The organism is Streptosporangium sp. NPDC002524, from assembly GCF_040295985.1.
Classification (GTDB): domain Bacteria; phylum Actinomycetota; class Actinomycetes; order Streptosporangiales; family Streptosporangiaceae; genus Streptosporangium.
In genome coordinates this window covers 1-57,671 of record NZ_JBEOWK010000005.1, presented here as the reverse complement: position 1 = coordinate 57,671, position 57,671 = coordinate 1, and the positions used below count along the sequence as shown (strand labels likewise).

The 57,671-nt window shown below is 67.5% G+C and carries 45 protein-coding genes and 2 tRNA genes (1 of these 47 running past the window's edge); 25 read left to right on the top strand and 22 right to left on the bottom strand.

Annotation, left to right across the window (positions count from 1 at the left end; translation table 11 throughout):
• Positions 1 to 14, top strand: partial view of a creatininase family protein gene (locus ABT053_RS09495; RefSeq protein ID WP_350968455.1) — the 3' end only. It extends 700 nt beyond the left edge of the window; the window shows 14 of its 714 coding nt (coding positions 701–714); its start codon lies beyond the left edge, outside the window; the stop codon is at positions 12 to 14.
• A gap of 2,113 nt (positions 15 to 2,127) precedes the next feature.
• On the opposite strand, the gene ABT053_RS09490 is transcribed toward ABT053_RS09495, so the two are convergent.
• Together ABT053_RS09490 and ABT053_RS09485 are read right to left on the bottom strand one after the other, a co-directional pair.
• Positions 2,128 to 2,433 (bottom strand): hypothetical protein, encoded by a 306-nt coding sequence (locus ABT053_RS09490; RefSeq protein ID WP_350968454.1) that lies wholly within the window; start codon positions 2,431 to 2,433, stop codon positions 2,128 to 2,130.
• A 455-nt stretch (positions 2,434 to 2,888) separates the two neighbouring features.
• Complete coding sequence (locus tag ABT053_RS09485; RefSeq protein ID WP_350968452.1) at positions 2,889 to 3,563, bottom strand: class I SAM-dependent methyltransferase; 675 nt, start codon at positions 3,561 to 3,563, stop codon at positions 2,889 to 2,891.
• A gap of 424 nt (positions 3,564 to 3,987) precedes the next feature.
• Here ABT053_RS09485 and ABT053_RS09480 point away from each other — a divergent pair, with 424 nt between their 5' ends.
• Positions 3,988 to 4,311 carry a VOC family protein gene (locus ABT053_RS09480; protein WP_350968451.1) on the top strand — a complete coding sequence of 108 codons (324 nt, stop codon included), beginning with the start codon at positions 3,988 to 3,990 and terminating at the stop codon, positions 4,309 to 4,311.
• A gap of 358 nt (positions 4,312 to 4,669) precedes the next feature.
• Here ABT053_RS09480 and ABT053_RS09475 read toward each other — a convergent pair.
• The 3 genes from ABT053_RS09475 to ABT053_RS09465 form a co-directional block, all read right to left on the bottom strand.
• Positions 4,670 to 4,750 (bottom strand) — tRNA-OTHER (locus ABT053_RS09475).
• A 410-nt stretch (positions 4,751 to 5,160) separates the two neighbouring features.
• Positions 5,161 to 6,825: an FAD-dependent monooxygenase gene (locus tag ABT053_RS09470; RefSeq protein WP_350968450.1), complete on the bottom strand. Its 1,665-nt coding sequence runs from the start codon at positions 6,823 to 6,825 to the stop codon at positions 5,161 to 5,163.
• Positions 6,822 to 7,472: a PadR family transcriptional regulator gene (locus ABT053_RS09465; protein ID WP_350968449.1), complete on the bottom strand. Its 651-nt coding sequence runs from the start codon at positions 7,470 to 7,472 to the stop codon at positions 6,822 to 6,824. The genes ABT053_RS09470 and ABT053_RS09465 overlap by 4 nt, the downstream gene beginning before the upstream one ends.
• A gap of 90 nt (positions 7,473 to 7,562) precedes the next feature.
• Between ABT053_RS09465 and ABT053_RS09460 the strand changes: the two genes are divergently transcribed.
• Entirely contained in the window at positions 7,563 to 7,709 is a 147-nt protein-coding gene (locus ABT053_RS09460) for a hypothetical protein (protein ID WP_350968448.1), read from the top strand.
• A 103-nt stretch (positions 7,710 to 7,812) separates the two neighbouring features.
• Here the strand turns inward: ABT053_RS09460 and ABT053_RS09455 are convergent, their stop codons facing one another.
• The 5 genes from ABT053_RS09455 to ABT053_RS09435 all read right to left on the bottom strand — a co-directional run bounded on the left by ABT053_RS09455 (position 7,813) and on the right by ABT053_RS09435 (position 16,583).
• A complete protein-coding gene (locus tag ABT053_RS09455) occupies positions 7,813 to 8,355 on the bottom strand; it encodes a GNAT family N-acetyltransferase (RefSeq protein WP_350968447.1) in 543 nt (180 codons plus the stop codon).
• Between the two features lie 195 nt (positions 8,356 to 8,550).
• Positions 8,551 to 9,807, bottom strand: coding sequence for an SGNH/GDSL hydrolase family protein (locus ABT053_RS09450; protein WP_350968446.1), 1,257 nt, complete (start codon positions 9,805 to 9,807; stop codon positions 8,551 to 8,553).
• Positions 9,808 to 10,232: 425 nt separating this feature from the next.
• Positions 10,233 to 10,862 (bottom strand): hypothetical protein, encoded by a 630-nt coding sequence (locus tag ABT053_RS09445; protein WP_350968445.1) that lies wholly within the window; start codon positions 10,860 to 10,862, stop codon positions 10,233 to 10,235.
• A 1,212-nt stretch (positions 10,863 to 12,074) separates the two neighbouring features.
• Positions 12,075 to 15,089, bottom strand: a complete 3,015-nt coding sequence (locus ABT053_RS09440; protein WP_350968444.1) for an AfsR/SARP family transcriptional regulator — start codon at positions 15,087 to 15,089, stop codon at positions 12,075 to 12,077.
• Positions 15,090 to 15,545: 456 nt separating this feature from the next.
• Positions 15,546 to 16,583, bottom strand: coding sequence for a TrmB family transcriptional regulator (locus ABT053_RS09435; RefSeq protein ID WP_350968443.1), 1,038 nt, complete (start codon positions 16,581 to 16,583; stop codon positions 15,546 to 15,548).
• Between the two features lie 91 nt (positions 16,584 to 16,674).
• On the opposite strand from ABT053_RS09435, the gene ABT053_RS09430 reads away from it, so the two are divergent.
• Positions 16,675 to 20,016, top strand: a complete 3,342-nt coding sequence (locus ABT053_RS09430; RefSeq protein ID WP_350968442.1) for a S8 family peptidase — start codon at positions 16,675 to 16,677, stop codon at positions 20,014 to 20,016.
• Between the two features lie 132 nt (positions 20,017 to 20,148).
• Here the strand turns inward: ABT053_RS09430 and ABT053_RS09425 are convergent, their stop codons facing one another.
• Positions 20,149 to 20,775, bottom strand: coding sequence for a transcriptional regulator (locus ABT053_RS09425; RefSeq protein ID WP_350968441.1), 627 nt, complete (start codon positions 20,773 to 20,775; stop codon positions 20,149 to 20,151).
• Between the two features lie 17 nt (positions 20,776 to 20,792).
• On the opposite strand from ABT053_RS09425, the gene ABT053_RS09420 reads away from it, so the two are divergent.
• Positions 20,793 to 22,625, top strand: coding sequence for a pyruvate, phosphate dikinase (locus tag ABT053_RS09420; RefSeq protein WP_350968439.1), 1,833 nt, complete (start codon positions 20,793 to 20,795; stop codon positions 22,623 to 22,625).
• Between the two features lie 244 nt (positions 22,626 to 22,869).
• Here the strand turns inward: ABT053_RS09420 and ABT053_RS09415 are convergent, their stop codons facing one another.
• From ABT053_RS09415 to ABT053_RS09405, 3 genes are all read right to left on the bottom strand, one after another.
• Positions 22,870 to 23,532: a hemerythrin domain-containing protein gene (locus ABT053_RS09415; RefSeq protein ID WP_350968438.1), complete on the bottom strand. Its 663-nt coding sequence runs from the start codon at positions 23,530 to 23,532 to the stop codon at positions 22,870 to 22,872.
• Positions 23,533 to 25,475: 1,943 nt separating this feature from the next.
• Positions 25,476 to 25,901 carry a hypothetical protein gene (locus ABT053_RS09410; protein WP_350968437.1) on the bottom strand — a complete coding sequence of 142 codons (426 nt, stop codon included), beginning with the start codon at positions 25,899 to 25,901 and terminating at the stop codon, positions 25,476 to 25,478.
• A gap of 486 nt (positions 25,902 to 26,387) precedes the next feature.
• Positions 26,388 to 27,662 carry an esterase-like activity of phytase family protein gene (locus tag ABT053_RS09405; protein WP_350968436.1) on the bottom strand — a complete coding sequence of 425 codons (1,275 nt, stop codon included), beginning with the start codon at positions 27,660 to 27,662 and terminating at the stop codon, positions 26,388 to 26,390.
• A gap of 172 nt (positions 27,663 to 27,834) precedes the next feature.
• Between ABT053_RS09405 and ABT053_RS09400 the strand changes: the two genes are divergently transcribed.
• Genes ABT053_RS09400 through ABT053_RS09390 form a run of 3 tightly spaced genes read left to right on the top strand, consistent with a single transcriptional unit; the run spans position 27,835 to position 30,201 of the window.
• A complete protein-coding gene (locus tag ABT053_RS09400) occupies positions 27,835 to 28,311 on the top strand; it encodes a SigE family RNA polymerase sigma factor (RefSeq protein ID WP_350968435.1) in 477 nt (158 codons plus the stop codon).
• Entirely contained in the window at positions 28,311 to 29,726 is a 1,416-nt protein-coding gene (locus ABT053_RS09395) for a hypothetical protein (protein ID WP_350968434.1), read from the top strand. The genes ABT053_RS09400 and ABT053_RS09395 overlap by 1 nt, the downstream gene beginning before the upstream one ends.
• Positions 29,727 to 29,736: 10 nt before the next feature.
• The gene (locus ABT053_RS09390; RefSeq protein ID WP_350968433.1) at positions 29,737 to 30,201 is read left to right on the top strand and encodes a MaoC family dehydratase; all 465 of its coding nucleotides are present in this window, start codon (positions 29,737 to 29,739) and stop codon (positions 30,199 to 30,201) included.
• Between the two features lie 301 nt (positions 30,202 to 30,502).
• On the opposite strand, the gene ABT053_RS09385 is transcribed toward ABT053_RS09390, so the two are convergent.
• From ABT053_RS09385 to ABT053_RS09375, 3 genes are all read right to left on the bottom strand, one after another.
• A complete protein-coding gene (locus ABT053_RS09385; RefSeq protein WP_350968432.1) occupies positions 30,503 to 31,138 on the bottom strand; it encodes a response regulator in 636 nt (211 codons plus the stop codon).
• Positions 31,139 to 31,327: 189 nt separating this feature from the next.
• Positions 31,328 to 32,458, bottom strand: coding sequence for a sensor histidine kinase (locus ABT053_RS09380; RefSeq protein ID WP_350968431.1), 1,131 nt, complete (start codon positions 32,456 to 32,458; stop codon positions 31,328 to 31,330).
• A gap of 174 nt (positions 32,459 to 32,632) precedes the next feature.
• Positions 32,633 to 33,262, bottom strand: coding sequence for a nitroreductase family protein (locus tag ABT053_RS09375; RefSeq protein ID WP_350968430.1), 630 nt, complete (start codon positions 33,260 to 33,262; stop codon positions 32,633 to 32,635).
• Positions 33,263 to 33,353: 91 nt separating this feature from the next.
• On the opposite strand from ABT053_RS09375, the gene ABT053_RS09370 reads away from it, so the two are divergent.
• Both ABT053_RS09370 and ABT053_RS09365 read left to right on the top strand, forming a co-directional pair.
• Positions 33,354 to 33,653 carry an ArsR/SmtB family transcription factor gene (locus tag ABT053_RS09370; RefSeq protein WP_329426880.1) on the top strand — a complete coding sequence of 100 codons (300 nt, stop codon included), beginning with the start codon at positions 33,354 to 33,356 and terminating at the stop codon, positions 33,651 to 33,653.
• Between the two features lie 122 nt (positions 33,654 to 33,775).
• A tRNA-Arg gene (locus tag ABT053_RS09365) sits at positions 33,776 to 33,848 on the top strand.
• Between the two features lie 136 nt (positions 33,849 to 33,984).
• Here the strand turns inward: ABT053_RS09365 and ABT053_RS09360 are convergent.
• Positions 33,985 to 34,608 carry a hypothetical protein gene (locus tag ABT053_RS09360; protein WP_350968429.1) on the bottom strand — a complete coding sequence of 208 codons (624 nt, stop codon included), beginning with the start codon at positions 34,606 to 34,608 and terminating at the stop codon, positions 33,985 to 33,987.
• A gap of 354 nt (positions 34,609 to 34,962) precedes the next feature.
• Positions 34,963 to 35,472 (bottom strand): site-specific integrase, encoded by a 510-nt coding sequence (locus ABT053_RS09355; protein WP_350968428.1) that lies wholly within the window; start codon positions 35,470 to 35,472, stop codon positions 34,963 to 34,965.
• 37 nt (positions 35,473 to 35,509) lie between these two features.
• Between ABT053_RS09355 and ABT053_RS09350 the strand changes: the two genes are divergently transcribed.
• From ABT053_RS09350 to ABT053_RS09325, 6 genes are all read left to right on the top strand, one after another.
• Positions 35,510 to 35,998: a phospholipase D-like domain-containing protein gene (locus ABT053_RS09350; RefSeq protein WP_350968427.1), complete on the top strand. Its 489-nt coding sequence runs from the start codon at positions 35,510 to 35,512 to the stop codon at positions 35,996 to 35,998.
• 788 nt (positions 35,999 to 36,786) lie between these two features.
• A complete protein-coding gene (locus ABT053_RS09345; protein ID WP_350968426.1) occupies positions 36,787 to 37,296 on the top strand; it encodes a TIR domain-containing protein in 510 nt (169 codons plus the stop codon).
• Positions 37,293 to 38,153: a macro domain-containing protein gene (locus ABT053_RS09340; protein ID WP_350968425.1), complete on the top strand. Its 861-nt coding sequence runs from the start codon at positions 37,293 to 37,295 to the stop codon at positions 38,151 to 38,153. Before ABT053_RS09345 ends, ABT053_RS09340 begins: the two co-directional genes overlap by 4 nt.
• Positions 38,150 to 38,605, top strand: a complete 456-nt coding sequence (locus ABT053_RS09335) for an HIT family protein (RefSeq protein ID WP_350968424.1) — start codon at positions 38,150 to 38,152, stop codon at positions 38,603 to 38,605. The genes ABT053_RS09340 and ABT053_RS09335 overlap by 4 nt, the downstream gene beginning before the upstream one ends.
• Before the next feature lie 398 nt (positions 38,606 to 39,003).
• Positions 39,004 to 39,786 carry a nucleotidyltransferase domain-containing protein gene (locus tag ABT053_RS09330; RefSeq protein WP_350968423.1) on the top strand — a complete coding sequence of 261 codons (783 nt, stop codon included), beginning with the start codon at positions 39,004 to 39,006 and terminating at the stop codon, positions 39,784 to 39,786.
• Entirely contained in the window at positions 39,783 to 40,391 is a 609-nt protein-coding gene (locus ABT053_RS09325; RefSeq protein ID WP_350968422.1) for a metallophosphoesterase, read from the top strand. The genes ABT053_RS09330 and ABT053_RS09325 overlap by 4 nt, the downstream gene beginning before the upstream one ends.
• Positions 40,392 to 40,411: 20 nt before the next feature.
• On the opposite strand, the gene ABT053_RS09320 is transcribed toward ABT053_RS09325, so the two are convergent.
• The gene (locus tag ABT053_RS09320; protein ID WP_350968420.1) at positions 40,412 to 41,845 is read right to left on the bottom strand and encodes a tetratricopeptide repeat protein; all 1,434 of its coding nucleotides are present in this window, start codon (positions 41,843 to 41,845) and stop codon (positions 40,412 to 40,414) included.
• Positions 41,846 to 44,005: 2,160 nt separating this feature from the next.
• On the bottom strand, positions 44,006 to 45,730 hold the full coding sequence (locus ABT053_RS09315) for a hypothetical protein (protein ID WP_350968419.1): 1,725 nt from the start codon (positions 45,728 to 45,730) through the stop codon (positions 44,006 to 44,008).
• Between the two features lie 289 nt (positions 45,731 to 46,019).
• On the opposite strand from ABT053_RS09315, the gene ABT053_RS09310 reads away from it, so the two are divergent.
• Positions 46,020 to 47,915 (top strand): hypothetical protein, encoded by a 1,896-nt coding sequence (locus tag ABT053_RS09310; RefSeq protein ID WP_350968418.1) that lies wholly within the window; start codon positions 46,020 to 46,022, stop codon positions 47,913 to 47,915.
• Between the two features lie 4 nt (positions 47,916 to 47,919).
• Here the strand turns inward: ABT053_RS09310 and ABT053_RS09305 are convergent, their stop codons facing one another.
• A complete protein-coding gene (locus tag ABT053_RS09305) occupies positions 47,920 to 48,183 on the bottom strand; it encodes a hypothetical protein (protein WP_350968417.1) in 264 nt (87 codons plus the stop codon).
• A 931-nt stretch (positions 48,184 to 49,114) separates the two neighbouring features.
• On the opposite strand from ABT053_RS09305, the gene ABT053_RS09300 reads away from it, so the two are divergent.
• The 8 genes from ABT053_RS09300 (at position 49,115) to ABT053_RS09265 (ending at position 57,413) form a co-directional block, all read left to right on the top strand.
• Positions 49,115 to 50,233 (top strand): sensor histidine kinase, encoded by a 1,119-nt coding sequence (locus tag ABT053_RS09300; protein ID WP_350968416.1) that lies wholly within the window; start codon positions 49,115 to 49,117, stop codon positions 50,231 to 50,233.
• A gap of 8 nt (positions 50,234 to 50,241) precedes the next feature.
• Positions 50,242 to 50,883, top strand: a complete 642-nt coding sequence (locus tag ABT053_RS09295; protein ID WP_350968415.1) for a response regulator transcription factor — start codon at positions 50,242 to 50,244, stop codon at positions 50,881 to 50,883.
• A gap of 150 nt (positions 50,884 to 51,033) precedes the next feature.
• Positions 51,034 to 53,172, top strand: a complete 2,139-nt coding sequence (locus ABT053_RS09290) for a GMC oxidoreductase (RefSeq protein WP_350968414.1) — start codon at positions 51,034 to 51,036, stop codon at positions 53,170 to 53,172.
• A 189-nt stretch (positions 53,173 to 53,361) separates the two neighbouring features.
• A complete protein-coding gene (locus tag ABT053_RS09285; RefSeq protein WP_350968413.1) occupies positions 53,362 to 54,573 on the top strand; it encodes an MFS transporter in 1,212 nt (403 codons plus the stop codon).
• Positions 54,570 to 54,989 carry a Dabb family protein gene (locus ABT053_RS09280; RefSeq protein ID WP_350968412.1) on the top strand — a complete coding sequence of 140 codons (420 nt, stop codon included), beginning with the start codon at positions 54,570 to 54,572 and terminating at the stop codon, positions 54,987 to 54,989. Before ABT053_RS09285 ends, ABT053_RS09280 begins: the two co-directional genes overlap by 4 nt.
• A 63-nt stretch (positions 54,990 to 55,052) precedes the next feature.
• A complete protein-coding gene (locus ABT053_RS09275; RefSeq protein WP_350968411.1) occupies positions 55,053 to 56,096 on the top strand; it encodes a medium chain dehydrogenase/reductase family protein in 1,044 nt (347 codons plus the stop codon).
• A gap of 36 nt (positions 56,097 to 56,132) precedes the next feature.
• On the top strand, positions 56,133 to 56,750 hold the full coding sequence (locus ABT053_RS09270) for an ABC transporter permease (protein WP_350968410.1): 618 nt from the start codon (positions 56,133 to 56,135) through the stop codon (positions 56,748 to 56,750).
• Between the two features lie 216 nt (positions 56,751 to 56,966).
• Positions 56,967 to 57,413: an SgcJ/EcaC family oxidoreductase gene (locus ABT053_RS09265; protein ID WP_350968409.1), complete on the top strand. Its 447-nt coding sequence runs from the start codon at positions 56,967 to 56,969 to the stop codon at positions 57,411 to 57,413.
• Positions 57,414 to 57,671: the final 258 nt, after the last annotated feature.

Below are 57,671 nucleotides of genomic sequence, written 5' to 3'. Positions count from 1 at the left end.
TCACCAAATCCTGAGTAACAGCACACCAGCCGATCACGAGCTAAATCGTTCCGAGTAGGCATCAAGCGGCGGCGTGGTGCGCTGTGGCTCGGGGCCGGTCACAGCGCGAGCGTTGCGCGGAGCGTCGCCGTACGGCCACCGCACCGTATCAACAAACACGCCGACCACCGGCGCACCGCCGAGGCGCTCTCACCATCATCTTCGCCCCCTGCGCGGCGCCCACGGCTTCCCTCACGTCGGCACCGTCAGCCACTACCTGTCATGACGCCTGAACACGTAGGCCATATGTGAAGTGGCATTGTCATGGAGGCTCTCGGACATGTACTTCAGTAACCACCCCTCGCGCTCGATGCCCTCAAACGGCTCAGGGCTTCCCGCCCTTTCTAGGCCTCCTGACGGCTGTATTTGCTCTGAACACGAGATGAAAAGATCATCCGGTCTTCCAATCGTGCCTCCCTCGCCTGCACAATAGTCTGCTGAATGTTCTTTTCATCGCTGGATCCCCTAAAAAACATGGCTCCTTCGCAGTCGTTGCGCCAAACTCGCCAAGGGGTAACGAGTTTCTGGAGATAAGGGTGCCAATTGAGTTGAAAAGTGGGCCTCCGGCGGGGCGCTTCGGCTCGTGATGATCACCAGCAGCAGGAGCCGGGTTCGTAGGTGGCTAAGGTGAGGACGGATCTTCCCGTTTGTCATGTCCTTGGCAAGCCCAACATCTCGACTCCTCCGGATCAAGGCCGTCTGTAACCGTCGGCATCCAATGGCTGAGGAACGCCTAGCGGCCGGCGTACACGCGAAGACGGCCTTGACCCTCAATCCCCGAGCTGTTGCCCCTCCGGGGTGGGGCATGGGGGATAGGAAGATCCGGTGGGGGAAGTGTGCGCGTCCACGCATGATCCGAAGCTTGATCGCGTGCCAGAACAGGTAGGGAATCACGGTCATTCACGGGAACTCGACCAGCTCTGAACCGCATCTTTTTCCCAGCTTAGGACAGTAAGGTCAGTAGATGATTTCTAAGCTGACAGTGCGGATTCGATTTCCGTCACTCGCTCTAATCGTGAAGGCCCAGGCCTCCGGTGCCACCCGTTGGAAGGGGCCGTCAGCGCAGGCGTCCTAATTGCTGCTAATACTTGAGCAAGCTTTTGCATTTTTTGCAGTTTATGTAATCCCCGAGCTTGACCTTCGCTTTGCGGCGCCATATTCCATCGCATAGGCTGCAATTAAAATAGCAGTCTCCGCAATTTGTGCACCACATTTCCGTGTACGTTCCGGAAGTCTCGCGATTTGTGGCGGACCTGCCAAGGGTGCCAAACAGCTGGCCTGAAAATGCGGCGCCAAGTGCTGACTTGACGGAACGCCCCCAGTCTGGCAGTTCGACACTGCCCCCGCATGACTTGCATCGACGAGCCATACCGTCTTGTCCCTCCGTGAGACTGTCCCACATAGATCGGCGTATCCAGTATCCGACACATGGTAAGCCTCGGCAAGGGCATCGCGGCTTGACCGGCCACTTTGAGTGAGGATGTTCTTTCTTTCGTTCGTCAATCGAAATCATAGCGATAACGGTCGGGCGCTAAATCCAAAATAGACTAAGCCGTTGGTTTCCGGTCTCGGTTTGATCGCCCGCCGTGAAGGTCCAGGAGATAGTTGGCTGTTGCTCACTCATGGGGAGAGCAATCCGACACCGGGATAGGTCTGCGTGTCAGTGCCAATAGTGAAGTTGCTTGGGATGTGGTGCGTCGCGTCAGCCATCATCCCGGGCAGACGCAGCGGACCGCATTATCTACCAGAACGCGGCCGGGGCCCTTAGCGCGATCACTTCAGGAGCCAGGCCAGATATGTTCTGATCTGCAATAGCACCCTTTGGTGATCAAGGTCTCCAAATCTTTCAAGTCGGTGTTCTGGAATGCTGGACTATGCAGCCATGGGTACAGCCAACAGGGTGAACCCAGCTTGTCTATGGCGAACTTCGGCAGACGAGTCAGATCCAGGTCAGAGGCCGTGAACATTGGGACGGCGGCTTCTTTCGATCCGCGTGTTCTGAAATCGGCGGTGGTGGGCTCTTCCTACCGGGAGATTTGGCCGCTGTAAAACCGTCGGTTCAACGTATGTTTCAGGAGTTCGAAGCGCTCAGCGCCGTCGCTGCCACCACGGCCATTCGGGTGAAGCGTGCGGGTCCGGCAAGGTTCGAGCGATGAAGCGTCTGTCGATGGGGAGAATCAGGGCGTACAGGTACGGATTAGCCCAGTGCGGCAAGATGGTGAGTGCCTGTTCGAGCCGTTGGCGTGGCTCGTCTCCGCAGCACTCGGGACACATGCAGGTAGGTGCGATCCGGTCGGTGGTACCGGGGACGACCGCCTGCGTCCAGGCCAGCAGTGCCTCGGCCACCTCACCAGGCCGCATGCGGGTGTGCTCCAGCGTGATCACCGCGGCCATCGCCCGGCGTCCGAGGCCGGGGACATGATGGATCGAGACTCTGTGGGTTTCGCACACCGGTCCTCGTGCGCGAACCGTAGAAGGGCGCCTACGCGGCATGGCCCTTTCTCGTCGACGTCATGGAATTCATGATCGCACGCTGAGAAGCCGACTTTCGGATCCGACCGGTGGATCACCGTCCTTACGATCGCATGATGGGCACTGATTGCTGCGCGGTGCCGGCAGACGTGTACGCGTCCGCACGAGGCGCGCCCAGCCGCCGGGGGACGCGCATCATCGAGGCCGCACCCGTGAGGGATACGCCGGGGTCGTCCTTCAGAGGATGCGCGACAGTGAACGCCCACCTCGGAGTTTCCTTGTTCGGCCAGGTCGGAGTTCGAAGGGGCGGTGAGCCCTGGCCGTGGGTTGACGGCTGGAGGCCGGCGGCGGCTCCTCGCGCGGCAGGTTGGACGCGGTCATGTGTTCGGTGAGACAGCCTCTGCCTGGGCCTTGCGGGCGAGTAGGTGAACCGCCCGGAACTGTCGTCGGTCGGTGGGCTGGGGCTCGCGAACCATCCGGGCTACCTCGGCCAGCCCGGACTCGCGCAGTATCGCGGCGAGGTGATCGGGCCACCATCGGTAGGCCGGGGCGACCGTGTGATCGAAGACCTGCGTCGGGTGGGACGGATCGTCGCTCGCCGAGAAGCCGATCAGAAGGTGGCCGCCGGGTGCCAGCACACGATGGAACTCCGCCAGGATGGCGGGGACCTCCCGCGGCGGAGTGTGGATGACGGACCAGCGTGAGAGTACGCCGTCCAGTACGCCGTCGGTGATGTCCAGCGCGGCCATCGAGCCCACGTCGAACCGCAGGCCCGGATAGGCCTGTCGAGCCAGTTCGATCATCGCGGGGGAGGCGTCGACACCGAACGCCGTCAGCCCCAGCCCGTCCAGATGGGCGGTGACATGGCCGGGCCCGCACCCCAGGTCCGCGACTTCTCCGTCCCCGCTCGCACTCACGGCCTCGGCGAAGACACCCAGGATCGCGCGGTCCAGGGGACTGTCACGTAGCGAGTCGCGGAACAGTTGCGCGTACGTGAGAGCGGCGTCGTCGTAGGCCTCGCGGGTGACGGTGAAGGCATCGTGTTCGACCATGCCCGCGACAGTAGTTCCCGGCCTCGGCGCGAGGCGAGAGAATTACGATCTTTCCCTACCGCCCGGAAGCATGTGAGGCGAGGACCTCTTTCACCGATTTCGGGGCCGTGTGATGAGCGTCGCGCACTCGGACGTCCCGGATATCTCGGACTCCGGCCTGTTTGAGGGTGGTTCTCCGCATCTTCCTCTCGCCGGCACGTTCGATCGGGCGCGCCGAGGAGGGGGTGAAAGCGAGGTCGTGATCTCCGGGGCGAGGCTGGGCCGCTCCTGGGGGATCCTGATGGAGGTGGCGGTTGTCGGGCTGCGCCGGTGGTGCCGGTCGGCTCCGCGCGTCCACGCCACCTCTTGGACCGCGCGTCGTGCATGTCCCGGGACAGAATCGTCACTCGTCTTCTGGGACTGGACAGCTGTTGAGGAGAATCCCGTGATTCACGCCAACCTGATCGTCGTCTACACCGATCAGCTCGACGCCTGTCACGCCTTCTACACCGGGCTCGGCCTCACCTTCGCCAAGGAGCGGCACGGCACCGGCCCCGAACACTACGCCGCCCTCCTCGGCGGCACCGTGTTCGAGCTCTATCCCGCGGGCGGTAGCCGTCCCGCCACCGGAAGCCTGCGCCTCGGGCTCGTCGTCCCGGCCGACTCCGTCGCCCGGGCTTTCGCGCCCGGACGGCACGTCCTCACCGACCCCGACGGCCGCGTCGTCGACCTGCGGGTCACTCAGGAGAGGGCGATGCCCTCACCTTGACCGGGTACGGCACCCGTGGTGACCGTGCGGCGGTGCCCCTGTCTCAACGGCGTTGCCGCGTGCAGGAACGTACGAAGAGGCCCGCGGCGGCGACGAGCAGGAAGACCAGCGCGATGTCCAGGGGATTCACCATGCGCGCCCCTCTGCCCCACGGTCGCGAAGCTATCCGTGCCAACCACAAGTATTTGCCCGTGGTGAGAAGGTCGTCCTGATCTGCTCATCGGCCGGAGGCGGCGAGGCGGCGGGGTGGCGGGGCGGCACGGCCCCTGGGCTCGCCGCCGCCCCGCTGGCCTCGCCGTCTTTCCGGAGAACGAACTGTTTGTTCTCCGGAAAGACGGCAAGGACTTCCGTCGGCTGGTGGTGCTCTCGGCCGGATTCGAACCGGCGCCCGCCGCTCACCGAAGCGAGCGTGTGTCCTCGGCCGCTGGACGACGAGAGCGGTGCAGGGGGACGGAGCCGAACCGCCACAGCCGAAGCGTCCGGGTTACGACCGGGTGAGCTCATCACGTGCTCAGCCCCCGCGCGTTGAGGTGAGACTACCGAGCGGGCCCCGGCGGTCTCACCTCGTTTTCGGGCGGTGGCCCGCTTGCGGAAGGTGGCGGGAGCGGAGGAGATCTCCGCGGTCCTGGACCGGGAGGCCGAGCGGGATCGGTTTCGCGGGTGACAGCCTGGACGTACGAGATAGAGGTGTCCGGCGGTTGTCATCGTGGTGGCGCCGACCGGCCGTCCGCGTGTACGGGGATGCCGGTCGGAATCGCGCTGCCGGATCCGGTCGCCATGCCCTCGTGCGGGAGGTCTGGCCGAGCGGATCGGTGCCGCCTGGACGGTGCCGATCCGCTCGGGGGTGGCTTATGTGATGTCGGGGCCGGGCCTCGGCCGCTCGTTCGTGCCGGGTGGGAGGTGTGCCGGGACACCGAACCAGGTGGCTCGGGCGGTGGTGAGGGTGGCGGTGGGCTGGGGGTCGGTGGTGGTGGAGATCCAGGCGGTGTGTCCGTCGGGGCGGAGCAGCAGCCCTTCGAGCTCGGGGTGCTCGGGGCACCGGGCGCGGTAGGTGTCCACCCCGCCGGTTGGTAGCGGGCGGTAGGTGTCCACCCCGCCGTCCGTATCGGCTGGCAGCAGGCGGTAGGGGTCCACCCCGCCGTCCGTGTCGGTTGGCAGTGGGCGGTGGGTGTCCACCTGGCCGTTCGTACCGGCCGGCAGAGCGTGGTGGGTGTTCACTCTGCCGTACGCGTCGGTCGGCAGGGCGTGGTCGCCGAGGTGGAGGAAGACCGGGCGCGCGGGCCGGAGGAGTTCGGCGACGCTGGTGTGCCTGTCGCCCAGGGACAGTTTCAGGTTCGGTGCGAGCCTGCCCAGCCAGGGGTGCTCGCCGGGGATCCCGGGGTCGTACCGGGTGCTCACCCCGGTGGACAGTTCGGCGAGGTAGGTGCCGACCCGCGGCAGGTCGGTGAGTTCGCCGAACAGTTCCCGGACCGGGTCGAGCTCCGGGCGGCGTCGCCCGAGGATCGCCTGCGCGCGGGTGGTCCGCAGTACGCGCGCCCCGGCCTCGTGCCGCTCCCGGTGGTAGCTGTCCAGCAGGCCTTCCGGCGCGTGGCCGAGCGCGGTGGCGGCGAGTTTCCAGCCGAGGTTGACGGCGTCCGCCAACGCCACGTTCACCCCCACGGCCCCCGCCGGTGGGTGGATGTGCGCGGCGTCCCCGGCCAGCACGACCCGTCCCGCGACGTAGCGGTCCGCCTGCCTGGCGGCGTCGGAGAACCTGGTGAGCCAGCGCGGGTCGCGAAGCTCCACCGGACGGCCGAGCGTCTCGTTCAGCATCCGCTGGAAGTAGGGCAGCCGCACCGGCTCGTCGCGGTCGGCGGGCGGGGACGGCTCGTCGAGCACGATCCGCACGTAGCCGGGCCGCGGGATGACGAACACCGTGCCGTGCTCGCCGTCGGTCATCCCGAACGGCAGGCCGGCGGGGTCGGCGAGCTCCACGTCGGCGAGCAGGCCGAACGTGGTGGCCGCGGTGCCGGGAAAGCCGATCCCGGCGAGCCTGCGCACGACGCTGCGGCTGCCGTCGCATCCGGCGAGGTAGCCGACCCGCTGACGATGCCGTCGGTCGCCGGCCTGGACGGTCACGTCGACCCCGTCCTCGTCCTGGGCGAGATCGGTCACCTCGCGCCCCCAGGACACCGCCACGCCCAGCTCGGCGAGCCACCGCTCCAGGAGTTCCTCGACCCGGGTCTGCGCGATGCCGAGCACGTACGGGTGATCGGTGTCCATGGCGGTCAGGTCCAGCGGCCGGCTCGGATCGGCGAACATGCCGTAGGGCACGGTCGGCCCCTCCGCCAGGAAGCGGCCGGCGATGCCGCGCCGGTCCAGCAGCTCCAGACTGCGGGCGTTGAGGGTGAAACCGCGGCAGAACGGCGACCGTCGTGGCAGCCGGTCCACCACCGTCACCTCGACCCCGGCCAGCGCGAGCTCGGCCGCCAGCATCAACCCGGCCGGTCCCGCCCCGGCCACCATGACCTTCATCGAACCTCCTCGTGCCGACGTCTCCCTCGTCGGGCCTCACCGTCGCCGCGGACCCAGCCGGTCACGGGTTCCGGCCAGGCCAGCCGGCTGGTCCCGATGTCGGCGGTGATCTCCTCAAGCCAGCCCAGCTCGGCCTCCAGCATCCGCACCGCGTACTCGGCCTCCACCACGAACAGGCGTGGCACCTCGCCGGCCTCCAGCACCTCGCGGTGCCCCTGCCGGATCTCCTCCAGCGACGCGCGCACCCGGCCGGCCCGCTCCCGCAACGCCGCCGCAGCGCCGTCCGGCCCGAGCGCGCCGAGATAGCTGACCGCCGACATGAACTTCGGGTACTCGTCGGCCGGGACGCGGATCAGCTCGTCCACCCAGCGCACGAACTCCTCACGCCCCAGCGCGGTGTGCTGGTAGACGGTCCGCTCCGGCCGGGCGCCGACCCGGAGCGTCTCCCGCGTCTCGATCCACCCGGCACGCTCGAGCGCCCGGACCACGTCGTACAGGGAGCCGGTCGTCACCTTGAACACCCGGTCCATGCCACGTTCTCGCAGCGTGGCGGCCATGGCGTGGGGATGCGTGGGTGACTCCATCAGCAATCCCAGCACCGCCAGCCCCAGCGAGTTGGACACCGCACGTTTACTGGTCGCGCCCAATCGGTCGCCTCCTATCAGTCGGAACCGAGTATTCGACGCCGACTGATCCCCTGTCAAGATGGGACATCGGCTGACGGGGTCCGCGGCCTGATGACCATGCCGCTCGGGGGCACCCCTGACACCGGTGGCGGTACGACCGGCGGGCCGGACGGCGGGCTGGGCCCGTTCGTGCTCGACCGCCGCCTGACACCGGCGGCGGCGGTACGGTCGGCAGGCCGGGGCGGACGTCGCGGGTGAGGTGCGTCGATACCGTCCGTCCGCCGGTGGCGACGCGGAGAAGGGACACGTCCCGCCGGGTCAGGGGGCGTTTCTCACCGTGACCCGTCGGGGAGCGGGTTCGTCACCGTGGCGTCGTTCCCGATTCCTGCGGCCTCCCGGTCAGGACGAACTCGTACTCGACCTGGTCGATCGGGTTGCCGTCACCGAAGTCGTGTCCGCGGACCGCGCCCGACTCGGTGAAGCCGCTCTTGGTGTAGAAGCGGCGTGACCGGGACGTGTCGCGCAGCGTCCACAGGTGCACCCGGCCGAAGCCGGTCTCGCGCAGCCTGCGCAGGGTCGCGGTCATCAGGACGCCCGCGCCGCCGGTGCCCCAGCTGTCGGGGTGGCCGTAGAAGCCGAAGATCTCGGCCGATCCCGGACGCGTCGGGGAGGAGCCGAAGTAGGAGAAGTTCAGGGGGCGTCCGTCCAGCGCGGCGAGCAGGACGGTGTCGTGTCCCTCGGCGAGCACGTCGTGCCACTTCCCGCGCCGGTGCCGTACCGCCTCGGCGCAGAACTCCGGGGCGAAGAAGCCCGCGTAGGCCGCCTTCCAGGACTCCGCGTGGATCTCTCCCAGCACGTCCCCGTGGTCGGCGGAGGCCTGGAAGATCGCGAAGTTCCCGGTCACAGGATCACACTACGGGGGATGAGGAAGGCAGGGGACATGGAGCTGTCTGAGGTGGTTCGCGGCGAATCGGTGCGTACGTCGCTGGAGGTCGTGCGCCTGTCGCTCCGGCGGGCCTTTTCCGGTCATGGTCGCGGTACGCACGACGGCGCGCGTCCCGGGGGCGGGGCGCGCGCCGTCGTGCGTTGGGCGGGGCTGTCAGGAGATGGTCAGTGCGCCGTTCGCTGGGTTACGGGCGCACGTGACGACCGTACGGGGTGCCGCGGTGAGGGCGCCGGTGAGGCACTGGCCGAGGACGACGTGGCCCGCGGCGTTGGGGTGCCACGCCTCCTGGCAGGTCTGGAAGTAGGTGACGCAGGTGTTCGCCGCCTTCTGGACGCGGATCTTGTCCCAGCCGGACAGGCTGTTGACGACGTTGCCGTTCGGCGACTCCTGCACCCGGACCGGTGTGGCGAGCGCGTTCCCCGGGCTGCCGGGGTTCTCGCAGAGCCGGGCTCCGTCGAAGGCCTTCTGGACGTCCAGCACGCGCAGGTTGGCCGCCGGACGCTCGGCCGCCAGCGTGTTGTAGGCGTTCCTGACCAGGTTGCCGAGGTTCTGGGAGAACACGTGCCCGGGGGCGAGGCTCGCGCGGTGGATCGGGCAGCCGGCGGCGTACCGCTCGGCGCCGAGGTCGCGGAACTTGTCGCGGGTGTCGGTGCGGTTGTCCTCGTCCCGGTACTGCGGTGCGACGTCGAGCGGCAGCGGGTTGGTGTAGTTCTGCAGGACCACCTGGTGCACGCCGTCGGCGTCGACCTGGGCGAGGGTGTCGAGGATCTGGCGCAGGGCGGCGGTGGTCTCGGTGGTGGCGGCCGCGACCTCGGCGTCGGAGGCCAGGTCCGAGACGGTGCAGGGCTCCTGCGGCACGTCGCCGCCCAGGTAGGCCCAGAACTCCCACCAGCCCGTCCAGGCGTCGGCGATGAAGCGGTTGGCGCACAACGTGGCCACGTCGCCGAAGGTGAACTGGCTGTTGTTGGAGCCGAGGCCGATGAGGACGACGTCGATGTCGTGGGTCTGGGCGACGGCGCGCAGCTGGTCGAGCTGCGAGGCGACGGAGCGGCCGTTGGGGCGGGCGCTGGAGGCGTTCGCGATGTCGGAGGGCCGGCCGCCGGAGCACGAGAGGTTGAAGCGGTCCTGAATGCCGGGGAGCGACGCCTTGAAGAACGAGGCGTTCGCCGACCGGTGGCAGAAGTAGGCGTTGCTGTTCGCCGCCGACCAGCCGGGGAAGCCCTGTGCCGTTCCCGAGGTGTCGACGACGGGTTGGTAGTCCCCCGCGCCCTCCCCGCTGACGAAACTGTCGCCGAGTGCGACGGCGGCGGTGGGCAGGGCCGCCTGCGCCGCCCCGCCCTGGATGACCTGGACGCCGACCGCGCCCACCAGGAGCGCGACCATCGCGGCCGCACGCCGGAGAACCCTCACAACTGCCCCATTTCCTACTAAATGACCATGAAATGATTGCTGCCTAGATCACAACATGCCGCGCCGATGGCGTCAAGATTTCCATGAGCCCGGCTCGTGTTTTTTAGGAGATCACGTATTGGCCTGATTGCCAACCACCCGCTTGCTTGTTTGAAGGCCGTCCGGCGACCGGGTGGGCCCGGCCGGGCCGGAGCCCGCGCGCACCTGCGCGACCGCTTCCGGGCCGCTTCCAGGTCGCTTCCGGGCCGCTTCCAGGTCGCTTCCGGACCGCTTCCGGGTCGCTTCCGGGCCGCGTACCGGTTGTGCCGTCGCTCTGTCCCGGTACGCGGGCCCGGTACCGTCCCGGCGCGCGGACCCGGGACGGGGAAGAGCGCCCGCCCCGCGATGGGGACGGGCGCTCTCGGTGCGTACGGGTTACGGGCGCGTTACGGCTTGGGGGTCTGCGTCGGGGTCCCGCTCGGCGTCGGGGTGGGCTTCACCGTGGGGGTGACGGTCGGCGTCGGGGTGGGGGTCGACGCGGGCGGGGCACCCTTCCTGCAGTTGTCCCACTCCAGCACGGCCGGGTCCTTCGAGACGTTCTGGCAGGTGATCTGTCCCTTGATGCCGGGGATGCCGAAGATCTTCAGGTCGAACGTCTGCCACTTGATGCCGGTGGCGTCCTTACCGGGGGCACCGGTCGCGCCGGGGGCACCGGTCGGGCCTGCGGGGCCGGCCGGGCCGCGATCCCCCTGCGGACCCTTGGCGCCGGTCTCGCCCTTCGGCCCGGCGGGGCCGGGCAGGCCGCGCTCCCCCTGGGGTCCGCGCGGGCCGGTCGCCCCCTGCTGGCCGGGGCCGGAGACGGTGGTCTGGCCCTGGCCGCCCCAGGAGAAGGGGTACTCGGTCTTCCGGCACTTCGCGCCGGCGTTCACGATGCGGGCGTAACGGGTCGTCTTGTTGACGCAGGCGTACACCACGTCGCCAGGGGCCGTCTGCGCGGCGGAAGCGGTCGTGACGCTGGACAGGCCGGTCGCGAGGACGGCGGTGGCCAGTAAGGCGGCGGGCGTTCTGAGACGCATGGGTGCTCCAGGGAAGAACGAGATAGCCGTGGCGCGGCTGCATCAGATTGGCAGAAGTAGGCATCTTGGACCGAGCCAATGAGCATTTGTCATCACTATTCGCGTATGCGGCTTATGCGTGTCATGCCGGTTAGTGCGAAGAACATGAAACGCCTTCGAGGTCCGGAAGGGGACGAGGGTTTTCATCTGTCCGCCGGATTCGAAAGGGTGGACGGGTCGGGAGGGCGTTTTTCCGTCCGAACACGGACGAGCACGGTGTGAGCGGTTCGTGTTCGGCGTGATCGGGGACCGGGCCGTTCTCCGTGTCGGTCACTGTGCCCGCCGGGTTCGTCCTGGCGGCCGTCACGCTCGCCGGTTTCGGGTACGCGCTCGCGCGCTCTGAAGCAGGAGAGGACCGCTCTCCCTGCCACTGCTTCTGCTCGTCGGTGACGCTCGTGAGCAGGCATCACGTGATCCGCGACCCGGTGTCGATCGCCGCCGCGGCGACGGTGTCGGGGCGATATTCGTTGGCGGGCCGCCGAGGTCCTGGGGGCCGTGATCACCGGGGTGGCGGTGCCGGTTTGCGTGGTGCTCGTTGTACGTCTGGACGACGTCGCGGAGTTGTTCCGCCCCACGGTCGCCGGACGCTGACCCGCGAGTGCGGGAGCGGTCCACCCGGCGGACCGGCACCCGGTTCCCGTCGCGAAAGGTCGTGCGTGAAAGGCCGGGCGCGAAGGGGCAGATGCGAAGGGTCGTACGCGAAGGGGCGGACGCGAAGGGTCGTGCGCGGACGGCGACCGCTGCGGGAGGTCGCCGTCCGCACGCGACGGCAGGGCCCGCGGCGACCGCCACGGGGAGGTCGCCGCCGGTTGGTGATCACGGTTTCGTACGGGCCGGCGGTGCGCGACGCCCCTACGGTCGCGCCTTGCCACGGCACCGTGATCGAGGTCTCATAAGGGAGAGGGCCGAGCGTCCGGTCGCCACCGCACTACGGTGATCATGGTTCCTCCCGAAGAGCTGGGTCGGGGAGACCGGCTACCGAGATCGTGCCACCGGCTCGGATAGGCGCCGTATATGCCGTGTATATACGGCTGGCCACAGGTGACCACAGGTGACCACAGGTGACTACGGGGCCTGGTCGTCGCGTTCGCGTTCGACGTCGAGGTTCCGTCCGACGTCGGGGTTCCGCCTCCCGAGGAGGCCGGTCAGAGGAGGCCGGTCAGAGGAGGTCGGTCAGCCGGCCGGGGTGGCACCGAGCCGGTCGAGGTGGTCGCGTACCACCCCGGCCTTGCGGTGTCTGAGGTCCTCGAACAGGGCGAGGGCGGCCTCCAGGTGGGCCGTCGCCTCCCCGGTGCGTTCCAGCGAGGCCCGGGCGAGGCCGAGCGCCTCGTGCGCCTCCGCCCGCAGCAGGGTGTCACCGGTCAGGGTGGCGAGGGAGAGGGCGCGCTCCCCGCACGACGCCGCCTCCTCGTGGGCGCCCATGTCGTGGTGGAGCGTGCTCATGCTGACCAGGATCTGGGCGATGTCCCGGTCGCCGCAGCTCGTCTCGCTGATCTCCAGGGAGGTCAGGTAGTGGCTCATGGCCTGGGGGAGGCGCCCGGCGAGGTGGTGGGCCTCGCCCAGGTTGCTGTGCAGCAGGGCGGTGAAGTGGTGGGCGTCCGCCAGCCGCGCTCCCAGGGACCCGGCCTCCTCCAGCCACCGGATCGCCTCTTCCGGCCGGTGGGCGTTGATGCACACGGCGGCGAGGTTCAGCAGGGCCGTGGCCGCTCCCAGGGTGTCCCCGAGCCCGAGCCGGAGCCGGTGCGCGCGGTGACAGGCCGAGACGGCGTGCTCCGTGTCGCCCAGCAGGCTGTGCACGATGGCGAGCCGGCCCGTGACCATGGCCTCGCCGACGGGGTCTCCGGCCGTCGCGGCGGCCTCCGCCGCGACGGTGTAGAGGTCGGCCCACTGCCTCGCGTGGTGGCGCCGGTTCAGCCATCCGAACATGGCCGCCGCGATCTGCCAGGCGAGCGCCGGATGTGATTCCGCCGCTCGCCGTACCGCGGCGTCGAGGTTCGCGGCCTCCGCGTCGAACCAGGCCAGGGCCGAAGCCGCGTCGGCGAACTCCACGGGCCGGGTCGGGGAGTCGAAGTTGGGCCGCTCCTTCGGCCGGAGGACCCGGTCGGCCGCGTTGGCGGCGTCGCGGTACCAGGTGAGCAGCGCGGCCACGCACCGCTCCCGCTCGCTCGCGCCCTCCTCGGCGAGGCATCGTTCACGGGCGTAGATCCTCACCAGGTCGTGCATCGCGTAGTGGTCGCCGGAGACGGGCACGAGTAGGTGGACGGACACGAGCTGGTCGAGCAGTTCCCGCGTCTCGTCGGCCGTCGTGCCCGACAGGACCGCGGCGACGGCGAGTGACGGCTCGGGGCCGGGGTGCAGACCGAGCAACCGGAACATCCCGCGCACCGGTTCGCTAAGCGGGCGGAGCGAGGCGCGCAGGACCGCTCGGATCGATATCTCACTCTCGTCGACGGCGAGCCTGTCCAGGCGTACGCGCTCGTCGGTCATCTCCGCCACCAGCGCGGGCAGGGCCGAGTCGTACGCCGCCATCTCCAGGCGGGAGGCCGCGATCCGGAGGGCGAGGGGGATCCGGTCGCACAGCTCGGCGAGCTCTTCCGCGCCTGGGACGTCGCCGGTGGCGTCGCTCGTGACGCCGTTCGTGGCGCTGTTCGTAACGTTCTTCGTGACGTTGTTCGTGGCGCTGCCTGGGATGTCGTCTGCGACGTCGCTTGTGGCGCCGCCTGTGACGTTGACCCTGACGCCGTCCGTGATGCCGCTCGTGACAGTGCCGTGGGCAGCGCCCATGGTGCCCGTGGTGCCGCTCGTGACGATCCTCGTCCGGGCGAGCCGGTCCCGGAGCAGGGTGACGGCGTCGGCGACCGGCAGAGGGCCGAGCGGGATCCGCGGGACGCCGTGCGTGGTGGCGAGCCCGTCCAGGCGGAGCCGGCTGGTGATCAGTGTCAGGCTCGGCGCGGCCCCGGGGAGCAGTGCGCGCGCCTGCGCGGCCGAAGCCGCGTTGTCGAGCACGATCAGCATCCGCCGGTCGGCCACCAGCGACCGGAACACGGCGGCCCGCTCCTCGGTGTCGGCGGGGATCCGCCACGACGGGACGTCCAGGGTACGCAGGAAACGCTCCAGCACCACGCCCGGGTCCAGCGGCCTGCCGATCCCGAACCCGCTCAGGTCCACGAAGAACTGCCCGTCGCCGAACAGGTGACGGGTGAGGTGGGCCCACCGGACCACCAGGGCCGTCTTGCCCACTCCCGGAGGCCCCACGACGGCGACGACCCTGGCCTCCTCGCCGGTGCCCGCCGCGATCTCGTCCAGGCGCGCCAGCTCACCGTCGCGCCCTACGAATCCGAGGGGCCTCGCCGGTAGCTGGGCGGGCACCACCCGGTGGCCGGAGGCGGGCGGACGTGCCGAAGGGGCGCGGCTGTCCAGCTGGGGCGGCCGGATCCCGGCCGTGTCCCACAGCCGCGGGTCGGCGGTGAGGATGGCCCTCTCCATCGAGCGCAGTTCCCGGCTGGGCTCCAGTCCCAGCTCGTCCGCGAGGATGCCGCGCGCCCGCCGGTAGGTCTCCAGGGCCTCCGCCTGGCGGCCGGACCGGTAGAGCGCGAGCATCAGATGCGACCACAGCCGCTCGCGGAAGGCGTTCCGGTTCACCAGCGCCGTCAGCTCGGCCACCAGGGAGGCGTCCTGTCCCAGGCGCAGGTCCGCCTCTATCCGCCGTTCGAGGGCCACCATGCGCCACTCCTCCAGGCGGGACCGCTCCTCGCGCAGGGAGGACTCGGCGGGCAGGTCGCAGAACGGGGGTCCCTGCCACAGCGTCAGCGCCTCGCCGAGCGACCGCCGGGCCCCGGTGGCGTCGTCCGCCGCCAGGGCCGCCTGCCCGTCGTGGACGAGCCCGACGAAACGGCAGGCGTCGACCTCGCCGCAGTCGACGTCGAGCCGGTATCCGGCGCGGCCCTCGCGCAGGATCCGTTCGGCGCCCAGGACCACGCGCAGGCCGCGCGCGTAGAGCCGCAGGTTCGCCTCCGCGGAGGGCGGGGGCGCGGGTCCCCACAGCGCGTCGACCAGGTGGTCGACGGAGACGAAGCCGTGCGGGTGGCCGAGCAGCACCGCGAGGAGGAGCCGTTGCTTGGGCGGTCCCAGCGCCGGGGCGGCGTCGCCTGACCGGACGTGCAACGGGCCCAGAACCTTGAACTGCACAACCACGTTCCTTCCGCGCACCGCACGTACGGCACTGCCGCGGACGGCCGCCGCGACGGCGCTTCCCGGCGTCGGCGGCACGGGATCACGCGGGTACGGCTACCGCGCCCTCGGCGAGTGCTGTGCCGGCGACAAAACTCAGGCGGTGATCATGGGCCAAAGCGTAGACCAAACCACGCGGGCCGGCGGGTCATCCCGGGGGACGGCCGGAGCGGCTTCCGGGGTTCCGCAGCTCGAAGCCTTGAAGCCTCCGAGGCTCGGAGGTCCGGAGCCTCGGAGGCTTGAGGGCTTTAGGGCTTCAGGGCTTGAAGGGGCGGGGGGTTGGAGGCTTGAAAGGTGAGAGGCCTGGAAGTCCGGAGCTTCACGGGCTGAAAGCTCAGAGGCTTGGAAGCCCGGAAACCTGGAAGGTCGAGAGCCTGAGAAGGCCCTCCCCGGGAAACCTCCGCTCCAGGAAGGTCACACGAGGCCCCGGCGGCTGGCCTGGGCGCCCGCCTGGAAGCGGGTCTCGGCGTTCAGCTCGTCCAGGAGGTGGCGCAGGCGGCGGCGGAGGCTGCGCGGGCTGGTGCCGAGCTGGCGGGCGATGGCGTCGTCCTTGAGCCCGGTCGAGAGCAGCGTCAGGAGCCGGCGGTCCTCCGGGTCGAGCTCCGCCCACTCCCTCTCCTCGCCCCGGTTCTCCTCGTCCCGGCAGGGTCCGCCGGCCGGCTCCGGGGCGCCGTCGCGGGACGCGGGCTGCGGGTAGATGGGAAGCGCCTCCTGCCACAGGCGTTCGAACAGCTCGACCAGGGCCACCACCATGGTCGACCCCTTGATCAGCACGCCGCGCGTCAGCGGCAGGTCCATGTGCAGCGGCATGACCGCCTGCCGCCGGTCGACGAGCGCCATCTTGAACGGCAGCTCGGGCAGGACCCGCGCCTCCTCGCCCGCCTTGACCAGGCTGCCCACCTCGTCGAGCGCCCCCGCGTGGTCGAACGCCTCGGGCACGTAGATGGTCCGGTAGCGGACGCCCTTGCGGAGCAGGCCGGTCTGCACCGGGTTGTGATAGTCCAGCACGTACGGGGGCCGGTCGAAGGTCAGCACCTCCTCCTTGGCCTCCTGCTGCAGCCGGACGTACGACCTGGCCTGCTCCTCCGGCCCCGCCAGGACCTCGAACGGGCCGCCCTCCTCCAGGTCCTGGCCCGCGGTGCGGAAGGTCTCCTCCAGCTGGTCGGCCGTGTCGGTGAGCCGGTCGAGGTTGCTCTGCATGCCGCGTACCAGCGAGCGGATGGCGGTCCCCGGGTTCGTCGCCGTCCAGCGGGGCGACCGTCCCCACAGGCGGCTGACCAGGCCCTTGGCGCGGAGCCTGGTCAGCGACGTCTGGATGCGCCCGGAGCTCTCCCCGCTCCTCATGACGAGTTCCCGCACCGTGATGCCGGGGCAGGCGAGCACCTCCCGGTAGATCCGTTCGTCGAACGCGCCGATCCCCACGACCGCCAGTGCCGGACCGTCATCAAGCATGCGTACGAGCTTGGCCATTTTCGGCAGTTGCCGCAATAGGCCACATGAATCACCTTGTCACCAAAATTCGCATACCGTTAGAAATCGGAACGTGCTTCAGAGAACCGTCCTTATCGGCAGTGTGGTAGCGGCCCTGGTAGCGGCCGCCACGCCGGTCCAGGCGTCCCCCACCCCCACTCCCACCCCCAGGGCCTCGGCCTCCACCCCCCAGGCCGGGCAGGCCGCCGCGAAGGCCGGACCGCCCAAGACGATCACTCTCATCACCGGCGACAAGGTCACGCTCCGCTCGCTCCCCGGCAAGCGGACCCAGCTCGACGTCGAGCCGGGTCCCGGCCGGGAAAAGATCAACTTCGTGCACCGCCGGGCCGGGGAGGGGCTGAGCATCGTCCCCGTGGACGCGATGCCCCTTCTGGCCGCGGGCAGGCTGGACCCCCGGCTGTTCGACGTCACCCGGCTCGCCGAACTCGGCTACGACGACGCCGCCAGCCCGGCGCTCCCGCTCATCGTGACGTACCCCCGCCAGACCGACGTCGCCGCGCTGCGCGTCGCGGGCGGGCGCCCGCTGCCCGCGGTCAACGGCATCGCCCGGAGCGAGCCCCGCGCCGCCGCCGGCACGCTCTGGAAGTCTCTGCAGGAGCCCGGGCAGGCCAGAGCGGCCGCCGGTCCCGAGAAGATCTGGCTGGACGGCGAGGCCAGGCTGTCCCTCGACGTCAGCGTCCCGCGCATCGGCGCGCCCAAGGCCTGGGAGGCCGGTCACACCGGCAAGGACGTCACCGTCGCGGTGCTCGACAGCGGCTACGACCCCGACCACCCCGACCTGCGGGGCCTGGTCACCAAGACCGAGAACTTCACCGCCGAGCCCGACGTCCGCGACCTCAACGGCCACGGCACCCACGTCGCCTCCACGATCGCCGGATCCGGCGCCGCCTCCGGAGGTAAGTACAAGGGTGTCGCCCCCGGCGCGAAGCTGCTGATCGGCAAGGTCTGCGAGCAGAGCGGAAACTGCCCGGACTCCGGCATCATCGAGGCCATGACCTGGGCGGCGGAGAACGGCGCCCGCGTCGCCAACCTCAGCCTCGGCGGCCCCGACATCCCCGGCGTCGACCCGCTGGAGCAGGCCGTCAACACGCTCTCGGAGCGGTACGGCACGCTGTTCGTCATCGCGTCGGGCAACGAAGGCCCCCAGACGCTCGGCTCGCCGAGCAGCGCGGACCACGCGCTCTCGGTCGGCGCCTCCCACCGCGACGCCGACACGGTCGCCCAGTTCAGCAGCACCGGCCCGCGCGTCGGCGACGCCGCGGTCAAGCCCGACCTGATCGCGCCCGGCGTGGGCATCGTCGCGGCCAGGGCCGGGGGCAGCTCGGCGGACGACTCGTACACGGAGATGAGCGGCACGTCCATGGCCACCCCGCACGTGACGGGAGCGGCGGCGATCGTCGCGGGCCTGCATCCCGAGTGGAAGGCCGGTCAGATCAAGGCGGCGCTGATGGCCTCCACCGCGCCCGGCGACGAGCTCGGCGCCTACGTCCAGGGCTCCGGCCGCGTGGACGTCGCCCGCGCCGTCGGCCAGAAGGTCACGGCCGAGCCCGCCTCGCTGAGCCTGGGCGAGATCGAGCTGCCCGCCTCCGCGCCCAGGAAGGGCACGCTCACCTACCGCAACGACGGCGACGCCGCCGTACGGCTGGACCTGAGCGTGAAGGCCAAGGACGGCCGGGGGGAGACGGTGACGCCGTTCAAGCTCGGCGCCACCACGGTGGAGATCCCCGCGCACGGCACCGCGCGGGTCGAGGTGACCGCCGAGCCGGGCGCGATCGGCACGTACAGCGGCACGGTCATCGCCGCCAACGCCGAGGTCTCCGTGCGCACCGGCATCGGCATGCGGGTCGAGCCGGAGAAGCGCGGGCTCAGGCTGACCTTCACCGGCTCGGACGGCAGGCCCGCGCGGAACTCCTTCGCCGGGCTGATCGACCTCGACACCAAGGAGCAGGTCAACTATGACGTCTCCGGCGGCACGCTGGACCTCAGGCTGCAGAAGGGACGCCGCTACACGATCGTCTCCCTCATGCTCGACCACGACGGCACCCTGGTGATGTCCGCGGAGCCGGAGTTCACCCTCGACGCCGACCGCACCGTCACCGCCGACGCCCGCGAGGCCAAGCCGGTGGACGTACGCACCGAGGAGCCGACCGCGCGGCTGGCCATCGGCCTGCTCGGCATGCTGCAGCTCGCCGACGGCGTCCAGCCCATGGGCGTGGACATCGAGCTGGCGGACAGATGGGGCGCGGACCGGATCGAGGGCGTCAAGGCCATCCCCACGACCCGCACCGCGAGCAAGAAGTTCGCCTTCTACCGCTGGACGCAGTGGGCCAAGCCGAAGGGCGACGGCACCTACAACGACAGCCCGTACTTCTACCACCTGATGAAGGCCGAGCCGCGCATCCCCGCCGACCCCGGCTACCGCCCGCGCGGCCGCGACCTCGCCAAGGTCACCTCCACGTACGCCGCCCAGAACGACGCCAAGTTCGGCGAGCACTTCGCCCTGCCCGTGCTGTACGGGACGGAGCTGGCCTGGATGCCGTACGGCGACGTGTCCCGCTTCCCCCTCCCGTTCCGGCGGACCGAGTACTACACGCCCGGCGACACCGGCTGGTACCCGTCCTTCATCCAGTACAAGGCGCTGGACGTCTGGGACAACGTCGACCAGTTCTTCTTCGGCCAGACCACCGTCTACCGCGCCGGGCAGAAGACCTCCGACCGCTGGAACACCGGCGTCTTCGCGGCGGGGCTCAACCCCGGCGGGGACTACTCCTGGCGCGAGGAGAACGTGCTGCAGTTCTCCACCGGGCTGTTCGAGGACAGCGTGCCCGGGCGCATCTCCTACGGCGACTACCGCACCCCGCAGGCCAGGCTCCACCGCGACGGCAAGGAGATCTACAGCGACACCTACGTGCCCGGCACCATCGAGGTGCCCGCCGACAAGAAGGAGAGCGAGTACCGGCTCACCGTGACCGCCGACCGCGACCCGGCCATGACCAAGTACTCCACGAAGGTCAGCGCCGAGTGGCGGTTCAGGTCCAGGACCCCCGAGCGGGGCGAGCGGACGACGCTTCCGCTGATGGTCGTCAGGATGAGCCCGGAGCTGGACGACCGCAATCGCGCGGGCACGGGCCACACACGCGTCCCGCTGCGGGTCCAGCGCCAGGCGGGCTCACCCGGCCTCAAGGTGAGCAGGCTCTCCGCGGAGATCTCCTACGACGACGGCCGCACCTGGTGGCCCACGCTGGTGCTCCCGACCGGCGAGGGCACCTGGTCCGCCGAGACCTGGAACCCGGTCGGCGCACGCGGCAAATTCGCCTCGCTGCGCGTGAAGGCCGTCGACACCGGCGGCAACGCCTTCACCGAGACCGTCATCAGGGCGTACGGGATCGGGTGAGCTGACGGGACCCCGTCGCGTCTTCCCGACGCGGCGGGGTTCTCGTCGTACCCGGCGGGTTCGGGGACCGGCGTCACCTGGCGTGTCGTCGGCGCGGGGAGGGAAACCCCGGACGGGCCGGGACGGAACGGCTCAGTGCCGCGGGATGCCCAGGGTGACGAGCAGGTCCTCGTGCAGCTGGAACCACACGGTGTGGTAGGACTCCAGGTCGTCCGACACGTAGTCCAGCGCCCCGGACCCGGCGTGGGTGAGCGCGGTGGTGAGCCTGGTCCGATACCGCCTGAACCGGAGCATCGACGCGAACAGGTCCGCGCAGGCGCCGTCGGCCCGCCGGTCGAGGTCCGCGAACCGGGCCAGGAGCCGTGAGTCGTAGGCGGGGTCGGTGTGGTCGTTCGGCACCGATACACCGTCGACGGATCGCAGCTGCCACGCCGTGCAGAGATCGAGCAGCTCCGGGTTGAGCACGAGGAAGCCGTCGTAGGCCCTGGACACCGTGGCCCGGGTGCCCGCCGCGTCCAGCTCGGCGGAGATCCGCTCGGCGTCCGCGGCGACACCGGCCTCGGTGAGCCCCCAGCCGCCGAAGTCACCCGAGGCGTGCGTGACGAGGCCGGCCACCGCGAGATCGATCAGCTCGGACTCGACGTCGGACTCGGGGAGCCCCATCGTCCGGGCCACGCGGGGAAGGCCGGCGAACCCGATGCAGCGAAGCGTGTGGAGCGTCAACAGGTCGATACTGGTCGCATAGGGCGGGTTCGGCACGCCGATATGCTACATGGATGGCCTGGATTCACCCGGTTTCCGCAGAGGTCGAGGAGACCGCGAGCGTCCTCGGCGGCAAGGGGTACGGCCTCGTCGTGCTGCGCCGTCTCGGCGTGCCGGTGCCCCCCGGGTTCGTCATCGGCACCGCGGCCTGTCGTGCCTTCCTCCGTGACGGGGAGTTTCCCGGCGGCCTCGACGCCGAGCTGGCGGCCGCCGTCTCCGACCTCGAAGCCGCCACGCGACGGCGCCTCGGCGACCCCGGCCGGCCACTGGCGGTGTCGGTCCGCTCGGGCGGCAGCGTGTCGATGCCCGGCATGATGAACACGATCCTCAACCTCGGGCTCACCGCCGAGACCACGGCGGGGCTGGCGGCCGAGACCGGCGACCCGCGGTTCGCGCTCGACTCCCGCCTGCGGTTCCTGTCCAGCTTCGCCTCGGCGGTCTTCGGCACGGAACCGGAACGCCTGGAAGCCGTCGCCCGCGAGGCGGCCGAGCACGGCGTCGCGAACGGGATCGGGAACTCGGCCGGGAACGGCGTCCCGAACGGGACCGGGAACGAGGCCGCGAACGGAGCTGAGAACGGAGCCGAGAACCAGGCCGCGAACGGGGCCGGGCGTGCGGTCGTGCGCGAGGCCGGGAGCGATTCCAGGGGCGGGGCCGGGAGCGATCCCGGGGGCCGGGCCGGGGGCGAGGCCGGGGGCGATTCCGTGAGCGAGGAGACGCGCCTCGCGTACGCGATCCGGGGGGTCGAGGCCCTCATCCGCGAACGATCCGGCGCGCCGGTGCCGGACGACGCGACGGGGCAGCTGGAACCGGCCGTCAGGGCCGTGTTCTCGTCGTGGGACACGCCGCGCGCCAGGACCTACCGCGAGCTGCACGACATCCCGCACGAGCTCGGCACGGCCGTCGTCGTGCAGGCCATGGTGTTCGGGAACCGCGACGACCACAGCGGCAGCGGTGTCGCGTTCAGCCGCGACCCCAACACCGGCGAGAGGGTTCCGTTCGGCGAGGTCCTGTTCGGCCGCCAGGGCGAGGACGTCGTCTCCGGGAGGTCGGTGACCCGGCCGCTGACCGAGCTGGCCGAACGGGAGCCTGTCGTGTGGGCCGGTCTCCTGGAGGCGATGAGCCGGATCGAGGGGCACTACCGCGACACCTGCTACGTGGAGTTCACCTTCGAGGCGGGTGAGCTGTGGGTCCTGCAGGTGCGGCCCGGCAACCTCGTCGGGCGCGCCGCCGTCCGCGTCGCGGTGGACCTGGCCGACGAGGGCGTCATCGGCCGCGGCGAGGCGCTGCTCCGGGTCTCCCCGCACCATCTTCGCCACGCTCGTACGCCCCGGGTCGAGACGGCCGACGCGGGTGACGTCCTCACCCGGGGGCTGGGCGCCTGCCCGGGGGTCGCGGTCGGCAGGGTGGCGACCACCGCCGACAGGGCCGCGCGGATGGCCGCCGAAGGCCCGGTCATCCTGGTGCGCCCGCACACCTCCCCGCTCGACATGCACGGCCTGGCCGCCGCGGCGGGGGTCGTCACCGCCAGCGGCGGACCGGCCAGCCACGCCGCCGTCGTCGCGAGGGCGATGGGCAAACCGGCCGTCGTGGGGGCCGCGGACCTCACGGTCGACGTCGCCGCCGCCCTCGTCCGAGCCGGTGGGCGCACCTTCCCCGAAGGCACGCTCATCACCATCGACGGGACCGGCGGAGAGGTCCTCGTCGGCGGCCACCGCGTCGCCACGGCCACGACCGACTCCCACCTGCGCCGCCTGCTCGCGTGGGCCGACGAGGTCTCGGGCGACGACTCGGACCGCGACGAGACGGAACGCCTCATGGCGGCCCGCGCGGTCCTGCCGCACTGAAACGACCCGGGGCCGGCGGCGACACTCCCCGGCCTGTTCCGCGTGTCCCGCGGCTCCCGCGTCTTTCGCGACTCCCGCGTGTTCTACGTGTTCCACGTGTTCCACGTGTTCCACGTCAGGAGCGAGGCGCGCGCGTCCCGCGACTCGTGCGTTCCGTAACTCCGCACGTTCGGCGACTCCCGCGACTTCCGGCGGGGAGCTCGTCGGGTGGCCCCCGCAGGTCGGTTCGTCAGGCCGGCCGGGCTCACGCCGCCAGCGGTCCTCGGAGGCGCGACACCTGCTTGGCGTACTGGCGGCGGCCGACGGTCCTCCACAGCAGCCGGGCGACGAACGGCAACTTGCCGAGGAAGAACCCGCGCTCCTCCTGGTCGGCCTCCTCCAGGATCGCGCCCATCGAGATCAGCAGCTTCTTCTTGGGGATCTGCTCCACCGCGCGTGCGCCGACGGCCTCCCACTCGGCGACCGACATGTGCTCGGCGACGAGCGCCAGCACGTACCGCTCCTCGTCGTCCAGATGCTCGACCAGGGCGGCGCGGTGCTCCTCCATCGCGATCGCGAGTTTCTCACCGGCCCCCTTCGAGGCGGTGAGCCGCCACTCAGGCAGTACCTCGGCGATCCGGGTCAGGGTCTCGGAGATCCGGTCGTGCTGGTCCTCCATCCGCACCACCATGTCCTTCTCCAGACGGACCCGCGACAGCAGCAGCGGCCACACCAGCTCGTCCTCGGCGCTGTGGTGGTGGTGCAGGCCCTCGGCGTAGTCGAGGTAGTGCTCGGCGATCTCGGCCGCGCGGGCCGTGTCGCCTTCGGGCACCGCTCGGACGAACCTGGGCATCAAACCGGACTCTCGCCGGAAGACGCGGTGGACTACCACCATCTCGTGGGTGTACGGGCGGTCTGTGACATTCATCGCAAGCATCTTTCGTCCTTTGCCAGGGGCGGCGGACCAAGTCTGCGAGAACCGTCTTGGAACCGACTTGCCGTGCTCTTGGAAAGGGATGCCGCCCGGCGGACGAGTCATGGACCCGCGCCGGTACGGCCACCGCGTGGTCTCCGGGTTCCACCCCGGACAGATCACCACGGTGGCCGTGCCGACCGGTTACGGCCGCGCCGTCATCGGGCCTCGTGACGGCGCGGTCCGGTGCCGTACGGGTTCCGCCCGCGCGAGGTCGTGCCCGTATCGAAGCGGCGCGCGTCCTGTCCCGTACGGGTCACGGAAGCACGCCGCCTCGCCACGCGCTACACGCATCCGACGCTTCCTGACACGTGGAGAACGTCGACGGCGCTGACCGGACCGGGGAGACAGAAGGGTCCGGGGACGCCGACGGGAGCGACGGGAAAGCCGACAGGCATGATCGGAAGAACGACAGGGGCGACGGCGCACATGGAAAGGACCAGGGAACCGGCCGCGGTGCAGTCCGGAGAGCTGGGCGGAGTCGCGAGCGTTCCCGGTCCGGGAGGTCCTGCCGGTCCCGGAGGCCCTGCCGGTCCTGCCGGTCCCGCGGGCCCGGCGGGTCCCGCCGGTCCTGCCGACCCGTCCGCTCCCGGAGGTCCTTCCAGTCCCACCCCGTCCGCTCCCGCTGGTCCCGCGGGTCCGGGAGGTCCCGCGGGTCCTGCGGGTCCGGCCAGGCTTACCCCGTCCGCTCCCGCGGGCCCCGCCGGTCCGGGTGGTCCCGCGGGTCCTGCGGGTCCTGCGGGTCCTACTCCGTCTGCTCCGTCTGCTCCTGCGGGTCCCGCCGGTCCAGGAGGTCCTGCCGGTCCGGGTGGTCCGGCCAGGCCCACTCCGTCCGCTCCCGCCGGTCCTGCCGGTCCGGGAGGGCCTGCCGGTCCCGCGGGTCCGGGAGGTCCAGGAGGTCCGGGTGGTCCTGCGGGTCCCGCCGGTCCCGCGGGCCCTGCCGGTCCTGACGGTCCGGCGGTGGTCCTGTTGGGGACTCCGGTGGACGGGACGGGCACGCGGACGGGGAGGGCGATCACCGCGTCATCGTCGTCGTCATCCCGGTCTCGGTCCCGCGCCCGGTCTCGGTCCCGGTCGTCGTTCCTGCCGCACCCGTCCCCGCCGCGACCGCCGCGACCACCGGGGCAGTCGCAGTTACGGGCCCCGGGGCATCGGCAGGGGCGGCACGGGCGAAGAAGGGGTTTCTCGCCAGGGTGTGCGGATTGTCGAAGGCGGGCCTTGCCGCCGGCCCCCCCGGTGTCGCTGTAGGGGGCGAGGTCGAGAAGGTTCGTTCCCCCGGTGGCGTTCGCCGGTGCCTGATTCGACGAAATCATCAGAATTCCGGCCATCGCTGCGACGGCCAGAGCGCCGGTGCGCCTGCCGGAAAGGGACGGCACCCATCTGCTATTACGAGGAAGCACGTTATTTCCCCATATCATTGCTAATTGTGAAATTAGTTGAATCTGTCATGCGGTCACAGAAGTGACGGCGGACAGGAGATACCCGAGGCTTATGTAGATAACGCGCTGCCATAGTTCGGGAAGAGCAAATAAACAGTGTTGTGAAGGAAAACCTGTGCCTCATCTATGATTTGGTAGTATTTGTAATGATTATTCATCCATGGCGTTCAAGGGATGATTTCAGAAGGCCCGCGAAGAGGGGGCGGAGGCGGGCCGCAGGGAGGGGATGAGTTGATGGGTGCCGTACCGGTGTGCACCGGTACGGCACATGCGTTTCCTTCTCCGGCCCGACGGCCCGACGGCCCCCGCTCCGGTCCGCTCGGCCTCGGCCTCGGCCTCGGCCTCGGCCTCGTCCTTCCGCCTCGCGTCGTGTCGCCTTGCCTCGCCTCGCCTTGCCTCGCGTCGCCTCGCCTCGCCTCGCGTCGTGTCACGGCCGGGACGCGGATCCGCCCGTCAGGCTCACTTCTCGCGAACGATGATCTCCGGGAACGACGGGTCCTGCTGGAGTTCCCGCATCATCCGCTCGGAACGGGTGAGGCGCTCGCGCCCGGCGGGTGCCGCGTTCTCGCCCCTGCGTCCGCGGGAGCGGTCGTAGGGACGGTCCTGGTGGCGCTGCGGCCTTCCCCGCCACCGGTCGGAGGGCCTCGTCTCGTGCCCGCGATGCGCGCGGCGGGAGGGGTCGGGGCGGCCGGAGGGCCGGTCGCCGGAAGTGCTGTCGGCATTCAGCCGTGAGATCGAGCCGAGCACCCGGTCCTGCCCGATGGTGGCGCTGGCCGGTACCTGGTTCGACGTCATGAGGATGCCGGCGACTGCCGCGATGGCGAGGACGCCCACCTGCCTGCCGGGGTTCGCCCCCGGTGTCCGTTCGCTCTTTCGAGGAATCACGTTATTTCCCCATCTCATTCCTGGTTCCGAAAACATCTGATATCCCTCACTGCCCCATAAGTGGCAGCAGGTAGGAGATACCCCTCGGACCATGAGATAGCGCATTGAAACGGTTGCGGCAGAGCAAATAAATGGCGCCGTGAGGACTAATGAGGTCTTATCTATTGCTATTTGCTGTTTTGTCGTAATTATTCGTGCGGTGATGGGCGGAGACATCCGGAATTCCACCGGGCCGGATCACGCCAGGAGCGTGCCAGACCCGGCACCGGCATCTCCGGGACGAGCCACCCCGGAACGAGAGCCGGACCTCGGGAAAAGACGAGCCCTCGGGAAAGGGGTGAGCCTTCGGGAAAGGGGCGAGCCTTCGGGAAAGGGGCGAGCCTTCGGGAAGGGACGAGCCCTCGGAAAGGGACGAGCCCTCCCTCCCGGCAAGGGAGGAAGGGCTCGCGGAGAGCGAGGGAGAAGGAAGACTCCCCGGCGTCACGGTCACAGATAGACGCGGATGTCCGCCTGGAGCGGGCGCGACAGGCGCACGGTGATGAACTCGTTGTTGTCGGGCTTGCCCGGGGTACGGCCGGAGGAGGACGGGAAGTTGTTGTCGTCCAGCACGCCCAGGGTCCGGTCGTCGAGGATCACGACGTCCTCGATGGTCTGGAACGGGAAGCGGAAGGTCTCCCCGAACCCGCCCAGGCCGCGCGGGTTGGCCAGGTCGAGCAGGTCGGCGACGAGGGTCTTGCGCAGGTCCGCGTGGCGGGTGTCCACCATGTAGATGCGCTTCGTCCTGGCCGCGTCCCCCTGGAGGTTGTCGCGCTCGATGACGAGGAACCGGTACCGGTCGACCGCGATCATGTCGCCGATCGCGTTGTCGGGGCTCTCCAGCCGGTAGGTCCAGCGCTTGCCGGTGTAGGCCCGCCTGCGCAGGTCGAACTCGTTCATCCGCAGCGTCCCGGCCTCGTCGCCGGTCACCGTGCCCTCGAGCAGCGGGTACAGCGTGCGGCCGTCGACCGAGCGCGCCATGCCCTCGAAGCCCTTGCTCCGCCCCAGGTTCGGCTGCTCGCCGTTGAGGCCGGGGTTCTCCGGGGCCTTCACGCCGGGCAGCGGGATCGGAGCGTCGAGCAGCCTGCCCGAGGAGGAGAAGTGCAGCAGGAACGGGCCGAACTCGTCCCCGATCCAGTAGGTACCGTCGATGGTCCGGACGATCGACTCCACGTCGAAGTCGGCGCCGGTCAGCTTCCGGTCCGGCCGGGTCAGCGGCCAGGTGACGCGCCTGTCGGGGTCGCTCAGGTTGAACCCGCCCAGCACCGACACCTTCTCGCGGCGGAAGTCGGGCTTCACCCGGTGCACCCGCAGCAGGAAGTCGGCGCTGTTGTCCTTGGCGCCGAAGCCGTTGTCGGACAGCACGTCGAAGGTGCCGTCGTGCCGCCGCACGATGCCGCTGAAGCCCTGCACGGGCTGCCCGGCGAACGGCGGGGTCACCCCGTTGACGGGAGCCGTGCCGAGCTGGGACCCCGACGGCTCGCTGCCGGGGACGAAGGTCAGCGCGGGCAGGGAGGCGAACCCGGTGAGCGTGGCACGCCCGAATCCGGAGTGACCGGAGCCGGGGTGACCGGTGCCGGGGTGACCGAAACCCGTCCGCTGTGAATCCGCCTGCTGGGTCCCGGTGCCGTCGGAGGTGGGCTGCCCGGGGTCGGCCACCGCCGGTGCGGACACCGCCAGTGCCAGCACGGCCGCGCCGATGGTGATCGTCATGCGTCGTCTCATGGCGGCACGCTAGGGAGCCCGCGTGAACGGCCGGTGTTGCGCCGCGGGCCGTACAGCGAAAACAAGATGCGGACCGTACGAAAAGCTGCCGGAAGGTGGCCGGAAAGTGGTGCGCCCGGAGATGGATGAAAAGGAATGCAACAGAACGTGTCCTTGAGGCGTCCCTGGTTGCGTGGAGTTCACCGATTTCGTCGCCGCACGGGGCAGAGCGCTGTACCGGTACGGCTACGTACTCACCGGGAACGCCGAGGACGCCGCCGACCTGACACAGGAGGCCCTCATGCGTCTGGGGGACGCGTGGCCGAGGGTGCGCAAGCGGGAGGATCCGGAAGGGTACGTCCGCACGACCATGGCCCGCCTGCACATCAGCGTCTGGCGGCGGCTGCACCGGGAACGGCTGGTCGCGACGGTGCCCGAGGCCGCCTACACCGACGACCGTCTCGGAGACGACGTCGGCCTGTGGAACGAGCTGAAGCGCCTGCCCCCCAAACAGCGGGCGGTGCTGGTCCTGCGCTACTACGAGGACCTCTCCGACCAGGAGATCGCCGATCTCCTCGGTGTCTCGCGGGGCACGGTGCGCAGCCAGGCGGCCCGCGCGCTGGACAAGCTCAGGATCAGGGCGGCCGCTCTTGAGGGGGAGCGAGTGTGATGGGTGACAGGGACGAGGAGGCGCTGGTCCGTACGCTGACCGGCGCGGCGCGGTCCGCGCCCGAGCCGGTCGAGGACCTGGTGGTGACGATCGGCAGGCGGCGCAGGCGGCGCAGGCGCGTGCGCGCGCAGTCGGTGCTCGCGGTCGCCGGGATGGTCGCGGTGGTCGGCGGCATGGCGGTGGTCAGGGACACCCTCCCCAACAGGGGCGGGGAGGGTGTGAGCATGACCCAGGCGGCGCCGTCGGGCGACGCGGCCGAGGAAACCGGGCAGCCGTTCCAGAACGGGCCGGGAGGGGTGGGGGGCACGGAGAAGCCTGCGCGGATCGACGTGCGGCCCGCCGAGGAGGTCTGGCCCGCGGCGGTCTCCACGATCCCCGTCCGGGCCGCGGACGGCTACAGATACCGCCCGGTCACCGGGCTGAGCGCCACGAAACTGCTGCTCTCGGCCGAGTCGTCGTTCGAGAAGGCGGGCCGCCTGGAGGTGTACGACACGGCCGACCGCAGCAGCACCGTCCTCACGACCATGCCCGACACGGGGGTGAAGGGTTACTTCGCGGGCAGGTTCGAGGTCGGCTCCGACTACGTCGCCTGGTGGGGGGGAACGCCCAACGACCCCGACGAGTGGGCCGACTTCTGGGTCGTCCCCCGCTCAGGTGGCGTCGCGCGGCGGGTCGGCGAGGTCACCGGTGACCTCTCGAAGGTGACGCGGCTCGCCGTCACCTCGGACTTCCTCCTGTGGTCGGTGAGCGGGGGAGGCGTCTACCGCATGCCGCTGGGCGGCGGCACCCCGGAAAGGCTCGGCGGCACCGACGGACTCCACCTGCTGTCCTGGCCGCTCGCCGTCGACGTGGGCGACGGGGAGGGCGACGGCGGGAGGAGGAACCAGACGAGGATGGTCGACCTGGAGACGGGCCGGACCACCGAGGTGAGCGTCCCCGAAGGGGGCGACGGCTTCCGATGCGGCCCCGTCTGGTGTTTCGGGCAGCGGGGAGACGCGATGGTGGTGCAGCGGCCGGACGGTTCCGACCGCAGGCTCCTGCCGGGGTTCGGCGCGGGCAGAGGGGTCGTCGACAGGTTCGGGGTGATGAGGGCCCCCTTCAGCGAGGAGCCGGACGCGTACGTTCCCCTGTTGACGGTCTACGACGCGGCCACCGGCCTCGCCGCCGGGATATCGCGGAGCCGGGGCGGCGGGAGCTACGGCATGGGGATCTCCTCCTCGCCCAGCTCGATCATCTACTGGGACGCCGGGAAGAGGAGCGTCGAGGAGTGCGAGAAGGTCGACGCCCGCCGCCTTCCCCGTCCGTCCGGCGCGGCGGTCCCCACCGGCGAGGTCACGGAGTGCACGGGGAGGGAAGTGGGCGGCGGCAAGGAGTTCACGGTGGTGAACCTTCTCGCCGTACCCTCAACGAAATAAAGTTCCGGACATGAGAACTTTCGCCAACATCACCGAGTTCAAGGCCGCCGTCGGGGAGCACCTCGGCCACACCGAGTGGCGCGAGGTCACCCAGGAGCAGGTCAACCTGTTCGCCGACGCGACCGGCGACCACCAGTGGATACACGTGGACGTGGAACGGGCGAAGCAGGGGCCGTTCGGCGCCACCATCGCCCACGGATACCTGAGCCTGTCGCTGCTGCCCTCCCTGATGTCGGAGCTGTTCCAGGTGGGCGGCCTGGCCATGGGCATCAACTACGGCCTCAACAAGGTCCGCTTCCCCGCACCGGTCCCGGTCGGCGCGCGGATCCGCGCCGGGGCCGAGTTCGTCGACCTCAAGGGCACCCCCTCGGGCTATCTGTCGAACGTCCGCATGACCGTGGAGATCGAGGACGCGAAGAGACCGGCCTGCGTCGCCGAGACCCTCTCCCTGTACGTCCCGGCGGAGAGCTCCTGACCAAGCCCCCGCCCGGCCGGGACCTCGTACGTCTTGGCGGAGAGCCTCTGACCGGATTTCCCCGAAGGACCCTGACCAGGACGCACCACTTCTCAACGAAGCGACCTCCGGACCGGACGGGTCCTTTGCCGGCGAAGAGCCTTCGAGCCAGGACGGGGCTCTTCCCGGCGAAGAACCTTAGAGCCGAGACGGGGCTCTTCCCGGCGGAGAACCTTAGAGCCAGGACGGGTCCCTTCCTGGCGGAGAACCTTCAAGCCAGGAAGGGACCCTTCCCGGCGGAGAACCTTAGAGCTGGGACGGGTCACTTCTCGGCGGAGAGTTCCTGGGCCAGGATCGCGGCCTGAACGCGGCTGCGAAGACCCAGCTTGTTCAGCAACCGGCTGACATGGGTCTTCGTGGTCGCCTCCGCCATGTACAGCTCCGCGGAGATCTCCGCGTTCGACAGACCCCGCCCGATGCAGGCCAGCACCTCGCGCTCGCGCGGGGTGAGAACACCGACCTCGTACGACCTGCGCTCGGGCACCGACGCGCCGAAGGCGGAGATCAGCCGCCGGGTGACCGCGGGCGCGATGAGTCCCTCGCCCCTGGCCACCACCCGCACAGCGTCCACCAGGGCGTCGGCGTCGGTGTTCTTGAGCAGGAACCCGGCGGCTCCGGCCCGCAGCGCCCCGAAGACGTACTCGTCGAGGTCGAACGTGGTCAGGATCAGCACGTCGGTGATCCCGCTCAGCTCGCGCGTCGCGGAGATCCCGTCCAGCTTCGGCATCCGGATGTCCATCAGGACCACGTCGGGACGGAGGTCGAGGGCCATCGCGACGGCCTGTTCCCCGTTGGCCGCCTGGCCGACGACCTCGACGTCCTCGTGGCCGTCGAGGATGAGGACGATCCCGGCACGGACCGCCGCGTGGTCGTCGGCGACGAGAACTCGGACGGTCATGCGATCTCCCGGGCGAGCGGTCTGACGGTCATGCGACCTCCCGGGCGAGCGGTCGGACGGTCACGCGGTCCCCCGGCCGTGCCCTCGACCCCGGGTCCGGCCGTGGGCATGGACCCAGCCGTGTCCTCGACCCAGGGTCCGGCCGTGGGCATGGACCCGGCCGTGCCCCCGGCCGGACATCCGGGCCGTTCATACGACCTCCCGGGTGGGCAGTTCGGCGCGGACGCGCCAGCCGTCGTCGTGGGGCCCGGCCTCGAAGACCCCGCCGACGAGGGACGTACGCTCCCGCATGCCGATGATCCCCGCACCCGCGCCGGGAAGCCCCCGCCCCGCGCCGTCGACCGGGTTGTCCACGGTCAGCGTGACCAGCCCCGGCCGGTAGCCGATCACCACGTCGGCGGCCTTGCCGCCGTGCTTGAGCGCGTTGGTCAGCGACTCCTGGACGATCCGGTAACCGGCCAGGTCGACCGAGGCGGGCAGATCCCTGGCCTCGCCGTCCACGCGCATCCGGACGTCGAGCCCCGCCTCCCGCGCCCGCTCGGCCAGCTCTCCGGCCTCGGCCACCCGCCGCCTGATCGCCTCGGGCTCCTCGCCGTCCTGCCGGAGCAGCCCGATCATGGCGCGCATCTCGGCCATGCCCTCGACGCTGTTCTCCCTGATGGACGCGAGCACCTCCCGTACGGCCCGCGCGTCCAGGTCCCTGCGGGAGAGGACGGCGGTGGACTGGATGGCGATCGCGCTGAAATGGTTGGCGATCATGTCGTGCAGCTCCCGCGCCATCCGGGTCCGCTCGGCCTGCACCGCCGCCGCCCGGTCCAGCTCCGCCAGCCGTGCCACCTGCTCGGCCCTCGCGCGTTCGGACAGCGCCTGGTCCTGCAACTGCCTCGTGAGCATGGCGGTGAAGACGGGGGTCACCCCGACCAGGCCGCCCTGGACGAGGAAGATCGCGGCGGCCGACCAGTGCTTGAAGAGCGCCCCCGCGATCACGCCCGCCACGACGGCGATCACCGAGGTGATGCCGAGCATCCACCTGCCCAGCGCCCGCGGACCGTACCTGACCCCCGCGTAGAGGTTGTCCGTGATGATCAGGACCGTCCCCAGGGACGGGCCCATCGCGAAGTCGCCGAGGAAGGCGACGACCCCCAGCCCCAGCGAGAGCAGCGGCCTGCTCCGCCGCACCGCGACCCCCGCGCACGCGATCGCCAGTGGCCCGGCGAGCAGCGGGGCGGGGGCCCACCGATGCTGGTAGGCGCCCGCGGCGAGCAGGAGGAGACCGCTGACGAAGCACGCCGCGGCCCACAGCGCGTCGTCTCGTCTCATGCCTCCCATCTCATCACCCCGACGGGGCCCGCGAGTCCGGCGCGGGACGGGTCACTCGTACACACAAGGATGTATCCGCCCGACCGGCATCTCATCAGCGCCGACGATGCTTCCCGAAGAGCACGTCTCTTGGGAGAGCGTCTTGCGAGGAGGGCCGTCGGCGCCGGGGTGGGATCACCAGCGCTCCCAGTGCGTGACCTCCTCCATCGGCACCCTGCGCGCGGGCTTGAAGTCGGTCCCGATCGTGTAGGCCAGCGGGACGAACGCCACCTGCATCACCTTCTCGTACGGGATGCCGAGCACCCCGGCCGCCTCCCGTTCCAGGCGGAGCGGTCCCAGCCAGGCCGTACCCAGTGACCTGGCCCGCGCGGCCAGCATGAAGCTCCAGACGGCGGGCATGATCGAACCGAAGGTGTTGGCCTGCTCGTGCACGCTCGCCCCCTCGGTGCGCCCCGCGATGCACGGCACGAGGAACGCCGGGACCTCGTGGATGTGCCGGTACAGATGATCCGCCCCCTCCCACACCCGCTCCATCGAGCCCGGGAACGCGTACGCCCGCCGCGCGTCCTCCTCCGGCATCGGGGTCCCGGGCAGGTTCATCCCCTCCCGCCACAGCGCCGCGATCCGCTCCCGCCGCTCCCGCTCGGTGACCACGACGAAGTGCCAGCGCTGGCGGTTGCGCCCGGTCGGCGCCTGTACGGCGAGTTCGAGGCACTCCTCGACGAGCTCGCGGGGGACGGGCCGGGTGAGGTCCAGCCGCCTGCGCACGGCCCTGGTCGTGGAGAGCACGTCATCGGGGGTCATCCGGCCTCCTCAAGGATTTCGACATGCATCGAATTGTGTGACCGGCTTCGATGATTGTCAAAGTCTCGAAACGCTCGGTTAGGATCGGCCCATGCGAGCCCTCCACCACCCAGACGTGGCCTCCGTCACACTCCCCGGCATGCTCAACGCCCTCGCCGACGAGGTCCGCCTCTCGGTCGTCCGCCAGCTCGCCGAGGCCGGAGGCGTCGTCTGCGGCCAGTTCGACGTCCCCGTGAGCATGTCGACCCTCTCCCACCACCTGAAGGTCCTCCGCGAGGCCGGCCTCCTCCGCGTCACCCCGGAGGGCAGCTTCCGCCGCCACGAGCTCCGCCTCGCCGAGATGGAGACCCGCTTCCCCGGCGTCCTCACCTCGATCCTCCAGGCCGCCTGACCCGCGGCCTGCCGGATCCCCGCCTCCACAGGCGAACCCGGCCCCGACGGGCGCATCAGAGGGCGATCGTTTAACCGATTCGAGGCATCGCCCAAAACCCGCTATGCTTGCTTACGCAGCGAGCGGCCGTAGCTCAATGGATAGAGCATCTGACTACGGATCAGAAGGTTGGGGTTTCGAGTACCTCCGGCCGCACAGCAGGTCAAAGGCCCTCCGGGATGATCCCGGAGGGCCTTTTCCGTGCCCGTACAGCAGCGTTGTACAGCAACGCAGCCTCACCCAGACAGTCTCCTACCGCAGCTCGTACCCTCCGAGCCGCCGGCTGCTCTGCTCAGACGCCGCCGAAGCCCTCCTGTAGACGGCGAACCCAGTCCGTAGGGAAGACTCGCTCAAGTCGCTCCTTGCTGGTCGCCAGCAGACCCTCTTTCGCCAAGGGAAGCAGGGCGCCGTCCTGGACGGCCTTGTGCTTCTCGGGTGCAGGGCAGATCAGTACGGCGAGGATCCGGCAGGCCCGTTGGATCTCCAGGATTCCGGTAGCGTCGACCATCTTCTTAATGGGCTCCCATGCAGTTCGCACGGCGAGGCGCACCAGTGCTTCCAGGAAGGGCTTACGATCATCGGCTTCGCGAGACTGCATGATGATCATCGTCACGTACTCCGGTATTCGGTCCATGACGTTTTCGAACATCTTTATGGCGTCGGCCATGGCCACGAGAAGATCACACCAGAGATGATCATTGATTCGTCTTCTGGCCTCTCGTGGGTCGTTGCCACCGAACTCCTCGTCCAACTTCGTGATCACAGAGCAGACGAGGACATCGCCAATTTCCTGGATGTGTTCGATGGTTTTTGGATTCTCGGACAACCAGTCAGCAAGATCTACTTTTGCGGTGTCCGTGGCAGCCTGTCTCGCCTTTGAGGGCTTTGGCCGCCCCTTAGGAGGTAGAGCTTGCACCCATCTGGAGTCGCACCGCTCTCTCGCCTCTTGACGGCGAACAGGGGATGAATCGCGAGCCAGGTCGAGGCTGTGGGACCAGCCGTGCTGTACCCCACCACACGCACATTTGCAAGAGTGTCCTTCGGCGCTTTCGCAATTTTTCGGGTGCATCATACGCCCTCCGATTCGTTTGACACGACAGCAACCGAGTGGCCAACCGGAAGCCCAATTTCCTTTAAATCACAAATCGCGAATTGCGAAATGATCGCAGTGGCCAGTTCCGTCTGTCTCTTCAGATATCAGAAGACGTCGTGCACGCTAAAAGGCCCTTTGGGATGATCCCTAAGGGCCTTTGGGGTAATGCAAAATCGATTATGTCTCGTTTGAGAAGTCAAGACTTTGGTTGAGTCGATCAAGCGCCTTACGGGTTTCGGGGTTGGGGATTTGTGTGTAGACGTCCATGGTCATCGAGATCTGCGAATGTCGCAGGATGCGCATCGCCACCCGGGGGTGAACGTCGAGGGCAGCCAGGAGCGAGGCGCAGGTGTGCCGGGTGTCGTGGACGCGGATGCGCGGGACACCCGCCTTGCGGCATTGAACTTCGAAAGATCGGTTGAAGTTGCGCGGCTCGATCGGTGTGCCGTTCCTCGTAGTGAAGACGAGATCGGAGTCCTTCCACTTCGCTCCGGCCGCCTTGCGGGCCTCCTCCTGAGTTTGCTGGCGGTGTTTGAGCGCAGTGATGCACAGGCCGAGCAGCGGAAGCGACGCGGTGGAGTCGTCGGTCTTGGTCGTCTCGCGGTGGAGGAGCTTTCCCGCCGACCTCCTCGAAGTCGACGAGAACGACCTGTGGCCCGATAGCGTCCGCCACCGTTCAGGGCTCACCAATGAGTTGAAGGCTGTCTATCCCCATCGGTGGGCGGTGCCGGCGGACACTTGGCGCACGTTTTTCGCGTCCGCCACCACCAACATCGACATCCTCGTCTACAGCGGCCTGTTCCTCGCCGAAGACTCCGGACTCCTGCGCATCCTCACCGACCGAGCACACGCCGGGGTACGCGTACGCATTCTGCTCGGCGACCCCGACAGCCCGCACGTGACAACCCGCGGCACCGAGGAAGGCATCGGCGGCGACGTCATGGCCAGCAGAGTCAGAAACGCCCACGCCCTCTACCGGCCACTCCAAGACGTCGAGGGAATCGAGCTGCGGCTGCACCGCACGGTGCTCTACAACTCCATCTACCGCGCCGACAACGAACTCCTGATCAACCTGCACGCCTACGGCACCCGAGCCCCCGAAGCACCGGTCATCTACCTGACCCACACCGAGGCCAACAGCACCGCAACGACCTACCTGACCAGCTTCGAACACGTCTGGACCAGCGCCGAACCCGCAGGCCGGAAGCTCTGACAGGCAGCCTGCCCAAGATCGAAAGAAACTTATCTGTTCGTCTTTAAAGGCGGTCCGCTGTGCGGCCCGCCGGGCGCGCTGGTCGGCAAGCGTGCCCGGCTGCGGCTCTTCGGCCGGTCCGGGCACTCACCGACCCGCGCGCCCTGATGCCGTCAGACGTGACGAATTAAGACAGGCACGATTTGTCATTTCGATCTTCGCTGTGAGGGGCGGGGTGATCGATCGCCGCAGCCCTTCCGTGTTGGCCTTGCCATCAGCATGCGTGGAACTCTCCCCGGCTCGCGAGTCTCACCGGCAATAGCAATTAAAGGGGGCAATCCAGTGCATCCAAGGCAGTTGTCAACCCCCCCTATGACGACCCAAGTCTCCGACAGAGTGCTACGGGGAAGAGCCCTGCCTAACCTGACTTGTTCCGACTGAAAAGCGAGAACCGGCTGCCGCGCCGCTTCCGGTGCTCGGGCCTGGCGGCCCTGCGCTCCGGATCAGCTTGCCACTGAGCATGAGAGCTGAGGACTGCTCTACCAAGGGCCCACGCTGACTCCCGTGCCTGGCAACTTGTCCGCCCCCCGCCTTGTCGATGCCGTCTGTGTCACTGGAACGCTTCCTTTTGGATATATTTCTTCGAGACCTAGCCGCTAAAAGCGGTCAAATCCGGCGAAACCCCCAAGCTTCCCAAGTCGGTATTAATGGGAACAAAGATTCCTTCACGGTGCGGAGGGTTAGAATCATCTAGTGACCGGTCTATTGCTGATGCTAATATATAAAACATAGAGCAGCGAGGTCCCCCTGTGAGTTACCGCAACAAAACGTATGTAGCCTTCGCCAGCGAAGACATTAGGTCCTATAGGCTAATGGAAGCCTGGCGTGAAAATAAGAACATAGATTTCAACTTCTATGATGCGCATGACCTATACATCTCGCGCGACACCAGTAGTCGAGAGACGATTAAGCGTAATTTGCGAGAGCGGATGAAAAACGCCAAGCAGTTCGTATTGCTCGGCAGCGCTAACGCCAAGAGAAAAGGCGGAGACGGCTATTCATTCTTGGCATATGAGATCGAGGCGATAGTTAACCTTGACCTGCCGGTAGTGATCGCCAACCTTGATGGTGGTCGGACAGTTAATCGGAATTTCATTCCCAAACCGCTATTGGACGTCGACTACTACACCATGTCAGTGTCGTTCCAGCCGGCGATCATCAAGTACGCCTTGGACAACTACGCCGAGGCGTACGCCCGCAGCTCCAATACGGGGTGCTACCAGTACAAGCCAAGCGTCTACGAACAGCTCAGCCTATGAGCAGGGCACTGCTTAATGACCTAAAGGGCCAGCGCTTCTGGCAACACTTCGCGGTCCACGCTTTGTCGGCAGTTGGTCTTATAGCGGTGCTCGCTGGCCTCTACGATGTCTTCTTTCCTGACGTGGCTGAAGGTGTCGGGACATGGATGACCATCATAACGGTCGTAATTGCACTGATTTATGCTGCCGTCAGGTCTTGGCCTCGGCCGATTGAGCAGCAGTACGAGGCGCCGAATGTGAAAATAAGCCTAGTCCGGGGAGACATCCTTGAGCAGGATGCGGATCACCTGGTGATCGGTATGCAGACAACCTTCGATACGGAGATGCCGCGAATCATCGCTCGGACGAGCCTCCAGGCCCAGTTCGTTGACAAGATTTACGGCGGAGACGTGAAGCGCCTGGATGGTGAGCTGGATCAGGCGCTCAGTGATAAAGTTCCGGTGGGCACGATCACGAAACCGGGAAAAACGAAGGTTTACGAAGTGGGAACGGTGGCGGTACTGGAGCAGGCCACTCGGAGCTTCTTCTGCGTCGCGTACTCGGAGATGGACGCGAAGAACGTTGCTCGAAGCTCAATTGAGAATCTCTGGCGAGGTCTCGATCAGCTCTGGCGCGAGGTCGCCGATCGCGCGAATGGCGGTACGGTTGCTGTCCCGGTTCTTGGTGGCGGACTAGCGAGACTGTCGCAAATTCTGCCCGCCCAGGATTCGGTCCGGTTCATCATCTTGTCATTCGTGTTCGCCTCTCGCCGGGAGCGAGTATGCGATGAGCTAAAGATCGTGGTGCAATCAGAGCAGTACGACCGACTCGACCGCTTGGAGATCCAAGCCTTCCTTATGTCGCTGAGGGCGTCGTGATAGCGGATTCAATTCAGCTCCCAGACGATGGTTCTTGTGCTTTCTGCGCTTACCTCAATGGCACACGCCCGTACACCATCTTGGCTCGCGATGAGGTCACGGCCATGTTGATTACACGGGAACAGCGCGGTGTGGCCCACTTGCTCGTCATCCCTGTCCGCCATGTCGAGACCATCCTTGATTTGAGTGACGAGGAGGCAGGTGCTGTGATGATCGCCGTGCGTGAGGCGGCTCGCGTGATCGACCGCGCCGAAAGACGGCCAGGCATTGCAGTCTGGCAGAACAACGGAGTGCCTGCGGGGCAGTCGATCGGCCATGTTCACTTCCATGTGGCTGGCACACTGCCCGGCGGGCGAACCGAGTGGGGTGACGTGCCCGAGTTGTCTATCAGTGAGACGGAAGCGCTCGCTGACAAACTGCGGGCAGTGCGTGACGATCTAGCAAGCGAGTAAAGGTAGGACGTTTGAGAGTTCGCGATCCTGCTTTGGAGCTTCTGCTTTTGGCTGGGTCGATCGCCAGCGAGGCCCCATCGTAGGGTCTTGTCATCGGATGCCTATGGCTCAGGTGACAGTAACGTTCCCCCACGCTGACACATTCGCGCCACCGTCGACACGCGGCTGACTACGGTCTAGATCAGCGGAGCAGGGCGATTGCTCGGCCTGGATAGCGGAGCCATGCTGCCGCGGGGCTTCCGGTTCTTCGGGCCTGGCAGTCCTGCGGTATGAGTCCTCTTACCACCGGATAGCTACCTTGATAAGCGATCACACTGCCACCTCATCGGGGTCGACACGCGTAGGGTGCTAGTCGTTGTCTGTCTCAAGAGCGGGCAGGTCGCAGGAATTGGGGGAACGTGATCCGTGATGATGTGGTTAGTGCCCTGCTGGGGATGAACGTTCCGGCGAGGGTTTTGGAGGACTTCCCTGAACTACCTGCGGATGCTGAGGGATTGTTGATCTACGGGAGTCAGGCCCGCCAAGACGCCGGCCCCGATTCGGACCTAGATGTGCTGGCCCTGGTGACAACTCAGCGACCCAGCACTGACGCCGGTTACGTACATGTGAGTTACTACACCCGAAAACAGCTCTCGACTGGCATCGGTACTCTTTTTGGGGCTCACCTCAAGCGTGACGCCAAGATTATTTGGGACAGACATGGCTATTTAACCCGCGCTGTGGAGGACATGGATGAGGTCGACACTAAGCGACTCCTTGCCCGTGCTCGGAGCCTGTCTGAGCTGTTCACGAGCTTGGAGCGAGACTTGCCGAAGTACCTTCCCGGCCTTTTGCGTCAAGCCCGGTACCTGCTGCGCAGCTGCTTGTACGCGCAGGCCATCGCTGACGGTGCTCCCTGCTTCTCGGTGCGGGAGCTGGCCGTTCGGCATGAAGATCCTTGCCTGACCAGCCTCCTGGCCTCACGGCAGCCAGGTGAGGCGACTACATCGGACCTTGAGCAATGCCTGTCCCGGCTGCGCAGGATAATCGGGGAGTTCCCGCCCAGCGAACATGGTTCCCTTGAAGCCACAGTCGTCAATGAATGGGGACGTCCCAGTGACATCCTCTCGATGGCGTTCATGGCTCTGGGTGTTACCGGCAAGACCTCCGACTACGCCGAGGTGGAGAAGATCCTGTTGTGAGTGCCGAGATCGCATTTGTAGGCGACATCCACGGAAATCTGAATGCTCTCCGGGGACTATGCGAAGTCCTTGCTGCGCGAGGTGGACCGCACGCGATTTTTCTTGGTGACTACATCAACAAGGGGGCACAGTCTGCCGAGGTGATGGAAGAGCTTCTTACGTATTCCGGATCCGGACGCGCGACCCTCCTCAGGGGGAACCACGAGGCAGCGTTGCTCGACGCATTGGACACCGAAGACTTAACGGCCTTTCTCAAAATGGGTGGGGCGATGACCATTCGGTCGTACGTCGGTGCGAAAGTTAGACCCGACGTACTCAATGACTTTCGCGCTAGGTTCCCAAGTGAGCATTTAGACGGGATGCGGCGTATGCCCGAAACCTACGAGATGAATGACTTCATCGCCCAACACACCCCTCCGTCAGCTTCGACGCGCAAGTTCCGGGTGAGTGCGCACGTTACAGTCGGTCAGCTTCCAAAGATTGGTCCTAACTCGGCGCAGCTGGATACCGGCTGTGGGTCCGGTGACGGTCGTCTCACGGCTCTGCTGTGGCCCTGCCTCGACTACGTCCAGGTCGACGCTGATGGCGCCATCGTGACCAGCTGACCGGGCGAACCAGTGCTCGGTCACTCGTCCAGCTGATCGAGAAGCCACTGGGCTCGCTGCTCGCCCTCCTTGTTCCCCATCGCCTTGTTCACTTCAAGACAGGCACGCGCGCACTCTCCCGCCTTGCGCCCCATACCGGCCGCGCGGCAGCACTGCGCAAGCAGGAGCAGGGAGATGGCCTCCCCCCGTCTGCTCGCGATCTGCCGGTTTAAAGACAAAGCGCGCTCGGCATATGGCACGCCCTCATCAGGCCGGCCTTGGCGGAGTCGCACCTGCGCGGCCAACACCTCGGCATTGGCATGTAGTGCCGACGGCGGTGTGCCACGTAGAGTCGAGACCACTTCGTCCGCATGGGAAGCCGCGGTCTCTAAGTCCCCCACGCCAACCTCAAGCCTTGCCAGATTAACGAGAGACTGACACACGTTTAGATGGTCTTCCGAGCTGCGCCTTGCATCGAGAGCCTTTTGGAAGGCACGCCGAGCTAGCTCCAGTTCGCCGATTCGCTGGTGAGCAAGGCCGAGGTCGTCAAGGATCCGACAGCGGACTTTCTGTGCATAGGCGTCATTCTGGTTTAGAAGGGTCAATGCCTGATCGAGCCGTCCTATTGCATCGACGTCGCGTCCCTGCCTGCGCAGCACCCCTGCCTGGGCAGCGAAGGCTTCGGCTGCGAGCGGTGAGTGCAAGTGCGAGGCTGCACTGATGAAGTGTTCGATGGCACGCTGCGTCGCGGTGTAAGCCTCATCGAGCTCACCGTAGCGAGCCAGGGACCGAGCGTAGGCCAAATGTTCGGCCGGACCGCCCATCGCGGCTGCCTCTCGGAGGTTTGCCCGTCCCGCCTCAGCCTGACCGAGGTCGATTAACTTCTCACCACGCAGGCGCAGGTTCGCAGCCCGCAAGACGTCTTTTCCTGACGACGGCAGCAGGTCGACGTGCCTAGGCATCTTCGATCCGGCCAGCGCTTTCCACGCCTCAAGACGCTCAGTCAGCTTCGTCTTGAGGTCACGCATGTCCGCAATGGACTCGTACATCATCGCGTGGTGCCGGGACATCTGCTCTCGGAGCCTCACGATCCGCTCGGCGGGCGCAGGATGATTGAGGAAGGCCACCCACACATCCCGCATCGGCTGCTCGGTGCGGCCGAGCTCAAGCAGGCCCGTGAACAGTTCCTCTTCGCTACCGGACGTGTATCCCCATGGGCCGCCCGACTCGCTACCCCAAGATCCCTTGAACAACGCGACCAGGAAGTGGCTCTCCCCAATGAGTTCATTGATTGCCTCCTGCGGTCGCCGGGCAGTTCCTCGCGCACGCTCCCAGCCGACGATTTCGTAGGTCACGTTGCTCTCGCCTCTGCAACGAGCGTTGTGCTCGTCGACACAGGCGCGAACACTTGCCCGCTCGTCCGGGAGATCACCGGGCGAGGCCAGAAAAATACGGAGCGGTAGCGCATCAGCCATGCCCCGACGATATCCGGTGTATTGACGGGACACTGGCGAGAAGCGAACGTGTGTAGCCTAGTTGAGGGCCTCGTAGTCCCAAGTCTCCCAAGAGCTGGGCACTCGCTCGCACGAATCGGTTTCCTCTCGCCGTTCGGGTAGAGTTCCGTGTCTTCGAAGGTCTCGATGACGAGGCCAAACAGCACTCCGTCGACGTCATGGCGGAAGGGCCGGATGGCGATGTCACCGAAGCGGAGGCCGGGAAGTTCGCTGAGCCATCCGTTCAACCGGTCGCGTGCGGTGGTGACGGCGGCCCAGTGATCGTCATCGGTCCCGGTGCACTCGACGTGGGAGTCGAGGTGGCGGCCGGCGGCGTCGAAGGTATGCAGGACGGCATGCCAGCGCTTATGCGGGTGACAGCAGCGCTGACAGCAACGTCCCCACACGCGGACTCACTTCGGCTACCGTCCACCACTCTCTGACCACGGTCTCCGCCACCCCACCAGGTTGATTGGTCCGACTGAAAAGCGGAAGGTCGTGGGCAGGATTGCGGCGTCGCTTCTGGGAATGTCGTACGACGTCGAGTCGCCTGCGGTAGTATCTCGGCAGGTGCATTCGGTCACCTGCCTGTGCTAGTGCTCCCGGTCATTCACTGGCGGTCAGGCCCACAACCGACATGAGTTGCTCCACGTAGGCCGTCGTTCCTGATTGCGACTGAGACCGGGCAGTCCTGATCGGTGTGCGATGGTTGCCAATCCGCAGCTCCCTGACCTTTTCCAGCCGCAGGCTATTCTCGCAGTGGCGTGGGCACGTACAGCTGTTGCTGTTTTCGCTCACATTCCCCTTGTTCTGATTATCCTGCCGATGATTCCCGCTCTCGCAATTCTCCCTTTCATAGGGAGCCGGAGGAATGACCTCAAGGCGATCATCAATCTCCTCCAGGGGTGGAGCGCAGATATTCTGGACCGCTGCTCACAGGGAAAACCGCCACGACGATGAAGCACTTCCACATCCACGACATGGCGCGGAAGCGAGCCGCATACACAGGGGAGCCGTTTCGCGCGGCGCTTCAGTCCCTCGAAGGAAGCTCCCCACGCACTATTCCAATACCGTATGCAAATTCCCTCGATCAAGAAATTCTGGAAACAGATTTCTTGCTTGCCCTGCACAGAACGCTGTCAACCAGCATTTTCACGAACGACGCGCCAAAGTCGAGTCGTAGCAATTTGGCCCTCATATCGTACGTGCAGCCGGAAGCTGAGCGTCTAACTGTAGCTGTAACTAGGGAGGATCTCCCGGGAGTTTTATCCGCAATCATCCCTAACGCTCAATCGGCAGACGATGACAATATAATTGGCATACCGGGTTTAAGATTTGAGATTCATGAGCGACATATGAGCCTCTACCGCCCTGGCGGCAACTCATATATATGTCTTCGCGGTGCTCGTGAGACGATCATGCGATCACAATGGCGCAAGGCATTGAGGATCGCGGAGGAACTTCTCCAAAGTTCTTACTACATTCATAGAGAGTCGCCGGATTTAGTGACGAAGCATGAAGCTGAGGCTATCGAGTTCTTTCGCGACGATCGTATAGGCAGTTCTCGCCTCTGTAGCGGAATTATGCGCAGAGTACATGTTTTCTGTCCGGAACTGAGAGGCGACAAGAAGCCTAGATGGATTGATGTATGGGACAATGGCGGAATGAGGCATGGAGTGCTTTTGCAGCTTGAGTGGATTAACGGCAGAACAGCGCCAGAAGTCTGCAGAGAGTTGCTGGACGAAAAATTTGGAATGTCTCTTAAGGTCTCACGCAATACATCTAATTGGACGACCAAGGACTGGATTACCTTAGAGCAGCGTGGAAAGCATACGAGAATGCGCGGGAATATATCGCTCCGCTACAATCGCGCACTGAACGACTGAAGTAAAGATGAAGTTTTCCCTTTACGTAGAGGTCTACTCCAGCTCCAGTCGCCGTTCTCCCTGACCCAATGAGAACGGCGGCACCCCTTTAAATTATTGCGGATGAGATTGAATTGGTGCGAGGCAGTTGGCCTCGATCTCGCTGATCGCAATAACCGGGCGACGTCTGTCCTAAGAGGGTCGAGACTTGGAACTTTCGAAATCCGCCGACGTGTAGACACGGCCGAACAAGTCCAGAACTCGAAATCCATCGAGATCATTCGCCGATAAACAGCCCGGCAGTGCGGATCAGGACTGTGAGTTGTTCTTTTGCGAGTGCTGTCGATTCCGGAGCGCTAAGTGTTCCGTCTGCATGAGGATGCAGTCCGAGTAAAGCGCCCTGGATCGGGGCAGACAATTGCCGCAACTCGTTGATGAGGCCGCGCAAATAATCTTCCGCAATGGTCAGGATATCCGTGCCCCACTGCTGGATTGCCTGCTCGCTGGTATCGACAGTCGCGTGGTCGTCATCGCCGGTAAGCACACCATCGTCGGCCAGGAGATCGAGTATGCCATCGAGATGGGGCTTGCCATCGGCCAATTGGAGCTGGCGGGTGATCGGATCGTAGGAGGCGGCCAAGCAGTGTGCGCCTCGGCGCAGCAGTGACTGCTCCATGCCGCCTTCCCACGTCGCTCGCTCCAACTCAACCCAGCCGTCGCCCGATAGCTCCGCCTCCAGGCAGTCCAAAACGAGTTCCGAGTAATCATCGACGCCGCGAGTGCCATACAACTGCTGGTAGGTCTCCCCGGCCCAGCCCTTGTCCTGGTCAGCCACACCGGTGACGTCGCCAATGGCGACGATCGACGCGAGCAGCGCGTCCGCTTCCGGGAACTCGGCCATGGGACAGCCGCCGCGGTGGCACCAGTGCTCCCCTGGACACGAGAGGATCGCTCGCCGCACCGTGTCGACTGTGTCCGTACCGTCGGCAGAGCGGCTCACGCACAGCAGGTAGCTGTGCAGTGGACCGGGGACGCCGATCAGACCCTCGGTGCCGTGCAAGGCCCCGCCATACACGTACACGATCAATCCGCTTCGGCCCTCCCCCGCCCAGCCGGCGATGGCCGCGCGGGCGGTAGCAAGCGTGCCCACATCCATGCTGGAGTCCCATGCGTCAAGCAGCCAACGGGCGCTATATCGCCAGTCGCCCGCGGACCCGAGAGCGATGGCCAGCGTCTCGATATCTTGATGCGTGTTGTCGGTGACGGACAGCCCGCCAAGGCTCGTCGAGGTGGCCAGCAGCTCGCTTGCTACTCCTGGATCCTGCGCTGCCGGCAGCGGCTGTGCCGGTTCGGTCGACCACCAGCGCACACCCTCAGGAATCAGCGCCTCGTTGGCCTGCGCGTCGATCGCAACAGTCGCAGCGGGCCCTTGCTCGCTGGTGACACCCAGGACCGTGTACAGAGCCGCTTCCCATTCCCCGATCCCGCCAGGCATCATGGCCAGCTCCGGCCGCTCCCAGTCAGCAGCGGGCAGAAGGACTGTCACCTTCCCGAGTTCGGCAAGGGCAGTGACCGTCAGAGGCCGTCCGGGAAGAGCCTCCGCGTCGGACGAGTTAGTTTGTGGTTCCCGAATGGGCTTGCCGTGTCGGTCCAGGCGTGGGACCCATGGTGGGCGCCGCTCCTGCCGCTGACGGATCCGGTCCGCCTGGCGCAGCAGTTCGTCCTTGGTCGGATATGAGCGAAGGAAGCCGTCGGCGGCCGGCCGCACCAGTGCGTCCAGATCATCTTTGCGAAGTTCCTCGGGGCGCTCGGGCACGTCAATGAACAGCTCTGGTTCGACCAGCTGAGCAAACCGTGCCTGTACCGCAGCGGTGAACTTCGCCGTGAAGTCACCCTTGGTCGACTCAAACGCCTTCCTGGCGGGCTCCAGGTCAACGCCGTCCCCAACCAGGCCTTCCATCATTGACAGCAGCACGCTGTTCTGGCTGTATGCGCTGAGCATGACCACGACCATAACGGTAAACACGGACACGGGCAGGGAAGTTCGCGCCACTGCACCACTAGTTGCCGCCTCAAGGCACTTGCTGTCCCCGGGCAGCATCGAGCCTTGAGCTGCACGGGTAAATTTGGCACTCGCAACCTCATTCGAGGGGTTGGATGGTATAAGCGATAGGCACTGAATGAGCCACATGACGGGCTGAATTCTCTGCATCCTGGAAGTTTTCGACAGACAGGGAGGCGCCATGCCACACCTCGGAAAGATCACGATATCCAGCGGGGATCCAGCTCCGATGGATGTAGATCATTTGATGGATGCGGTCGCAGCGGCCATCCAGGCAGGATGGGATTCACCGCAGGTCATATCTGAGAATGAGCCAGACGACGAACATGAGGAAGGCGGATCGATCCAGGATTACCGCATCCTGGGGTATCCGGGCGGGGCGATCATCTACGTCTTGCTGGCGGGAGCCGAACTCGAGCAAGCCGCGCTCGCGATTGCCGCGTTCGGCCGTCACCTGGCCACATGGAGCCCTGAACTGCTCGCTTACTCCGTCGCCGAGATAAATGTTTCTCGATACGACGAGCCCTATGACGCTGACAACTGGCTGCCTCCATTCGATGACGACGAGCAGCAACCTCGGCCGCACTGGCCACCGGAGGCGCTTCTGGACAAGGACCTTCTGGCGATGAACGCCCGCTACCTCCTTGCCGGTGCAGTTCGGTCACTGTGGGAGCCCGGCCGACGGGTGGGCAGTCCGGCGGTCGATCCGTATGACATTGCCGCAGGTGCCGCTGAGCATCCATGGGGAGGTGCTTTCGTTCAAGCTCTGGGGGCGCTGCTAATCCGTGCTGCCCGGCTTGACGCGCGGTTGGGTGCTTCCACCAAACTGACCGCCCAGGGGGCGGGGGACCTCGCACTCGCTGCCGACCTGTTGCGCAGAGCTCGCAGAACGGCTCGTGAGAACTCAACGGAAGCTTGGACCGACGACGATATGCGTGGTCACCTGCTTATCGAGGGGTTCATGGAAAAGCATGAACTCGACTGGAACCAAGTCCGCGAGGGCGAGACATCCAGGCAGGTTGACAAGCGCAGTGCCGGCCAGCTGAGGCAGCTGTTGTGGGCAGGGCTGAGAACGCTGGCGACACTCGCCTTCCCTCTTGCTCACGTAAGCAATGCTTGGGAACTGCTGAATGATCTGGGCGACGACGATGTTGTGGCACTTTTGGCCGAGCTGGAGACCGAACGAATTGGCGCGGTCATCGACCATGATCAAGAGCAGCTGGAAAGCGCGGCTGCTGCTCACGCCGCAGTTTGGCTTGCGATCAGCAGACCCGGACTGTTGAACACCGAACAGGGCCGGTGGCTCATCAACATCGTTGTGAGTGACATCGGCACCTTTCATCAGCTCGTGTATTCGGCGCTGGTGATGGCGGGGGCGGGGCCGGTCCGGGCAGCTGTTGACGGCGTTGACATGCCGGCGGCTACACATGCTGCCATGAGAGAATTCGTGCGTGCGCAGGCGCTGACCGACCCGGATGACGGGAGCTCGTACTCTTTTGATGAGGACGGCGATGCGTATGATGATATGCACCACGCACTTGAAGCGGCTCTCGACGGTGACGGTGATCTCTATGAGTCGGTGCGTGGGATCTTGAATGTTGTCGGTCAGGCAGCCGAGCTGACGTCGACCAAAGTGAACGCGCATCTAGGAAAAGACGGTTATATCTGCACGTCACGTGAACTGGCCAGGGGATTGCTCGAAAGGGCCGGAGAACATGCGTCTATCATTATCAGCGAGGAAGAGCCAGACGATGACGGGAGCGTCCGGCTCAAGGCTTTGTCGATCATTGCCCAGATCACTCCGGACGGGACAGGCGAAATGGCAACAGATTTTCCAGACCTCGTCAGCGACGATCCCCGCAATGAGCCCGCATCTCGGTCGCGGGCACGCCAGTGGATCATAGACGCGCTGGGGGTGGTGCGTAATCATGGCGGCAGTGATCGACAGATTCAGGTTAATGGCAGCCCAGACGCCAGGATAGTGATCAACGCCGTCATGGCGAATCAGGAAATGCCTGAGTGGCCAACTCAACGAATGGTCGCCGCATCAGCCGAAGCGGCAGCAAGCCTGCTGCAATCCGCCGCTCTCTCCAGTTTGGCGGCCAAGATCTTCATGCAGACATGACATCTCATGGCCGCCGATTGCGTCGAGCGGCAGACAAGGTGAAGACCGGCGCGTACACGCCGCGGGCCTCTGCCTCTTCCGCACCGATCTCCTCCCACCACCGCCACGGCGGTCCGGAGGGTTCCGGGTCCACCGCGTAGGTTCCAGCCTTCATGAGCACGGGAAGTAGTTCGTGGCCGTGCTGCTGATGGGCGTGGGCGGGGAGCGTGACCTGCGACATGGGTATGGTCAGCGAGGCGTCACAATCCGCACACGTGAACACGATCATGCGCCCTCCCATGTCACGGTGCTTGGATCATCTTGGCGCGGAGCCGGTCTTGGGGGAATCGCTCGGCGCTGATTCGGCGAAAGGCCACGCCGCACCTCACAAGGGATGAGGAATGCTGTACAGCAGTCGATACAGCAACACCGCCTTACAGGATCACCCTCCACCGACCCGCAACCACTACTTGAGCAGGGCGAGATACCCCTGACGAGGCATCTGCCTTTCCCTACGGATCAGAAGGTTGGGGTTTCGAGTACCTCCGGCCGCACAGCAGGTCAAAGGCCCTTCGGGATGATCCCGGAGGGCCTTTTTCGTGCCCGTACAGCAGCGTTGTGCAGCAACGCGGGCTCACACGAGCGATCTCCCACGAACAGCACGCGTCGAGGTCGGGGTGTCGCGGTCGGAGTGAGAGCGACGAACATCGAGGGCCAGCACCTAACCTCGGCTCTCTGAAGCCGACGACCTTGCTCAGGCGCCGCCGAGGTCACCCTCCAAGGCCGACCGCCAAGGCCGACCGCGCCTACCTGCGCCGACGGCGGATCACGGCGGTCATCCCGGGGAAGACAGATCGGCAGGCCAATCGGAAGAGGAAAGGCTCGGCCGGTGGGCGGCCCGTCGGCTTCGATCCGCGGCGATACCGGCTGCGCAACATCGTCGAACGCCGCTTCCGGAAGATCAAGACCTAGCCCGGGTAGGCCACCCGCCACGACAAAACCGCCGAAAGCCATGAGGCTGGACTCCGCCTGCGAGGCTCCACCTGCGAGGCCCCGCCTGCGAGGCGTGATCATGTGGTTGAAGCTCCTCACCTCAACCATCTGATCCGAACTCGGCACAGCTTCCAGTCGGAAGATCGCCTCCCGCTCTTTCTCCGGTAGGAGGTGACGCGGCACTGCGGTCGGAGTCGCCGGCGGCGGTGTTGACCTATATTTCTGACATGCCCTCGCTGCTGCGCGACCGCGACAAGTTCTTGATCGGAGCGGCTGTCCTCGGCACCGGCTTGGGGGTGCTGAACCTGTACTACTCGTCGGAGTGGGGCTGGATCCTGGCGGTTCTGATGCTTCCGGCGCTGATCGTGCGGGTGGTCTGGCGGTCGATGCCGGGGTGGCTTCTCCTGTCGTGGGTCATGTTCCCGACGCTCGTCGGCGACGCGGCGGTCGTCACCCGCAGTGCCTATCTCGTGGTCACCACCGCTCTGGCTGTGGTCGCGGCCAGCCGCACGCGGCGGCTCGACACGGTCATGATGGTTTTCTGTCTGTTGTCGCCGTTCCTGATCTGGGCACTTGAGACCAATGACTGGCACCGGGGGCTGGGCGCGTGGCTCTGGTTCGGCGGCCTGCTGATCGGATGGGCCTTCGGTCATGTCGTCGGCCGGCAGTTCGCGCTGATCGACGAGTTGGAACGTACTCCCATCAGGCTGACCGAGGCCGAACTGGCCGAGGACCGGCAGCGCATCGCCCGGGACCTGCACGATCTGGTGGGGCACAGTTTCAGCGTCGTGCTGCTGCACCTTTCGGGGGTGCGGATGCTGCTCGCCTCCTCGCCCACGGCGATAGGGGAGGCCGCGGACGCTCTGCGGCAGGCCGAGGATCTGGGGCGTAAGGGTATGGACGAGCTGCGCCAGGCGTTGATGCTCATGCACGGGGGCTCCCACTCGCTCACGCCGATCGGCCCCGGGCAGCTCGAACACCTTCTGGACACATACCGCGACGCCGGGATGCACATTCGCATCGATGTCGCCGGTGACATCGAACGCGTGTCGGCGGCGCCACTGATCGTGCTGCACGACGTGCTCCGCGAGGCCCTCACCAACGTCGCCAAACACGCCCGATCCGCTGAGGCGACCATCCAGATCGTCGTCGGCCACGACGGGGTGGAGGTGCGGATCGAGAGCGCGCTGGGTCCGCGTCGCCGACGTGTCGGCGGGGGCATGGGACTGGCCGGCCTCGATCACCGGGTGGCGGCCATCGGCGGGACCTTCCGGGCCCGGGCGGACCACGAACGCTGGGTGGTCGAGGCGCATCTGCCCCGCCGTCTCGCCGGGGCATCCGCATGATCCGGGTGATGCTGGTCGACGACCAGCCGATGGTACGAGCGGGGCTCGGACTGATCCTGCGAAGCCAGCCGGACATCGAGGTGGTGGGCGAATGCGGCGACGGCGGCGAAGTCGTGCCCGGCCTCTCCCGCCATGCCCCCGACGTCATCTGCATGGACGTGCGAATGCCCGGCGTCGACGGCGTCGAGGCAACCCGGCGGGTACGGGCCACCGGCGGACCGCCCGTCTGCATCCTCACCACCTTCGACGACCAGGACGTCCTCTGGTCCGCGGTCGACGCCGGCGCCGCGGGTTTCGAGCTGAAGTCGTCCACACCCGAGAACCTCATCGAAGCGGTGCGCACCGTCGCCTCCGGCGGCACCTGGATCGACGGCACCCTGCTGGGCCCGATCCTCGCCTCCTACCGGCAGTTCGCACGGCCCGCGGCTCGGCTCGACAACCGGGTCAGCGCGCTGTCCGACCGCGAACTCGACGTCCTCCGGCTCATGGCCCGAGGGGCGTCCAACCGGGAGATCGCCGACCACCTGAACCTCGCCGAAACCACGATCAAGTCGCACATAGGCACGATCTTCACCAAACTCGGCGCCCGCGACCGCGCCGCGGCCATCGTCTTCGCCTACGACACGGGACTCGTCCGCCCACGTAGATGAGCGGACATCCGCTACCGGGGGAGGGTGCGGACGAGATCTTCCGACCAGGGTGGGATCGGCTCCGGCACCTGAGGGCGGCGACTTCCGCGTCCGCGATCCGCACAATCGATCGACAGGTTCACGGACGCTTTCGATTGAGGGGCAACGGCCTTGACCGATCCATACGAGGCCGATGTCATCGTCGTCGGCAGCGGGTTCGGCGGCGCGGTGGCCGCCGCCCGCCTCGCGCAGGCCGGGTTCTCGGTCATCGTCGTCGAACGTGGCCGGCGGTGGCGACCGGGTGACTTCCCCCGCCGGCCGCGTCTGGAGGACGGCTGGTTGTGGGAGGTCGGGCAAGGGCTCTACGACATCCGCTGGCTCGGGCGCATGGGCAGTGTCCACGGCGCGGGCTGGGGAGGCGGCTCGCTGGTGTACGCGAACGTGTTCGCCCGGCCGTACGAGGGGGCGCTGGACGAGAGCTGGCCGGCCCATCTGCGACGCGAGGCGCTGGACCCGTACTACGACCTGGCGGCGTACATGATGGGTGTCGCGCCGGTGGGCGACGATCCGCGCACCGGTCAGCCTCCGGCCCGCACGAAACTCGTCGAACGACTCATCCAGGAAATGACCATGTCCGAAGCCACCGTGCGCCCCAACCTGGCGGTGACGTTCGGCGATCCGGAGACATGGCGGCCGAACGCGCACGGCGTGCCACGGCGTGGTTGCGCCTTCGTCGGGGAATGCGTCATCGGCTGCAACCACGGCGCGAAGAACACGCTGGACAACACCTACCTCGCCGTAGCGGAGCGCTGCGGCGCCCGTGCCGTGACCGACGCGGAGGTGCGGCGTGTCGAAACGCGCGACGGCGGCTACGCGGTGATCGCCTCGACCCCGTCCGATCCCGGCGCCGCCCAACGTGAGTGGTTCGTCCGCCGGGTCGTGCTGGCGGCCGGGGCGGTCGCGACCACCGAGCTTCTGCTGCGGTGCAGGGACGTGCACCGCACCCTGCCCGGTCTCTCCCGTCAGCTCGGACACGGGTTCTCCGGCAACGGGGACTTCCTCACCCTGGCCGAACTCCGGGACAACCACGACGACATGACGACCGGGCCCACCATCACGACCAACACCGTGCTGGACGTGCCCGAGGGGCGGCGGTCGGTCTGGTTCCAGGTGCAGGACGGCGCCTTTCCGCCGCCGTTGCACACCCTGTTCGACACCGTCCTGCCGGCTCGCGCGGCACGCGCGTGGTGGCGGCGGAAGGTCAGGCGCACGACCCCGCGGCACATCTTCACCGTTCTCGCGATGGGCAGGGACTCCGGCAACGGGACACTGCGGCTGGATCGGTCGGGCAGGGCCGGCCTGTCGTGGCGCAACCGCTGGCAAGGCCACCTCTACCGGTCTCAGACGCGGGTGGGCCCGCTGCTCGCGCGGCTCCTCCACGCGCGCCTCTACCTCCCCGTCACCTGGTCCCTGCTGCGCCGCACCATCACGGTGCACGCCCTCGGCGGTGTCCGTCCCGGCCGTGACATCACCACCGGCGTCGTCGACGAGGCCGGTGAGGTGCACGGCTACCCGGGCCTGTTCGTCATGGACGGTTCGGTGCTCCCCGCGGCGACCGGGGTCAACCCCTCCGCCACGATCCTGGCGGCGGCGGAACGTTCGGTCGAGACAGTGATCCGCCGTTCGGGGCGTCCCGGATGGCGTGCCCCTGAGTGGCATTCGGTTTCGCGCGCCGAAGTCCCGGAGGACGCGGCGTTCGCGTTCATGTCCGAGCGCCATGCCTCGACCAAGGGCGATGGCATCGTCTTCGCGGAACGCATGAGCACCCGCGGGAACGAGCATCCGAGGGTGGTCATGACCTTGAGAGCGGAGATTCCCGGCCTGGACCGGTTCCTCGCCGATCCGGCGCGTCCGGTGTCGATGCGGGGCGTCATCGAGGTCGAGGGCCTCACCTCGCGGGCGGACGTCACCGGAACGCTCTCGCTGTTCCCCCGAGGCCGTCAGGAGGCGATGTCGTACACGTTGCGCTTCCACGACGCGGATGGGCTTCCGTGGCAGGTGCGGGGAGTGAAGACCGTGCGCTCCCGCGCGCCGATGGCGCTGCTCGCCGGATTGACCAACCTCCACACGGAGATCGTCCCGGACGACACGGCATCCGGCGAAGGCCGACGTTGCGTCCTGTCCATCGGTTCCCGCGACCTGGTACGGCTGGGAGCCTCCCTCACCGGAACCGGGTTCACCCGGGCACGCCGCCTGCGTGTGCTGCTCCGTTTCGCCTCCTTTTTCGCGGCCTCCGCGATACGGCGGTAGCAGCGGGCAGTCCTGTTCCTACCGGGGTGCCATCCGGGTCGGCACCGGCGTCCGAAGACATCGAATCCGGGCCGGTCATAGCGTATTTACCGGCCGAGCGGTGAGCATCGGCGGTTCGTTCAACGTTCGCATCGCCCGATGATTTTCGAGAGGTCGCCCGTGCCCCCCGAGCCACAGACCACCCGCCGAGTGAGTCCGCACGAGGACGGTGGCACGACGGCGGCGCCGGAGCGCCGGGGACCCGGCCGCGTCGCGCGCGGAACCGTTCTCGCCGCGGCGACGCTGACGATCATGGCGCCCGCCATCATCGCCCCCAGCCTCCCGGCGATGGAGCGGGTCTTCGCCGACCAGCCCGGGGTTTCCCTGCTGGTCCGGCTCGCGATGACGATCACTTCGCTGACCGTCGCGTTCAGCGCCCCGCTGTCCGGGCTGGCCGCAGACCGCGTCGGCCGCCGGCCGCTGCTCCTGGCCGGTCTCGTGCTCTACGCGGTCAGCGGCACCGCCGGATACCTCCTGACCGATCTGTGGTCGCTGCTCTTGAGCAGGGCGCTGCTCGGCATCGCCGTCGGCGGTGTCATGACCGCCGTCAACGCCATCATCACCGACTGGTTCGACGGCCCCGAACGGGCGTCGTTCCTGGGACTGCAGCAGGTGTTCGCGAGTCTCAGCGGGGTGCTGTTCCTGCCCCTGGCCGGCGTGCTCGCCACGATCGGCTGGCGGGTGCCGTTCTGGCTCCACAGCCTGGCCGCGGTGGTCGCACTGGTCGCCGTTTTCGCCGTGCGGGAGGGGCCGCCGGCCGCTTCCGCGCCGGTCAAGGGCGGCGGCCGTACGGCGGCCGGCAGCGTGCTCGGGATCTACGCCCTGGCCCTGGTCGCCACGACGGTCTTCTACATGGCGCCGACGCAGGTGCCGTTCCTGCTGGCGGGTCAGGGCATCGGCCCCGTACTCATCGGTGTCGTCGTCGCCGGCAGCACCCTGGCCGGCGCGCTGGGCGGCTTCGCCTTCCCGGCCCTGCGCCGGCGCCTGCGGTCCGCGGCCATCACCGTGGTCTGCGTCGCGCTACTCGGCGCGGGCTGGTCGCTCGCCGGTGGCACCGGCACGATTACCGGCATCGCGGCAGGCCTGTTCGTCGGGGGCCTCGGTGTCGGGTTGGCCATCCCCAACCTCACCCTGCGCCTGTCCGAACTCGCCCCACCGGCATGGCGAGGCCGGATCTTCAGCGGACTCGTCGCCGCGATCTTCCTCGGCCAGTTCCTCTCACCGCTGGTCGTTCAGCCCGTCGTCCAGGCGTTCGGCGTCGGTGACTCGTTCACCTGGGCCGGAATCGCCATGCTCGCCTGCGCGGCCGCCGCCGGCGGCGCGCGGAAACGTAACCCCGACAAGGAAAGAGCAGTTTCATGATCTATCACGGCATTCGTTTCTCCCTCCGGCCCGGCGTCACGGCGGAGGAGGTGACGGCCGGCCTCCAGGCCATGCGCGACGCGTGCGACGCGATCCCGTCGATCACGTCGTTCGTCGTCGGCCGCGACTTCGGCGGGGAGTACGAGTACGGGGCCGTCTCCGTCATCGCGGACCTCGCCGGCTACGAGTCGATGATGAACCACCCGGCACACCTGGAGATCGACCGCGCCGGCCTGCCGCTGATCGACAAGTTCGTCTCGTTCGACGTCTCCGACGACTCCGATCCGGAGCTGGGCACGAAGATCGCCGACATCCACCGGCGCAGGTACGCCGACAATCCCGACGTGGCCGGCCTGGTCGCCGGCCTGGGCGAGTACAGCGGCAGTGCCGCGCCCGGCGCTCACGCGGACCGATGAACCACGGAGAACAGATCCGCACTTCCGACCCGAGTCAACGCGTGAATACCGAAGAGGTACCTGATGGCTGGACCTGTCACCACACATGTCACCGAGATCGTGCTGCCGGGCCCGGTCGAGTCCGACGGCCTGGAAGTCCGGATCCGTGAGCTCCCGCCTCCCGGTGAGGGACAGGTGGTCCTGCGGATGGAGGCGACCGGGGTGTCGTTCGCCGAGCAGCAGATGCGCCTGGGGAAGTACTACGACCAACCGAGATTCCCGTTCGTGCCCGGCTATGACGTGGTGGGAACGGTGGCGGCCACCGGCGCCGGGGTGGACCCGGCACTGCGGGACCGCCGGTTCGCCGCGGTGACCAAGGTCGGCGGGTGGGCCAGCCACCTGCACGTCGCGGCCGCCGACCTCGTTCCGGTGCCGGACGGAGTCGACGCGGCCGCCGCCGAAACCGTGGTCCTGAACGGTGTCACCGCGTGGCAGATGCTGCACCGGTCGGCATCCGTCCGCAGAGGCGGGACGATCGTGGTGCTGGGCGCGAACGGTGGCGTGGGCAACACGCTGGTGCAGCTGGCCCGCCACGCCGGGATCGGGGTGATCGGCACCGCCGCCCGGCGCCACCACGAAACGGTGCGCCAGATGGGGGCGACCCCGGTCGACTACCGCGACCCGGATATGTACCACCAGATCCGCGCGCTCGCCCCCGACGGTGTGGACGCGGTCTTCGACCACGTCGGCGGCACCGGTCTGGAGCAGTCCTGGCGGCTGCTCCGCAAGGGCGGAACCCTGGTCAACTACGGCACGGCGTCGGCGAAGGGCGAGGCGGGCAACGCGGCCCTGCCGTTCCTGAAACTCATCGCCCGCCTGTCCGCGTGGAACCACCTGCCCAACGGCAGAAGCGCGACGTTCTACAACTTCTGGTCCGGCAAGCGCCGCCCCGACACCTTCCGGGCCCGGCTGAGCGAGGACCTCGGCCAGGTGCTGCGCCTGGTCGCCGACGGCGCGCTGACACCGCGGATCGCCGCGCAGATCCCCCTCGGCCGGGCCGCCGACGCGCTCAAGCTCGCCGAGTCGCGCACCGTGCTCGGCAAGGTCGTCATCGTCGCGGACCCCTGACCTTCCGACATGCTCACCCCAAAGGACACAGCCACCGTGAATCCTCACTCGACACCGGCCCCGGCCCCGGCCCTCGCAGTCCCCGCAGGCGAGGTCGACAGCCGTGCCGCCTACCTCAGCTTCACACTGGCCTACGTGATCGGTCACGGCACCGCCGCGCTCTCCAAGGGCGCCGATCCGTTGGTCAGCCTGCCCGCGTGGCTGCCCATCGCCCTGTTCGTCGCAGGCCTGGTATCTGCCCTGGTGCTGGGCGTGCACGCAGGCATCCGCTCTCAGCAGGGCGCGAGTGAATCCCGCAAACAGGCCGAAAAGCTACTCGGGATCGCCTGGTGCACCGCATTCACCGCCCTGTTCCTGGCCATCACCGGCCTTACCAGAACGATCGACCAGCCCGGCCTGCAGGACATGCTCTGGGCCGCCGGCTCGGTGCTCATCGTCGGCCTCATGAACATCGCCGAGGGCACCGCACGCCACATCAACCTGCACTACGTCCTCGGCTCCTGGCTCGCACTTGTCGGGGCCGCCTCCCTTTTCACCACCGACATCCTGGGCGTCTACACCGTCCTCGCCGTCGCCGGTGGCGGCGGCTACGCCGTCGCCACCGTCCTCGAACACCGCCGCCTCGCCGCACTCAGCACGGCAGCCGCCCATTAGCCCGGCGAGGACCCCGCCACCGGACGGCAGCCGGACCGGTCGCACCCGCGGTGACGGAAACCCGCCGGACGCGACACCGCCTCAGCCGCACCCCAGCGTGCCCTCCGGCGCAGGGGTGGATCAGTCCGTCACCGTCCGCCTGGGCCCCACCGGCCGGCGCCGCCTCAACGGCCGGCTCGAACACCAAGAGAACCGACAGCGCAGAGAGGAAGTCAGATGCACCGACCGATCGAGGCGATCAGCGCCATCCCGGCGCGGATGAACGAAGCTTGGAACCGCGGCGACGCCACCGCGTTTTTTGCCGACTTCGCGGACGACGCCGAGTTCGCGGACTTCGAGGGAACCATCTACCGGGGACGCGAGCAGATGATCGCCACCCATCAGCCTGTTTTCGACACGGTGATGAAGGGGTCCCGGCTACTGCGCGGTGAAGTGCTGTTCGCCCGGACCGTCGGGTCGGGCTGCGGCGTCGTACACCACCGCGTCGGGATCGCGATGCCGGGCGAAAAGGAGCCGCCGCCGAGCCGCTACTCCATGCAGCTGTTCGTCGTGAGCCGGCAGAACGACCGCTGGGAGGTGGTCGCCCTGCAGAACTCGCGCCGGATCTCGCTCGAAGCCGTGATGGCCCTGGAGTCGGTCGATCTCCAGCGACCACCGGGATGAAACGATCCGGGTCTGACGGAGGCTCTGAGGTCCTGGTCTGCGCCGGAGGTGACGTGCGGTTCGGCACACCCACGCCAGGCTCGCGACTTGGTACCGCCTGGGACCTGTTTTGCGGAAGACTGCCGCAATGGCTATCGAGTACGCCCAGAGTGACCGGTTCCGCGGTGCCCGCATCCACCTGTGCGACCTCGCCGGTCTCGAGATCCGCGATTGCGAGGTCAGCGGTCTGAAGATCGTCGACTGCTATGGGGGCGACGT

Coding starts and splice junctions, on each gene's coding strand:
- ABT053_RS09470 (WP_350968450.1), bottom strand. CDS start 6,825: ATGAAGGTCATGGTGGCCGGGGCGGGACCGGCCGGGTTGATGCTGGCG.
- ABT053_RS09380 (WP_350968431.1), bottom strand. CDS start 32,458: ATGAGACGAGACGACGCGCTGTGGGCCGCGGCGTGCTTCGTCAGCGGT.
- ABT053_RS09315 (WP_350968419.1), bottom strand. CDS start 45,730: ATGCTCAGCGCATACAGCCAGAACAGCGTGCTGCTGTCAATGATGGAA.
- ABT053_RS09390 (WP_350968433.1), top strand. CDS start 29,737: ATGAGAACTTTCGCCAACATCACCGAGTTCAAGGCCGCCGTCGGGGAG.
- ABT053_RS09385 (WP_350968432.1), bottom strand. CDS start 31,138: ATGACCGTCCGAGTTCTCGTCGCCGACGACCACGCGGCGGTCCGTGCC.
- ABT053_RS09275 (WP_350968411.1), top strand. CDS start 55,053: ATGGCTGGACCTGTCACCACACATGTCACCGAGATCGTGCTGCCGGGC.
- ABT053_RS09300 (WP_350968416.1), top strand. CDS start 49,115: ATGCCCTCGCTGCTGCGCGACCGCGACAAGTTCTTGATCGGAGCGGCT.
- ABT053_RS09340 (WP_350968425.1), top strand. CDS start 37,293: ATGAGCAGGGCACTGCTTAATGACCTAAAGGGCCAGCGCTTCTGGCAA.
- ABT053_RS09405 (WP_350968436.1), bottom strand. CDS start 27,662: ATGAGACGACGCATGACGATCACCATCGGCGCGGCCGTGCTGGCACTG.
- ABT053_RS09485 (WP_350968452.1), bottom strand. CDS start 3,563: ATGGTCGAACACGATGCCTTCACCGTCACCCGCGAGGCCTACGACGAC.
- ABT053_RS09375 (WP_350968430.1), bottom strand. CDS start 33,262: ATGACCCCCGATGACGTGCTCTCCACGACCAGGGCCGTGCGCAGGCGG.
- ABT053_RS09420 (WP_350968439.1), top strand. CDS start 20,793: ATGGCCTGGATTCACCCGGTTTCCGCAGAGGTCGAGGAGACCGCGAGC.
- ABT053_RS09490 (WP_350968454.1), bottom strand. CDS start 2,433: ATGGCCGCGGTGATCACGCTGGAGCACACCCGCATGCGGCCTGGTGAG.
- ABT053_RS09265 (WP_350968409.1), top strand. CDS start 56,967: ATGCACCGACCGATCGAGGCGATCAGCGCCATCCCGGCGCGGATGAAC.
- ABT053_RS09320 (WP_350968420.1), bottom strand. CDS start 41,845: ATGGCTGATGCGCTACCGCTCCGTATTTTTCTGGCCTCGCCCGGTGAT.
- ABT053_RS09460 (WP_350968448.1), top strand. CDS start 7,563: ATGACCATGCCGCTCGGGGGCACCCCTGACACCGGTGGCGGTACGACC.
- ABT053_RS09370 (WP_329426880.1), top strand. CDS start 33,354: ATGCGAGCCCTCCACCACCCAGACGTGGCCTCCGTCACACTCCCCGGC.
- ABT053_RS09415 (WP_350968438.1), bottom strand. CDS start 23,532: ATGAATGTCACAGACCGCCCGTACACCCACGAGATGGTGGTAGTCCAC.
- ABT053_RS09305 (WP_350968417.1), bottom strand. CDS start 48,183: ATGATCGTGTTCACGTGTGCGGATTGTGACGCCTCGCTGACCATACCC.
- ABT053_RS09445 (WP_350968445.1), bottom strand. CDS start 10,862: ATGCGTCTCAGAACGCCCGCCGCCTTACTGGCCACCGCCGTCCTCGCG.
- ABT053_RS09280 (WP_350968412.1), top strand. CDS start 54,570: ATGATCTATCACGGCATTCGTTTCTCCCTCCGGCCCGGCGTCACGGCG.
- ABT053_RS09295 (WP_350968415.1), top strand. CDS start 50,242: ATGCTGGTCGACGACCAGCCGATGGTACGAGCGGGGCTCGGACTGATC.
- ABT053_RS09310 (WP_350968418.1), top strand. CDS start 46,020: ATGGATGTAGATCATTTGATGGATGCGGTCGCAGCGGCCATCCAGGCA.
- ABT053_RS09435 (WP_350968443.1), bottom strand. CDS start 16,583: ATGCTTGATGACGGTCCGGCACTGGCGGTCGTGGGGATCGGCGCGTTC.
- ABT053_RS09395 (WP_350968434.1), top strand. CDS start 28,311: ATGGGTGACAGGGACGAGGAGGCGCTGGTCCGTACGCTGACCGGCGCG.